At 69.7% G+C, this 57,410-nt stretch carries 55 protein-coding genes (2 of these 55 cut by a window edge); 28 read left to right on the top strand and 27 right to left on the bottom strand.

Translation table 11 applies throughout. The features are described from left to right. On the bottom strand, positions 1-697 hold the 5' portion of the coding sequence (gene lpxD / locus VN461_06285) for a UDP-3-O-(3-hydroxymyristoyl)glucosamine N-acyltransferase (protein ID HXB54372.1). 332 nt of this gene lie to the left of the window's left edge; only the first 697 of its 1,029 coding nucleotides appear in the window; its start codon is at positions 695-697; the stop codon falls past the left edge of the window. Beyond that, entirely contained in the window at positions 694-1,062 is a 369-nt protein-coding gene (locus tag VN461_06280; GenBank protein HXB54371.1) for a polymer-forming cytoskeletal protein, read from the bottom strand. Before VN461_06280 ends, lpxD begins: the two co-directional genes overlap by 4 nt. Before the next feature lie 119 nt (positions 1,063-1,181). Between VN461_06280 and uvrB the strand changes: the two genes are divergently transcribed. The 4 genes from uvrB to hpnE all read left to right on the top strand — a co-directional run bounded on the left by uvrB (position 1,182) and on the right by hpnE (position 6,448). Beyond that, positions 1,182-3,314 (top strand): excinuclease ABC subunit UvrB, encoded by a 2,133-nt coding sequence (uvrB, locus tag VN461_06275; protein HXB54370.1) that lies wholly within the window; start codon positions 1,182-1,184, stop codon positions 3,312-3,314. A gap of 91 nt (positions 3,315-3,405) precedes the next feature. Further along, complete coding sequence (hpnC, locus tag VN461_06270; protein ID HXB54369.1) at positions 3,406-4,257, top strand: squalene synthase HpnC; 852 nt, start codon at positions 3,406-3,408, stop codon at positions 4,255-4,257. After that, positions 4,254-5,099, top strand: a complete 846-nt coding sequence (hpnD, locus tag VN461_06265; protein HXB54368.1) for a presqualene diphosphate synthase HpnD — start codon at positions 4,254-4,256, stop codon at positions 5,097-5,099. Before hpnC ends, hpnD begins: the two co-directional genes overlap by 4 nt. After that, on the top strand, positions 5,096-6,448 hold the full coding sequence (gene hpnE / locus VN461_06260; protein ID HXB54367.1) for a hydroxysqualene dehydroxylase HpnE: 1,353 nt from the start codon (positions 5,096-5,098) through the stop codon (positions 6,446-6,448). The genes hpnD and hpnE overlap by 4 nt, the downstream gene beginning before the upstream one ends. Here hpnE and VN461_06255 read toward each other — a convergent pair. Next, the gene (locus VN461_06255; GenBank protein HXB54366.1) at positions 6,445-7,992 is read right to left on the bottom strand and encodes an FAD-dependent thymidylate synthase; all 1,548 of its coding nucleotides are present in this window, start codon (positions 7,990-7,992) and stop codon (positions 6,445-6,447) included. The genes hpnE and VN461_06255 overlap by 4 nt on opposite strands. A 7-nt stretch (positions 7,993-7,999) precedes the next feature. Continuing rightward, the gene (gene def, locus VN461_06250; protein HXB54365.1) at positions 8,000-8,542 is read right to left on the bottom strand and encodes a peptide deformylase; all 543 of its coding nucleotides are present in this window, start codon (positions 8,540-8,542) and stop codon (positions 8,000-8,002) included. A gap of 809 nt (positions 8,543-9,351) precedes the next feature. Here def and VN461_06245 point away from each other — a divergent pair. Beyond that, a complete protein-coding gene (locus tag VN461_06245; protein ID HXB54364.1) occupies positions 9,352-10,170 on the top strand; it encodes a hypothetical protein in 819 nt (272 codons plus the stop codon). Between the two features lie 20 nt (positions 10,171-10,190). On the opposite strand, the gene VN461_06240 is transcribed toward VN461_06245, so the two are convergent. The 7 genes from VN461_06240 to VN461_06210 form a co-directional block, all read right to left on the bottom strand. Next, the gene (locus VN461_06240) at positions 10,191-10,997 is read right to left on the bottom strand and encodes a trypsin-like peptidase domain-containing protein (protein HXB54363.1); all 807 of its coding nucleotides are present in this window, start codon (positions 10,995-10,997) and stop codon (positions 10,191-10,193) included. Positions 10,998-11,127: 130 nt separating this feature from the next. Continuing rightward, the gene (locus VN461_06235) at positions 11,128-11,820 is read right to left on the bottom strand and encodes an HAD-IA family hydrolase (GenBank protein ID HXB54362.1); all 693 of its coding nucleotides are present in this window, start codon (positions 11,818-11,820) and stop codon (positions 11,128-11,130) included. A gap of 6 nt (positions 11,821-11,826) precedes the next feature. Further along, entirely contained in the window at positions 11,827-12,045 is a 219-nt protein-coding gene (gene infA / locus VN461_06230) for a translation initiation factor IF-1 (protein HXB54361.1), read from the bottom strand. A gap of 25 nt (positions 12,046-12,070) precedes the next feature. Then, positions 12,071-12,904: a DNA-formamidopyrimidine glycosylase family protein gene (locus VN461_06225; protein ID HXB54360.1), complete on the bottom strand. Its 834-nt coding sequence runs from the start codon at positions 12,902-12,904 to the stop codon at positions 12,071-12,073. A gap of 132 nt (positions 12,905-13,036) precedes the next feature. Then, positions 13,037-13,468: a hypothetical protein gene (locus VN461_06220; GenBank protein HXB54359.1), complete on the bottom strand. Its 432-nt coding sequence runs from the start codon at positions 13,466-13,468 to the stop codon at positions 13,037-13,039. Beyond that, a complete protein-coding gene (locus VN461_06215; GenBank protein ID HXB54358.1) occupies positions 13,465-14,256 on the bottom strand; it encodes a hypothetical protein in 792 nt (263 codons plus the stop codon). Before VN461_06215 ends, VN461_06220 begins: the two co-directional genes overlap by 4 nt. Next, complete coding sequence (locus VN461_06210; GenBank protein ID HXB54357.1) at positions 14,253-15,455, bottom strand: NADH-ubiquinone oxidoreductase-F iron-sulfur binding region domain-containing protein; 1,203 nt, start codon at positions 15,453-15,455, stop codon at positions 14,253-14,255. Before VN461_06210 ends, VN461_06215 begins: the two co-directional genes overlap by 4 nt. A 403-nt stretch (positions 15,456-15,858) precedes the next feature. Between VN461_06210 and erpA the strand changes: the two genes are divergently transcribed. Both erpA and VN461_06200 read left to right on the top strand, forming a co-directional pair. After that, positions 15,859-16,218 (top strand): iron-sulfur cluster insertion protein ErpA, encoded by a 360-nt coding sequence (gene erpA, locus VN461_06205; GenBank protein HXB54356.1) that lies wholly within the window; start codon positions 15,859-15,861, stop codon positions 16,216-16,218. 85 nt (positions 16,219-16,303) lie between these two features. Further along, positions 16,304-16,930, top strand: a complete 627-nt coding sequence (locus VN461_06200; protein ID HXB54355.1) for an LON peptidase substrate-binding domain-containing protein — start codon at positions 16,304-16,306, stop codon at positions 16,928-16,930. Between the two features lie 32 nt (positions 16,931-16,962). Here VN461_06200 and VN461_06195 read toward each other — a convergent pair whose 3' ends face one another. Then, positions 16,963-17,631 carry an ankyrin repeat domain-containing protein gene (locus tag VN461_06195; GenBank protein HXB54354.1) on the bottom strand — a complete coding sequence of 223 codons (669 nt, stop codon included), beginning with the start codon at positions 17,629-17,631 and terminating at the stop codon, positions 16,963-16,965. Between the two features lie 296 nt (positions 17,632-17,927). Here VN461_06195 and VN461_06190 point away from each other — a divergent pair, with 296 nt between their 5' ends. Further along, entirely contained in the window at positions 17,928-18,803 is an 876-nt protein-coding gene (locus VN461_06190; protein HXB54353.1) for a PDZ domain-containing protein, read from the top strand. Between the two features lie 15 nt (positions 18,804-18,818). Here VN461_06190 and VN461_06185 read toward each other — a convergent pair whose 3' ends face one another. Further along, positions 18,819-19,592 (bottom strand): EI24 domain-containing protein, encoded by a 774-nt coding sequence (locus tag VN461_06185; protein HXB54352.1) that lies wholly within the window; start codon positions 19,590-19,592, stop codon positions 18,819-18,821. A gap of 90 nt (positions 19,593-19,682) precedes the next feature. On the opposite strand from VN461_06185, the gene VN461_06180 reads away from it, so the two are divergent. Both VN461_06180 and VN461_06175 read left to right on the top strand, forming a co-directional pair. After that, positions 19,683-20,936 carry a glucose-1-phosphate adenylyltransferase gene (locus VN461_06180; protein HXB54351.1) on the top strand — a complete coding sequence of 418 codons (1,254 nt, stop codon included), beginning with the start codon at positions 19,683-19,685 and terminating at the stop codon, positions 20,934-20,936. Further along, positions 20,933-21,766: a DUF2231 domain-containing protein gene (locus VN461_06175; protein ID HXB54350.1), complete on the top strand. Its 834-nt coding sequence runs from the start codon at positions 20,933-20,935 to the stop codon at positions 21,764-21,766. Before VN461_06180 ends, VN461_06175 begins: the two co-directional genes overlap by 4 nt. A 196-nt stretch (positions 21,767-21,962) precedes the next feature. Here VN461_06175 and VN461_06170 read toward each other — a convergent pair whose 3' ends face one another. From VN461_06170 to VN461_06145, 6 genes are all read right to left on the bottom strand, one after another. Continuing rightward, the gene (locus VN461_06170) at positions 21,963-22,259 is read right to left on the bottom strand and encodes a hypothetical protein (protein HXB54349.1); all 297 of its coding nucleotides are present in this window, start codon (positions 22,257-22,259) and stop codon (positions 21,963-21,965) included. A gap of 160 nt (positions 22,260-22,419) precedes the next feature. Further along, entirely contained in the window at positions 22,420-24,900 is a 2,481-nt protein-coding gene (locus tag VN461_06165; GenBank protein HXB54348.1) for a sulfatase, read from the bottom strand. Positions 24,901-24,972: 72 nt separating this feature from the next. After that, the gene (locus VN461_06160; protein HXB54347.1) at positions 24,973-26,895 is read right to left on the bottom strand and encodes a thiamine pyrophosphate-dependent enzyme; all 1,923 of its coding nucleotides are present in this window, start codon (positions 26,893-26,895) and stop codon (positions 24,973-24,975) included. A gap of 187 nt (positions 26,896-27,082) precedes the next feature. Then, positions 27,083-28,237: a lipocalin-like domain-containing protein gene (locus VN461_06155; protein ID HXB54346.1), complete on the bottom strand. Its 1,155-nt coding sequence runs from the start codon at positions 28,235-28,237 to the stop codon at positions 27,083-27,085. Next, positions 28,234-30,774: an FtsX-like permease family protein gene (locus VN461_06150; protein ID HXB54345.1), complete on the bottom strand. Its 2,541-nt coding sequence runs from the start codon at positions 30,772-30,774 to the stop codon at positions 28,234-28,236. The genes VN461_06155 and VN461_06150 overlap by 4 nt, the downstream gene beginning before the upstream one ends. A 9-nt stretch (positions 30,775-30,783) precedes the next feature. Beyond that, positions 30,784-31,470, bottom strand: a complete 687-nt coding sequence (locus tag VN461_06145; protein HXB54344.1) for an ABC transporter ATP-binding protein — start codon at positions 31,468-31,470, stop codon at positions 30,784-30,786. An 83-nt stretch (positions 31,471-31,553) separates the two neighbouring features. Between VN461_06145 and VN461_06140 the strand changes: the two genes are divergently transcribed. The 12 genes from VN461_06140 (at position 31,554) to VN461_06085 (ending at position 45,720) form a co-directional block, all read left to right on the top strand. Continuing rightward, on the top strand, positions 31,554-33,701 hold the full coding sequence (locus tag VN461_06140; protein HXB54343.1) for a fused MFS/spermidine synthase: 2,148 nt from the start codon (positions 31,554-31,556) through the stop codon (positions 33,699-33,701). 250 nt (positions 33,702-33,951) lie between these two features. Next, positions 33,952-34,860, top strand: coding sequence for an MBL fold metallo-hydrolase (locus VN461_06135; protein ID HXB54342.1), 909 nt, complete (start codon positions 33,952-33,954; stop codon positions 34,858-34,860). Between the two features lie 197 nt (positions 34,861-35,057). After that, the gene (locus VN461_06130; protein ID HXB54341.1) at positions 35,058-35,564 is read left to right on the top strand and encodes a hypothetical protein; all 507 of its coding nucleotides are present in this window, start codon (positions 35,058-35,060) and stop codon (positions 35,562-35,564) included. A gap of 13 nt (positions 35,565-35,577) precedes the next feature. Next, a complete protein-coding gene (locus VN461_06125; GenBank protein ID HXB54340.1) occupies positions 35,578-36,633 on the top strand; it encodes an SPFH domain-containing protein in 1,056 nt (351 codons plus the stop codon). 22 nt (positions 36,634-36,655) lie between these two features. Beyond that, positions 36,656-37,012, top strand: coding sequence for an S-adenosylmethionine decarboxylase (locus tag VN461_06120; protein ID HXB54339.1), 357 nt, complete (start codon positions 36,656-36,658; stop codon positions 37,010-37,012). Positions 37,013-37,107: 95 nt separating this feature from the next. Next, positions 37,108-38,931 carry a DUF4178 domain-containing protein gene (locus tag VN461_06115; GenBank protein ID HXB54338.1) on the top strand — a complete coding sequence of 608 codons (1,824 nt, stop codon included), beginning with the start codon at positions 37,108-37,110 and terminating at the stop codon, positions 38,929-38,931. Position 38,932: 1 nt separating this feature from the next. Further along, the gene (locus tag VN461_06110; GenBank protein ID HXB54337.1) at positions 38,933-39,100 is read left to right on the top strand and encodes a hypothetical protein; all 168 of its coding nucleotides are present in this window, start codon (positions 38,933-38,935) and stop codon (positions 39,098-39,100) included. Between the two features lies 1 nt (position 39,101). Beyond that, positions 39,102-39,329 carry a DUF350 domain-containing protein gene (locus tag VN461_06105; GenBank protein HXB54336.1) on the top strand — a complete coding sequence of 76 codons (228 nt, stop codon included), beginning with the start codon at positions 39,102-39,104 and terminating at the stop codon, positions 39,327-39,329. A 26-nt stretch (positions 39,330-39,355) separates the two neighbouring features. Next, the gene (locus VN461_06100; protein HXB54335.1) at positions 39,356-40,861 is read left to right on the top strand and encodes a polyamine aminopropyltransferase; all 1,506 of its coding nucleotides are present in this window, start codon (positions 39,356-39,358) and stop codon (positions 40,859-40,861) included. 14 nt (positions 40,862-40,875) lie between these two features. Then, positions 40,876-43,002 carry a M3 family metallopeptidase gene (locus tag VN461_06095; GenBank protein ID HXB54334.1) on the top strand — a complete coding sequence of 709 codons (2,127 nt, stop codon included), beginning with the start codon at positions 40,876-40,878 and terminating at the stop codon, positions 43,000-43,002. A 1-nt stretch (position 43,003) separates the two neighbouring features. Next, entirely contained in the window at positions 43,004-44,635 is a 1,632-nt protein-coding gene (locus tag VN461_06090) for an FAD-dependent oxidoreductase (GenBank protein ID HXB54333.1), read from the top strand. Further along, on the top strand, positions 44,632-45,720 hold the full coding sequence (locus tag VN461_06085; protein HXB54332.1) for a hypothetical protein: 1,089 nt from the start codon (positions 44,632-44,634) through the stop codon (positions 45,718-45,720). Before VN461_06090 ends, VN461_06085 begins: the two co-directional genes overlap by 4 nt. A gap of 5 nt (positions 45,721-45,725) precedes the next feature. On the opposite strand, the gene VN461_06080 is transcribed toward VN461_06085, so the two are convergent. From VN461_06080 to VN461_06065, 4 genes are read right to left on the bottom strand one after another with little or no spacing between them, the layout of a single operon-like run. Next, positions 45,726-46,307, bottom strand: coding sequence for a TIGR00730 family Rossman fold protein (locus tag VN461_06080; protein HXB54331.1), 582 nt, complete (start codon positions 46,305-46,307; stop codon positions 45,726-45,728). Positions 46,308-46,310: 3 nt separating this feature from the next. Then, a complete protein-coding gene (locus VN461_06075) occupies positions 46,311-46,523 on the bottom strand; it encodes a hypothetical protein (protein ID HXB54330.1) in 213 nt (70 codons plus the stop codon). Positions 46,524-46,532: 9 nt separating this feature from the next. Next, positions 46,533-47,318 (bottom strand): enoyl-CoA hydratase-related protein, encoded by a 786-nt coding sequence (locus tag VN461_06070; protein HXB54329.1) that lies wholly within the window; start codon positions 47,316-47,318, stop codon positions 46,533-46,535. A gap of 7 nt (positions 47,319-47,325) precedes the next feature. After that, positions 47,326-48,183, bottom strand: a complete 858-nt coding sequence (locus VN461_06065) for a 3-hydroxyacyl-CoA dehydrogenase NAD-binding domain-containing protein (protein HXB54328.1) — start codon at positions 48,181-48,183, stop codon at positions 47,326-47,328. A gap of 56 nt (positions 48,184-48,239) precedes the next feature. Between VN461_06065 and VN461_06060 the strand changes: the two genes are divergently transcribed. Both VN461_06060 and VN461_06055 read left to right on the top strand, forming a co-directional pair. Then, positions 48,240-48,461 (top strand): UXX-star (seleno)protein family 1, encoded by a 222-nt coding sequence (locus VN461_06060; GenBank protein ID HXB54327.1) that lies wholly within the window; start codon positions 48,240-48,242, stop codon positions 48,459-48,461. Between the two features lie 435 nt (positions 48,462-48,896). After that, positions 48,897-49,973 (top strand): esterase-like activity of phytase family protein, encoded by a 1,077-nt coding sequence (locus VN461_06055; protein HXB54326.1) that lies wholly within the window; start codon positions 48,897-48,899, stop codon positions 49,971-49,973. Positions 49,974-49,983: 10 nt separating this feature from the next. Here VN461_06055 and VN461_06050 read toward each other — a convergent pair whose 3' ends face one another. Further along, entirely contained in the window at positions 49,984-50,901 is a 918-nt protein-coding gene (locus tag VN461_06050) for an amidohydrolase family protein (GenBank protein HXB54325.1), read from the bottom strand. Between the two features lie 24 nt (positions 50,902-50,925). Between VN461_06050 and VN461_06045 the strand changes: the two genes are divergently transcribed. After that, the gene (locus VN461_06045; protein HXB54324.1) at positions 50,926-51,519 is read left to right on the top strand and encodes a hypothetical protein; all 594 of its coding nucleotides are present in this window, start codon (positions 50,926-50,928) and stop codon (positions 51,517-51,519) included. 57 nt (positions 51,520-51,576) lie between these two features. Next, a complete protein-coding gene (locus tag VN461_06040; protein HXB54323.1) occupies positions 51,577-53,001 on the top strand; it encodes a response regulator in 1,425 nt (474 codons plus the stop codon). Positions 53,002-53,020: 19 nt separating this feature from the next. Here the strand turns inward: VN461_06040 and VN461_06035 are convergent, their stop codons facing one another. Next, entirely contained in the window at positions 53,021-53,242 is a 222-nt protein-coding gene (locus VN461_06035; protein HXB54322.1) for a helix-turn-helix domain-containing protein, read from the bottom strand. A gap of 180 nt (positions 53,243-53,422) precedes the next feature. Between VN461_06035 and serC the strand changes: the two genes are divergently transcribed. Continuing rightward, positions 53,423-54,529, top strand: a complete 1,107-nt coding sequence (gene serC, locus VN461_06030; protein HXB54321.1) for a 3-phosphoserine/phosphohydroxythreonine transaminase — start codon at positions 53,423-53,425, stop codon at positions 54,527-54,529. Between the two features lie 78 nt (positions 54,530-54,607). Next, positions 54,608-55,729: an SDR family oxidoreductase gene (locus VN461_06025; protein HXB54320.1), complete on the top strand. Its 1,122-nt coding sequence runs from the start codon at positions 54,608-54,610 to the stop codon at positions 55,727-55,729. A 9-nt stretch (positions 55,730-55,738) separates the two neighbouring features. On the opposite strand, the gene VN461_06020 is transcribed toward VN461_06025, so the two are convergent. Then, positions 55,739-56,488, bottom strand: coding sequence for a PilZ domain-containing protein (locus VN461_06020; protein ID HXB54319.1), 750 nt, complete (start codon positions 56,486-56,488; stop codon positions 55,739-55,741). Next, positions 56,485-57,410: the 3' portion of an aromatic ring-hydroxylating dioxygenase subunit alpha gene (locus VN461_06015; protein HXB54318.1), read on the bottom strand. It continues 193 nt past the right edge of the window; the window shows 926 of its 1,119 coding nt (coding positions 194-1,119); its start codon lies off the right edge, out of view; it ends in the stop codon at positions 56,485-56,487. Before VN461_06015 ends, VN461_06020 begins: the two co-directional genes overlap by 4 nt.

Below are 57,410 nucleotides of genomic sequence, written 5' to 3'. Positions count from 1 at the left end.
TCTGGACCAGGTTGTCGATCTTGGTGCCCCTGCCGATCCGGGTCTCGCTCATGGCCGCCCGGTCTATGGCGGCGAGGGCCCCGATCTCCACGTCATCCTCCACCACCACGATCCCCACCTGGGGGATCTTCTCGTAGCGACCTCCCTCGTCCTTGGCGAAGCCGAATCCGTCTCCCCCGATCACCGCCCCGTTCTGCACCACCACCCGATGCCCGATCCGGCAGCCCTCGCGTACCTGCACCGCGGAGTGGAGGACGCAGTCCTCTCCGATCTCCACATCCGGGTAGAGAACGACTTGGGGATGGATGGCGGTGCGCGCCCCCACCCGTGCCCGGGGACCGATCACGGCCAGGGCTCCCACGTGGACGCCCGCCCCCAGCACGGCCGTGGGGTCGACCTGGGCGGAGGCGTGAACCCCGGGGGTCGGGTGCAGGGGAGGATGGAGGAGAGCCGCCGCCCGCGCGAAGGTGAGGTAGGGGTTGGTGCAGACGAGGCTGGGCAAGGGGGTCTTGAGGTCGGGGGAGAGGATGACGGCGGTGGCCCGGGTGTCGGCCAGGCAGGCCGCGTATTTGGGGTTGGCCACGAAGGTGAGGTCGCCGGGTCCGGCCTCCTCGATCCCGGCCACCCGCCGAACGTCGATCCCGCCGTCGCCCCGGAGGGTGCAGCCCAGGCGCGCCGCCAGTTCCCGCAGGATCACCCCGCCTGGGCCCCCGGAGTGGGGGTGACCGTCCCCCGGCTCGCGCTGGCCGGGCCCGCGCTGACCGCTCCGTTCAGCTGCGCCCCTTCCCGGACGACCAGGACCTGGGCCTTCACGCTTCCCTGGACCCGCGCCCTCTCGTCCAGGAGGACCACGCGGGCCACGATCTCGCCCTTGAACTCGCCGGCGACCTCGGCCAGGTCGGCGGCGATCTTGGCGTCCACTCGGGAGCCCTCCCCCAGGAGCAACCGGCCCGAGACCTCCACCTCGCCCCGAAAGCGCCCGAGGATGTGCGCATCCTTGCCCTTGAGCTTGCCTTCGACGTCGGCCTGGGCGTCGATGAGCGTGGTCTTGTTGCCTTCCATTCTCCCTCCTGGGCGCCGGGCAAGCCCAATTGTAGGGGGAAACGACTTTCCAACCCAATACGGAGGCGCCCGTGCGGGGCCGTGTATCATGGGGGGATGTGCCCCCACCCGGAGGCCCCATGAGATCCCGAAGTCCCCGGCCGCCCGCGCACGACCTAGCCCCCGGCGAAAGCTCCGGGGAGCCCGCCGTCCAGGGGCGGGGTGAGGGAACCTACCGGGGCCGCCCTCCGGAGCCACGCCTCGCCCCCGCCCTTGCCGACACCCGCTTCGAGCTCAAGAGCGACTTCTCCCCCGGGGGTGACCAGCCGCGCGCGGTGGGGGAGATCGTGGCCGGCATCGAACGGGGGGACAAGCAGCAGGTCCTGCTCGGCGTCACCGGCAGCGGCAAGACCTTCACCATCGCCTCCGCGCTCGCCCGGGTGAACCGGCCCGCCCTCGTGCTCGCCCACAACAAGACCCTGGCCGCCCAGCTCTACCAGGAGTTCAGGTCCTTCTTCCCAAAGAACGCGGTCGAGTACTTCGTCTCCTACTACGACTACTACCAACCCGAGGCCTACGTCCCCCAGTCCGACACCTACATCGAGAAGGAAGCCACCATCAACGACGAGATCGACCGCATGCGCCTCTCCGCCACCCGGAGCCTGTTCGAGCGCCGCGACGTCGTGATCGTGGCCTCCGTTTCCTGCATTTATGGCTTGGGCTCGCCCGAGGCCTACTACGGCATGCTCCTCTTCGTCCGCCAGGGGGAGGCCCTCGACCGCCACGACCTCCTGGCCAAGCTGGTGGAGGCGCGCTACGACCGCAACGACTACGAGCTCAAGCGGGGGACCTTCCGGGTCCGGGGGGACGTGGTGGAGATCGTGCCCGCCTACGAGGAGACCGGCATCCGCATCGAGCTCTTCGGGGACGAGGTGGAGCAGATCAGCGCCTTCGATCCCCTGACCGGGAAGGCCATGGGGCGCCTGGCCCAGGTGGCCATCTATCCCTCCAGCCACTACGTGACCCCCCGGCCCAAGCTGAACGACGCCATAAGAACCATCGAGGAGGAGCTGCTCGCGGAGAAGGCGGTGCTGGAGCGAGAGGGCAAGCTGCTGGAGGCCCAGAGGCTCTATCAGCGGACCATGTTCGACCTGGAGATGCTGCGCGAGGTGGGCCACTGCCACGGCATCGAGAACTACTCGCGCCACCTCTCGGGACGGGCGCCCGGCGAGCCGCCCCCCACCCTCCTCGACTACCTGCCCAAGGACGCCCTCATGATCGTGGACGAGAGCCACCAGAGCGTCCCCCAGGTGCGGGGGATGTACCACGGGGACCGTCAGCGGAAGCAGACCCTGGTGGAGTACGGCTTCCGGCTTCCTTCCGCCCTCGACAACCGTCCTTTGAACTTCGAGGAGTTCGAGAGCCGTCTGGGCCAGGTCGTCTACGTATCCGCCACCCCCGGCCCCTACGAGCTCCTGAAGTCCGGGGGGGTGGTCGTGGAGCAGGTCATCCGGCCCACCGGCCTCATGGACCCCGTGGTCGACATCCGGCCGGTCAAGGGCCAGGTGGACGACCTGCTGGCGGAGATCCGCGTGCGGGCCGCCCGCAACGAGCGCGTGCTCGTCACCACCCTCACCAAGCGGATGGCCGAGGACCTGACCGAGTACTACCACGACCTCGGGGTGCGCGTGCGGTATCTCCACTCGGACATCGAGACCCTCGAGCGCGTGCGCATCCTGCGCGACCTGCGCAAGGGCGAATTCGACGTCCTGGTGGGAATCAACCTCCTGCGGGAGGGCCTGGACCTGCCCGAGGTCTCGCTGGTGGCCATCCTGGACGCGGACAAGGAGGGCTTCCTTCGCTCGAGCGGCTCCCTCATCCAGACCATGGGCCGCGCCGCGCGCAACGTAGCGGGCACAGCCATCCTCTACGCGGACAAGGAGACCGACTCCATGCGCGCCGCCATATCGGAGACCAGCCGCCGGCGGGCCCTGCAGGAGGCCTTCAACCGCGAGCACGGGATCACCCCCGAGAGCATCCGGAAGAACATCGCGGAGTTGCTGTCGTCGGTATACGAGGCAGACTACGCGCCCATCCCGGAGGTGGCGGAGAGCCCCGAGGAGCGCTACCGCACGCTCGACGACCTGGAGAAGGAGATCAAGGTCGTGGAGAAGCAGATGCGGGAGGCAGCCAAGGCCCTGGAGTTCGAGAAGGCGGCCGGGCTGCGCGACCGCATCAAGAGCCTGCGCGCCCGCGAGTTCGGGCTCAAATAGGCCCCGCCGGCAGGGCTCGAGGGAAGAGCCGGTGGCGCCTAACAAGACCGCAAACTCGGCGGCGGCCGCGCGAACGGCGGGAGCAGGCCAGGTGTCTACGCTCACTCTTGACGAGGCCTTCGCCCACTGCGAGGCCCGCGTCAAGGCCCACTACGAAAACTTCCCGGTGGGACTCTTCGTCCCCCGCGAGAAGCGCCGCTACGTGCACGCCCTCTACGCCTTTGCCCGGGCCGCGGACGACTTCGCGGACGAGCGCCTGTACGAGGGGATGCGCCAGGAGAAGCTGGACGAGTGGGAGGCTCGGCTGCACGCCGCCTATCGGGGGGAGGCCGAGGACCCGATCTTTGTCGCCCTGGGGGAGACGGTGCGCCGGCTGGAGGTGCCGAAGGAGCTCCTCCTCGATCTGCTCTCCGCCTTCCGACAGGACACCGTAAAGAGCCGCTACGCAACCTGGGAAGAGCTCCTCGACTACTGCCGGCGCTCCGCGGACCCCGTGGGACGACTCGTCCTCCTGGTGTTTGGCTACCGCGATCCCGAGCTGCTGCCGTTGTCCGACGCCATCTGCACCGGCCTCCAGCTCGCGAACCACTGGCAGGACGTGGCCGTGGACTGGCGCAAGGACCGGGTCTACATCCCGCGAGAGCTCAGCGCCCGCTTCGGGGTGGGGGAGTGGGACCTGAGCGCGGCCCACGTCAGCGACGGCTTCCGCGCCCTCATGGCCGAGCTGGTGGCGCGGACCCGCGCCCTCTTCGCCCGCGGCCGCCCCCTCTGCGACCGGGTGGGACGCGATCTCCGCTTCGAGATGCGGCTGACCTTCTTGGGGGGGGCGGGCATCCTGGACCGCATCGAAGCGGTAGGGGCGGATGTCTTCCGGCGGCGCCCGCGCTTCGGGCCCCTGGACAAGCTGGGCCTCGCCTGGCGGGCCTGGCGCTGGCGGCCATGAGCGTCTCCGCCCGCCTGACCCAGAAGAGCGGCACCAACTTCTACTACGCCTTCCGCCTGCTCCCCGCGCAGAAGCGCCGCGCCATCTTCGCCCTCTATTCCTTTTGCCGCGTGGTGGACGACTGCGTGGACGAGGCGGGGGGGGAGGGGGAGGCGGGCCTCAACCACTGGCTGGAGGAGGTCCACCGCTGCTACCTTGGCCAGCCCACCACCGAGCTCGGCCGCGACCTGGCGGAGTGTCTCTTCCAGTTCCCGATCCCGCGCGCCTGCTTCGAGGACATCGTGGCCGGGTGCCGGATGGACCTCACCACCCGGCGCTACCCCACCTTCGCCGACCTGCGCCTCTACTGCGAGCGGGTGGCTTCGGCGGTGGGCTTGGCCTCCATCGAGATCTTCGGCTACCTGAACCCCGCCACAAGGGACTACGCGGTGGAGCTGGGCCTGGCTCTGCAGCTCACCAACATCCTGCGCGACGTGGCGGTGGACGCGGCCCGCGACCGGCTCTACATCCCCCTCGAGGACCTGGAGCGCTTCCGCGTCTCGGAGACGGAGCTTCGCGAAGCCGCGGCCGCTCCCCCCGCCCGGCGGTCCCCCGGGGTGCACGCCCTCCTGCTCCAGCAGGCGGAGAGGGCCCGCGACCACTACGGGCGCGCCCGCGCTCACCTGCCCGGCGAGGACCGGCGCTCGATGCTGGCGGCGGAGATCATGGGGGCGGTCTACGGCGCCCTCCTCGAGGAGTTGGTCCGACGGGACTTCCCCTGGACGCCCCCCCTCCGGCTCTCGCGTCCGCACAAGGCCTTCCTCGCCCTGCGCACCGTCCCCCGCGTCTACTGGGGCCTATGAGGGTCGTGGTCGCGGGGGGCGGCTTCGCGGGCCTGGCCGCGGCCATCGCGCTCCAGGAGCGCCGTCATTCGGTGACGCTCCTGGAGCGTCGGGGCGTGCTGGGTGGCCGCGCCACCTCCTTCCGGGACGTCCCCTCCGGCGAGGACGTGGACAACGGTACCCACTTGATGGTGGCCGCCTACGCCGCCACCCTCGACCTCGTGCGACGGGCGGGGGCGGAGGACCTGGTTCTGGTCCAGGATGACCTGCACATCGACTACATGGACGAGCGCGGCTACGCGGTCCTCGACTGCCCGCCCCTGGCCGCGCCCCTCCACCTCCTGGTCGGCCTCCTCCGCCTGCGCGTGCCCTGGCGGGTGTGCTGGGACGCGCTGCGGCTGGGCCTGGCCATCCGGTTCGGCGCGCCGCCCGAGGGGATCACGCTGGCCGAGTACTTCCGGAAAACCGGGCAGGGCGGCGAGACCCGTCGCTTGCTCTGGGACCCCCTGGCCCTGGCCATCCTCAACGAGACCCCCGAGCGCGCCGCCGCCGTCCTCTTTTGGAACGTGTACCGGGAGGCGTTCCTCAGCAGCCACCGGGCCTCGCGCCTCATCTTCCTCCGTCAGGGTTACGGCCGGCTCCACGACCGGCTCGCCCGCTATTTCGAGGGCCGCGGGGGGGTGGTCCGGCGGCGGGCCCTGGTGGAAGCCATCGAGGTGACGGGCGGCCGCGCCACCGGCGTCCGCTTCCGGCAACGCGCGGAGACGCGGGCCCAGATCCGGGAGGGGCAGCCCGCGGTGGTCGAGTCCCTGGCCGCGGACGCGGTGGTGGCGGCGGTTCCCTGGCATGCCCTGGGGGAGCTGCTCCCCGAGCCCCTCCGCGGGGAGCCGCCCTTTGCGGGCCTGGCCCGGCTCGCCCGCTCTCCCATCGTGTCGATCGAGATGTGGCTGGACCGCGTGGTGGTGGATCGGCCGATGGTGGGCCTGCGCGACTCCCCGGTCGAGTGGGTCTTCGACAAGGGCCGCCTCTACGGCCGCCGCGGAGCCCCCCAGCACCTGGCCTTCATCGTGAGCGCGGCCAACCGCGTGGTGCCCCGCCCCAACGCGGAGCTGAAGGGGGCCGCGGAAGCCACCCTCAAGCGCTACTTCCCGGCCATGGCCGGGGCCACCGTGCTGCGCTCGCTGGTGATGCGCGAGCCCGACGCCACCTTCGCTTCGGATCCAGCCGCGGAAACGCTCCGTCCCGGGCCCGTCACCCCCGTGCGCGGCTTGTTCCTGGCCGGCGACTGGACGGCGACCGCCCTTCCCGCCACCATCGAGGGCGCGGTCCGCAGCGGCTTTGCCGCGGCCCGCGCGGTGGAAGGACTCTAGATCCGCCGCTTCACGTCCGGGAAGCTCCGCCAGACCGGCACCCCGCAGAAGTGTTCGCCTTCCGTGCAGGTGGGCGTGACCAGGCCGGCGCGGAGCACGCAGGGGGGGCCCATGTAGCGGACGAGGCGGGGGTGGAGCGTCCGCACCTGCTCCAGCTCGTCCATGGAGGCCCGGTAGATCTCCTCCTGGGCGTTAAAGCACGTGCGCATCACCCATTTGTGGCCCAGGTAGAGCAGGCTGCCGCTCTCATGGAAGCGGAGGGCCTTGGCATTGGGGAGCAGGTAGAGGGCCGACTCCTTGGGAACGCCCATCTCCAGGAGCCGGTTCTTGGCCGCCCAGGCCCGGGCCATGGCCTCCTCGTACACCTCGCGCGCTCTCGGGTTTGCGCTCACCAGCGGGGGCGTGACGTAGTCGGGCCGCACGGTGTCGGTCAAGGTCATGAGGGGCCGGGAGGCGGGAACCATGCGGTGGCGCTGGTCTTGGCTGTCCGCGGTGTGGGAGAGGCGCTTCAGGAACGTATAGGTCGAGTGGTGCAGGGCGCGGGACAGGGGGGCGTGAAGGGAGAGCTGCAGGGTCTCCAGGCGGTAGCGGTTCAGGCGGGGGTTTAGGGCGCGCTCCAGGGCTTCATCGTCGGGGAGGGCCTCGGCGCTCAGCCCCAGGACGGCCCGCACCGCCTCCGCCGTGGTCTCCTCGCCCCGCGCCGTGTAGTCCACGAGGAGGGAGGTGCGCGGCCCCAGGCGGGTGTCGATCCGGGCCGCCTCCGCATCGCCGTCCTCCGCTCCCCGGGGGAAGCGGAACTCGACAACCTCCTCCTCGGACAGGGGTCCTTCCCCCACGCGATCGAAGAACTCGGGGTCCAGCGCGCGTACCCGGTCCACCATGGCCGAGACCACGGCCGCGCTCTCCCGCGGGGTGTCCCCCGTGCGCATCATGCGGTGGAGCCGATGCAAGACGATGCCGGAGACGGTGTGCACCATGGAGGTGAAACCGGCCACCGGGATCACATAGCGGGCGGTCTCGATGGCCTTTTTCTCCGCCTCCCGCGCGACCTTCTTTTTCCTCTTCTCGGAGGCGCCCGGGGTCAGATGGCGGAGGTCGGCCAGGATGCCCTGGGTCTCCTCCTTCAGGATCCCGGAGAGCTGGCGGTAGGCCCGCCAGGCCCCCAGCACCGCCTCCTGGTAGACCCTCGAGGCCTCCGCAGCCAGCCCCCCCGGCACGAAGGCCCGCACTTCGTCCAAGCGCACGAAGCGCTGGCTGGACTGCTCGGAGTTGTAGAAGGGGTGGGAGTGGAGGAACGACCACACGAACTGTCGGCTCACGTTCTCGAGGCCGAACTCGAAGTGGGCGTGCTGGTAGACGGTGTGATGGCCGGCGGCGAAGGTCAGGGGCCCGATCGACTCGCGCTGGGCGGGCGTGATCTCCTCCACCCCCACCACCCGCGGCGAGTAGCAGGTGCGGGCGGCCGCCACCGCCCCGTCGTAAGGTCGGGAGGAGGCGTTGCGGAGGGTGACCAGGGGGGGGCCGGTGAGGAGCGGTTCGTCCATGGCCCTTTCACGCCTCGTCGGGATCGGGGGCGGCGTAGGTCCGGAACTCCTTGAAGAACGAGAGGCTCCTCATGTCCGGCATCCGGTCCAGGTAGACGCGGCCGTCCAGGTGATCGCACTCGTGCTGGATCACCCGGGCGAAGAAGCCCTCCGCATCGACCGTGTAAGGCCGACCCTCGCGATCCAGGGCCTCCAGGCGCACTCGCGCGGAGCGGGGGACCAGGCCCCGCAGGTCGGGGATCGACAGGCACCCCTCCCAGCCCGTGAGGGTCTCCGCTCCAAGCCGCGTGAGGACGGGGTTGGCGAGGACGGTGAAGGGCACGGCCTGCTCCGTGCGCTCGTCCGAGGCCTGCACTTCGAGCACGGCCAGGCGGAGGCTGCGGTGGACCTGGGGGGCGGCCAGGCCCACCCCCTCGTACTCGTGCATGGTCTCCTTCATGTCGTCGATGAAGCGCTGGATCTCGGATGAACCCAGCTCGTCGAGGGCGAGATCGCGGGCCGGAGTCCGCACGACGGGGTGGCCGAGGCGCGCGACCTTGAGGATGGACACGCTAGTTGTTGAACCGGTCGAAGTCGGCCGGGCCGCGTGTCCCCGGGAAATCCCGAGCAGGCTCCGTCGCCCCGCTAGCGGTGCCGTGGCAACGCGATTCCAATCGCTTCCGTCTCACGGGGTGATGATACCCCGAAGCCGCCGCGAGCCCCCGAGCCAGGCGCGGCCCCGCCGCTATTGCCCGCGGTCGGACCGAGTGCCCGTGCTATGCTCCTTACGTGATCCGCGCCTTGGCGGCCGTCCTGCCCGTCCCCGCCCTCGTCCTTTCGCTCTTCAGTGGCATCTCTTGTGGCGAGTACGATCGCGCGTCGATGGCTTGCTGTCAGAGCGACGCCGCCGGCTGCCACCAGTCGGGCAAGACTGAGGACTGCTGCCGAAAGACTCCGCCTGCGGGGCGATATGCGATCGCGGCCGCTCAGAGTCCCAACCTGCGCACGGTCTCTGGTCCATGGAGTTCGTTGCCGTCGCTCGGCCTCCCGACCCCGGTTGCCATGGCCCCGCAGTGGCGTTGGGGGCCGCGCCGCGCCTCCTCGCTTGAGGTCGCTCCGGGTCCCTCGCCGCCGTCGAACACCGTTCTTCGCCTCTAAGCCTCTCCTCCGCCTGGCCGTCGCCTGAACGTCCGACCTGGGCCGGCCGTAGGCCTGCCAGGTCTGAGGAGGAGAAACATGAAGCTCCAGATCCTTTCCGTTGGCTTGCTGCTGGCACTCTCCGCCGCCCCCCTGTGGGCTGGTGCGTGCGCGGGCTGATCGAACCCGAACCTGCCGGTCGGCGGGTTCTCGCTGGCGCCTCCGGCGCCGGGCGCCTGGAGGTTGGCGGGCGTCCTGGGAGGCACTCTCACCCATACCGAGCACGTCGCCACCGACGAGGGTGACATCTGGCATGTTCAGGACTTCACCACCGGGCAGATCGGCGTCACCGCCGCCCGCGGCCTAAGGCCTGGCCTCGGCCTCGAGCTCGTGGCCGGCTTTCGCCAAGTCACGAGCCGGGTTCACTTCCTGACTCCCGATCGGCTCCCCGTCGTCCTTCCCCATGGCAGTATCCACCACCGGAACGAGACCCTGATCGGGAGCACCGACGCGGCGGTGTTACTTCATGCGGCTAAGAAGGTCGGGACATGGTCGCTGGCCGGCCGCGCGGGTGTTTCGCTGCCTCTCGGATCGACAGTCGTGAATCCGTTCGCCCTCGGACGCCTCGGGCTTCCTCACGAGCACATCCAGTTCGGGACCGGGACCTTCGATCCGCTCATAGGCCTCGCCGCGGGAAGACGGTTCGGGCAGTTCGCGCTGGTGGCGAGCGTGGACTCTCGAGCCGTGGTCTACGCAAATCACTACGGCTACCGGGCGGGGGATCGGTTCCACGGGAGCGGGTCACTGACTCACCCGATCAGGCGGGGATGGACGGCCACCCTCGGAGTGGACGTCATCCGTGAGAACAGCGAGACCTGGGACGGAAAGAGAGAAACCGAGGGCAATCTCGGCCGCACCGACGGCCTGGTCTCCCTGAGCGTCGGCCGGCCTCTCGGTCGGTCAGGCGGGTGGACGATGACGGCCCAGGTGCCGTTCCTCACGCGGGCGGTCGGCGCCCAAATTCACTACCCACTCATCCTGTCCCTGGGATGGGTTCGATGATGCCGTCTCTTGAGGCCTAACTACTTGTAGAACTCGTAGCGGTCGCCCGCCACGACCTCGATCACGCGGATCGAGGAGTCGCGCAAGATCTGCAGCCCCAGCGATTCGCCGGGCCCCTTGCGCCATATGGCGCGGTAGAGCTCGCGGAGGTTGGAAACGGGCGCGCCGTCCACGGAGAGGATCAAGTCTCCCCGGGCGAGCCGGGCCTTGTCCCCGGGGCCCCCGGGCACGATGCCGTTGATGGCCACGCCGCCGTCGAAGCCCTGCGGGTAAAAACCCACCCAAGCCCGGGGGGGATCCGTGCGCACGCCCTGCTCGCTCTCCATCTCCTCCCGGTGCTGCAGGAAGAGGTCCACCGGAATGGCCAGGCTGTAGCGGCCCACCGCGGCCAGGCCCAGGGAGACGATGCCGATGACCCGCCCGCCGGGGTCGAAAAGGGGAGCTCCCGCCAAGCCTGGGTTGATGGCGGTGGTCATGATGGCCTGGTCCAGCATGTACTCCCAGAAGGCCTCGAAGGGGCCCACCATCGAGATGTGGCCGGTGGCGCCCTTGCGCTCCCGGTCGCTCGTGCAGGTCAGTAGGAAGACGGGCAGGCCGGGCGCCACGGGGCCGCCTTCGCCCAGACGCGCGGGGCGGAGCTCGGGGCCTTCGAGCCGGAGAAGGGCCAGGCCGGTCTCGTGGTTCAGGGCCACTCCCCGCACCCCACGCGGCTTTCCGTCCGCCCCCGTCACCTCCGCCTGCGCCGCTCCCAGGACCAGGTAGTGCGCGGTCAAGACCTGGTCGGGAGCCACCGCCACCCCCGCCCCTAGGCGCTCCTCTCCGAGCACGGCTGCCGAGGGATGCTGAGCGGGGATCTCGCTGCGAAGGAAGACGATCGAGGAGACGGCGGCACGCGGGATCGATACGGGCGAGTCCAGGATCTGGCCTCCTACTCCGGCGGAGGGATTATAGGCTGGGTCAAGTCCTCGAGAGGAGGTCCGGTAGCTCGAGGAGTCTGCTCACCCGGCGGCGTGGCGGGCGGAGACCCCGCGCGTGCCCCCGACCCCGGTCCATCCAGCAGAAGGCGACACCCGCCCGCGCGGCGGCCCCTCCGTCCGTCCCCACGTCGTCCCCCACGAAGAGGGCCTGGGCCGGGGAGTGCCCCAGCGCGGTGAGGGCGACGCCGAGGATGCGGGGATCGGGCTTGGCGAAGCCGCAGCCCTCCGAGGTGACCACCACCTGGAAGAATTGCTCCAGCCGGGCCGCCCGCAGCCGCGCTCGCTGGACGCGATCGATGCCGTTGGTCACGACCCCCAGCCCGTGGCGGGCCGAAAGGCGGGCCAGGGTGGGCCGGCAGCCGGGCAGGCGGTCACCACGCTCGGACAGGTGATCGAGGTAGGCCCGGCCGAGGCGAGGCGCCCGCCGGTGGTCGCCCCCCAGGAACTCGAGCAGCCGCCGGAAGCGCTCCACCGCCAATACCGGCTGGGCGATTCCCCCGCGGCGGTAGAGGGCCCAGAGCTCATCGTTGATGCGGCGGTACTCGCGCAAGGCGGAGCGGCTCAAGGGCAGACCCAGCTGGGCGAGGGCGGCGCGGAGCGCCGCTCTCTCGGCCCGGTCGAAATCGAGCAGGGTGTTGTCGAGGTCGAAGAGGACGGAGCGGAAACGGGCCAGGGGGGGCTACTTAGCGCGGTAAGTGATGAGGCCGCGCTTGAGGTCGTAGGGGGATACGCCCACGGTAACGCGGTCGCCTGCGATCACGCGAATCCGGAACTGCCGCATCTTGCCATTGAGCCGGGCTAGGACCTCGTGGTTCTCGCCGCACTTGACCTTGTAGTTGCCGCCGGCCAAGACCTCCGTCACCACTCCCTGCAATTCGATTAAGTCTTCCTTGCTCATCCACGCTCCTCACTCCATTATCGCTTCACTTCCCCGTGCGCGTCCAGTCCACGAGCCCGGCCCGGGTCGCGGGCTGGCAGCGCGGGCAGAAGTAGGCGTCCATGCCCTTCACGCCCGCGACGCGGATCTTGCCGCCGCAGCGCGGGCAGCGCTCCTTCAACCGGACCTTCAAAAAGTCGCGCACCTTCACGTCGATGGGCTCTCCGCGCCGTGCGACCTCCGCCACCGCCTCCTTCATCACGGTCACGATCGCCTCGTGGAGGTGAACAGCGTCCGCGTGGGAGAGGGACCGGCACCAGGTCTTGGGATGGATTCCGGCTGCGAAGAGCACCTCGTCGGCGTAAGCGTTGCCCAGGCTGTCGAGGGCCTTCTTGTCGAGGAGAAAGGCCCGCACTTGATCGCGCCGATGCTTGAGCAGGCTCACGAACCGCTCCCGCGTGAACTCCGGGGACAGGACGTCGACCCCACCCGTCTGGAGCCCGGGAATGGCTCCCCAGTCGTCGGCCCCGATCAGGTAGGCCTTGCCCATCTTCTTGTCGTCGAGATAGCGAAGCTCGAGATCGCCGAAGCCGAGGGCGAAGGCCAGCGATGCCTCGTCTTTCTGCCCCGGGGCGGCTAGCCGGAAGCGCCCGGCCAGCATGGGGTTCACGGCGAGGTCCAGGCCCTCGAAGCGGAAGGCGAGGAAGTGGGACCTTCGCCCGAGGTCGGCGAGCTTACGGCCCAGCAGGAGGGACAGGTTCCCGCGCACCGCGTAACGGAGGACCACCGGCTCCTTGACGCGCTCTGCGGTCACGTGCCGGCCGAGCAGCGTCTCCCGGAGGCTCGTGAGGATGTAGAGCAGGTCCGGCAGCTCGGGCATGGAGCGCCCATTCTACCTTCCCGCCGCGTTCCCTCCGCGCCGGTCGGGGGAGCGGAAGCGCGTCACTCTCTCAAGAACGGCGATCCCAAACCGCGCTCGCGCCGACGGGGTTGGCCGCTCTCCGAGGGCTCCCTACCGCGTCCGGGTGCCGTACTGCTCGGCCACGTGGAGGTCGAAAGGCCCGTGCTTCGGGTTCCTCGCGAAGCCCCGGAAGTGGGCCTGGCAGCGGTAGCAGACGCTTATCTCGGGCAGGATCATATATAGGATGGCGTCGACGAGCGCGGCCACGAAGAGGCTCGAGTAGAAGGGGGTGAAAGGGGCGAGGGCGGCGCCCAAGCCCACGATCGCGAGCCCCGCCTTCTGGTTGAAGTCCCGCTGGACGTAGAGTTGTTCCCCGCCGCAGGCGGGGCATCGGTCCACCAGTCCCTGCTCGAGCAGGGAAGAGGAGGTGGTCAGGATCGTCTCCGCCCCGCAGGAGGAGCAGCGGGCCCGGCCGTCGGGGCCCGCCCGGGCCTCCCCCCCGCATCGGGGGCAGGCAAAAGCGATCTCGGGCGGCCGCCTCACAACGGGAAGCCCGCGGCCACGCTCAGGTACTGGGCGAGAAGCTCTCCCGCCATGACGAGGAACAGCTGGACGTAGAGGATCCCGGTGGCGGACTGCGTAGAGCGGATTTCCACCGTCTTCCAGATGAACCATACAAGGCAGAGCGGGCCCGCGATCCCGAAGAGCAACCGCATCCAAACGAAGATCCCGTCGGGGCTCCAGAGGCCCCCCGCGATGAGGCGGGCCTCCGCGTATCCGGCTTGGCTGGGGCCGGCCAGGGCCACCCCTACCACCCCCGCGCGCATCACGAGGGCCACCACGAGGCCCACGGTCAAGCGCCTGAGGGCGGTGATCGGTAAGTCCAGGACCACGAGATAGAAGTGGCCCAGGATCATGGCGGAGGCCGCCGCTCCCAGCAGGAGGAGCGAGGTGAGGTCGCTGGCGAGGAAGACGGGGCCGGGGGCGCCCAGGACGACGGCCGTAAGCCCGGCGGCCAGGGCCCCCGCCAAGAACGGCCCCCGCAGAGGCTTCCAGCCAAAGTGCCAGGCGCGGTTGTAGAGGACGGTGAAAAGGACCAAGGCCACGGTCGCCAGAAGTAGGGCGCGATAGGCGGAGTTCGCGGGGGCTCCCGGCCCGGCCGCGAGCCCGAAGCGGCGGTAAAGCAGACCCAGGGCGGCGGTGGTCAGAGTGGCGGCGGCGGCGGAGCAGAACTTGAAGAAAGTCACCCCCGCGCGCGCAGGAACAAGGGGGAGTGTGGCCAGCAGGCCCAGGGAGAGGTGCAGCAGGAAAAGGTAGAAGACCGGGGTCACCGGACCTCGGCCGCGGTCGTGGGCGAGGGCAACCCGGCCAGGACCGCCTCGATTGCGGTCCGCTCGGGTGACGCCGGGCCGAAGGGGTCGAGGGGAGGGCCGGGGTGCGGGCAACGGCCCCGGCGCTGATGCTCCTCCACGTCGCCCCGAAATCGGGTCAGGAGTCCGGTTACAGAACCCGCGGCGGTCCGGCTGTGGGCACAGTATCCGTGGCTGGCCATGAAGCCCGACACCTCGCCGAGGTCGGTCAGGTCCCTCGCCCGGGCCTCTCCCGCCTCCACGGCTCGCACGATCCGGCCCAGGCTCGATGTGCCGACCGTGCACGGTGGGCATTGGCCACAGGACTCGCGCTCGAAAAAGGCGGCCAGCGAGGCCGCTACGCCGAGCGGGCAGGCGGACACGCCCAGGACCAGCACGGACGCCGTTCCCAGGGCGGAGCCCGAGGCCCGGAGTGCGTCGGGATCGAGGGGCGTGTCGGCCTGGGCGGCGCTCAGGGGAGCTCCGGAGGGTCCGGCCGGGAAGATCATGCCCAGACCATCCGGTGCGCCCCCGCCCTCCTCCTCGATCAGGCGGCGCAGCGGGGTGCCGAGTGGAACCTCGTAGATGCCCGGCCGCCGCACGTGACCCCAGAGCGAGACGAGCGTCGACTCGGTGCGGCGGAAGCGTTCGGGATCGTCGACCGCCGCGGGCACCCGGGCCAGGGTTTCGACGTTCTGGACCAAGGTCGGCCGCCCGCGAAAGCCGACGGCGGCGGGGAGAGGGGGCTTCGGCCGTGGCCAAGGCCGACGGTCCTCGAGAGCCTCCAGCACGGCCGTCTCTTCTCCGCTGATGTAGCCATCATCGCCGTGGCGGACCTCGACCGTGAGATCGGCAAGCTGAGCCTCGCGGAGGGCGGCGCGCAGAGCCGCCGCCGGCCCCGCGAACGACCCCTTCAGGAAGATGACCGCCTCCCTAGCCCCCACCGCGCGGGCCGCAAGGGCCAGGCCCCGGACGACCTCCCCCGGCCGCGTGGTCATGAGGAACCGGTCTTTCACAGATCCCGGCTCCCCCTCCGCCCCGTTCGCGACCAGGAAGGAGTCTCCTTCTTCAGCGCGGACGGCCTGCCATTTCCGGCCGGTAGGGAACCAGCCCCCGCCCCGTCCCCTCAACCCGGACGCGATGACGCGACGTATCAGCTCCGGTCCGTCGCTGGTGGCCATGAGTTCACCCAGGAGCCCCTCCCCGCGCCATTTTGAGCGCTTGACGGTGCGAACCGGGCAGCCGTTTGCGACGAATCGGGGGCTGCCTAGGGTTATTGGACCCGACTCGGCGTCGGTTCGTAGTATCGTAGCACTCGGAGTCGGCCGTCTGACCGGCCACGGCCAGCATGGCCCGTAAACTAGAGCAGGTGGAACGGCGGAACCCCGCTAGGCGGAGCATGAGCAGCCCCTCAAAGGCGCCCTCGCATCTCAATTCTAATAATGATGGCCTCGTGGAGGGGCCTCGGGACCAAGCTTCACAAAAAAGTCCAGATGAGGTAAGATGGAGTTGTCGAGGTCGAGCCGGGTTTCCGCCTGCTTGCGGAGGCTTGCGGTCAGATCTCGGGATGAGGAGAGCTGACCGATGATCAACCTCACCGTGAACGCTGCCCAGAAGGTGAAGGGCATCCTGGAGCAGGAGAAGGCGAACATCCCCCAGGGTGGACTCCGAATCTACGTGCAGGGCGGCGGTTGTTCCGGCTTCTCGTACGGAATGGTGCTGGACGAAGCCGCGGACGGCGACCAGGTCTTCGAGGCGGAGGGCGTGAAGGTCATTGTGGACCCCATGAGCATGCGCTACCTCGAGGGGGCCGAGGTCGACTACAAGGAAGACCTGATGGGGGGCGGCTTCGCCATCAAGAATCCGAACGCGACATCCACCTGCGGCTGCGGCCATTCGTTCAACGCCGGCGGCGAAGGTGGCGGCGGGGGTCATCACCACTGAGGCTGGGCTACGGGGCGGCCGGCTTCAGACCGGCCGCCACGGCGTGCGCGAGGCCGGGGACGCTTGACGCATCCCGGTAACCCTCGTGAAGCCTCTTCCCGGCCTTCTTCCGCTTTTCCCTCTGCCGAACGTCGTGCTGTTCCCGCAGATGCCCATGCCCCTGCACGTCTTCGAGCCGCGCTATCGAAAGATGGTGGCGGACGCCCTGGACAGCCACCGAACCATCGGCATGACGCTCCTGCAGCCGGGCTGGGAGCCCCACTACCAGGGCCGACCCTCGGTCTACGGGGTGGGTTGCGCAGGGGTCATCGAGCAGAGTGAGCCGCTCGAACAGGGACGGTACAATATTTTGTTGCGGGGGACGGTGCGCTTCCGGATCCGCGAGGAGCACGAGGGCGAACTCTACCGGCTGGCCGCGGTGGACGCCCTGCCCGAGGGAATGGGAGACACCGCTTCGCTCGAGGCCATGCGCCGGCGGGTCCTCGCCGCGATCGGCAAGGCCTCGGATGGCCCCGTCTCCCTGGTGCTCCAAACCGAGCTGCCCCACGACGTGTTCGTGAACGCCCTTTGCCAGACCCTCACCCTAGCCCCGGTTGAGCGACAGTCGCTCCTGGACTGCGACAGCATCCTCGCCCGCTACGCGCGCCTGCTCGAGATCCTGGACTTCCTGCTGCTCGAGCAGACCTACGGCCTGGGCAAGACCACCCACTAAGCCGCCCCGTTTGGGGGAGATCCAGTGGGCCCTCACCCCTTGCCGGGGGACTCCAGCCATCCGGCTAGCGCTTCGTGCTTCTTGGCCCGAGCCAGATCGGCTGCGGTTCGGCCATCGTCGGCGCGGGCGTCCCGCTCGGCCCCGTGGGCAATCAGCAGGCGCGCGATCGCCTCCTGTCCAGCCGCGGCCGCCTCGTGCAGGGGAGTGATGCCGGCCTCCTGTTGCCGCTTGGGGTCCGCCCCCGCTCTGAGCAACGCCTCGACGATCTCGGCATCCGGCCGGGCCGTGGCCGCGTGCAGGGGGGCCACCCGCTGCGCGTTCTTTGAGGCCGCGTTCACGTCCGCCCCTTTCTCGATGAGCAGCCGGACGATGTCCCGGTGGCCGAAGAAGCACGCCAATCCGAGGGGGGTGTGGCCGTCGGGAGAGTAGGAGCGTAGGGCCGCGCTGTCCTCGGCCAGGATCTGCGAGACCCGATCCAGTCGGCCCAGGGCACAGCTCTCGAAGAGGCTCAAGACGGCACCCCGGGCCAGGAAGGCTTGGGCGATCTCTGGTTGCCGGTAGTAGACGGCGAGCAGTATGGCGGACACGCCCTCATCCGTCTGCGCTCTGAGGAGGGCCGGGTTGTCGTCCAGTAGCCGGTTGACGGCCGGGGCGTCGCCCTTCTTCACGGCCTCGATGAGAGTTTGCCGGACTTCGGTCATGACTCCGCCTCCTTCGGGCCTCCCCGGCCCGCCGACGCCTCCATTCTGCGGCCGGGGGCGGGGCTGCTTCTTCTTAGCTCTTGCTTTTTTCCGTCTGGGCCGAGCGGAACTGGCGGGGGAGAGGCCAAAGCGGCTGCCCCCCAGCAGGGCCATCACGCCCAGGTATACAGGCCCCTGAACCGCAGGTCATAAGATCGTCCCTACCCACGTCGGGGGGCCCGGCCCATAGCCCCCCGACTTTTTTTGCGGCTCGGCGTCTAAGGGCTTGCATGAGTAGCTTTTTTCGAGGAGGTCGCATGCCACGCTGGATTGGATTGACCATAGGGATTTCCGCACTGGTCGCGGCCGGGTTCGCCCCCGGGGCGTCCGGGGCGGAAGGGCGCCGGGTACAGGTCGTCCGCATGGGCGGGGCCCACCTAGGCGTCCAGCTCGCGGACGTGGGCAAGTCGGACGTCGCCAAGCTCAAGCTGTCCGAAGAGCGCGGAGCCCTCGTGAAGTCCGTCGACTCCGACACCCCGGCCGAGAAGGCCGGGCTCAAGGAAGGGGACGTGATCCTCCGCTACCAGGGGGAGGCAGTGCAGGGCGCGGTCCAACTGGCTCGCCTCGTCCGGGAGACTCCGCCCGGCCGCACGGTCGGCTTGGAGGTGAGCCGCGGGGGAGCCGTCCACAAGCTCTCCGCCACGCTGGAGGAAGGGAAGGACGCCGCTTTCCGGCTGGGCGACCTCGAGGTTCCGAACCTGGTCCTGCCCAATATGCCCCACATGCCGCCCATGCCCCCCATGCCGCCCGGTACTCTCCGCTGGGAAGACGGGGCCGGGGGCAAGGGACGGACCATGCTCTTCCGCCACGGGCATGGCCCGCGGAGGCTCGGCATCGAGTATCAAGAGGTCTCCGGTCAGCTCGCCCACTACTTCCGCCTGCCCGACGACCGGGGTCTGCTCGTGACCAGCGTGGACGAGGACGGACCCGCGGGCAAGGCGGGGCTGAAGGCCGGCGACGTGATCCTCAAGTTCGGGGGCAAGGACGTGCGGGACGGGGAGGACCTGCGGCATGAGGTGATGCACGCGGCCAGCCAGGAGGTCACGATCACCGTGCAGCGCGACGGCAAGCCCCTGGACCTCAAGCTCCAGTTGGGCGCGCTGGAGCCGCGGCGCGACGAGGAGACGACATAGAGCGGCCGCGAGTCTTCAGGGCTCCGTCACCCTCGGCGTGGGGGGCGTCAACGCCTCCAAGTCGAGCACGAGCAGCGTCCCCCCGATGGCCAGCGCGGGGCCGAGGAGAAGGTTGGCGACGGGCACGACCAGCGTGATCAGGCCAGCAAGCCCGAAACCGAGGCTCTCCGCCCGCCAGTCCTTGTGCCAGGCCTGGCGGGCCCGGAAGCCGAGGCCGCGCTGGCCGAGCGGCTCCGCGGTGAGCCGCTCGGTCAGGGCGTGGGCGCCCCAGAGCGTGGCGAGGATCGGTCCCGCGAGGGGAACGAGGCCGACCAGAAAGACCCCCGGGGCCGCAGCCAGGAAGTAGAGCGAGCCCTGGAGGGACGCGAGGGCCTCCGGGCGCGGCCGGGGCTCGCGGTCCTTCCCTGCGTTTCCCAGCTGCGACTCCACCCGACGGGAGAGGCGGTCCAGGAGGGGAGCCGCGACCAGGAAAGCCACCGCCAGGCCCAGCAACATCCCCGCTTGCAGCATGCCCAGCCAGCGCAGGAGGGTCATGAGGAGGCCGAGGCCGGAGGGAATCCGCTCCCGCCCGGGAGACAGCGCACCCTCCACAAAGGGGCCCGCGAAAGCGGCGAGCAGGAGACCTCCGGCCAGGGAGATCACGACGAGCAGGGCGGGGAGCACGGCGAGAGGCCAGAAAGATGGGTTCCGCAGGAGGAAGGCGAAGCCGGCGGGAACGTGCCAGGCTCCGGCCGCCGCCCGGCGGAGGAGGCCAGGTCGCGGGATCCTGGCCAGGATCGGCTCGGACACCGGTTGAGCCTATCAGAGTTTTCCGGACCGGCCAGAGACCGCGCACCTGCTTGACAGTTCGCGGGCGCGGCGTGGGAGAATGCCGCCGCCATGGACGACGTGCTGGCCGTGATCCTGGGCGGCGGGAGGGGGTCACGGCTGTTCCCCTTGACCCTGCATCGCTCCAAGCCCGCCGTTCCCATCGCCGGAAAGTACCGGCTCATCGATATTCCCGTCAGCAACTGCTTGAACTCCAACCTCCGTCGGATCTTCGTCCTTACCCAGTACAACTCGGAGAGCCTGAACAAGCACCTGAACTCAACCTACAAGTTCGACATCTTCTCCTCTGGCTTTGTCACCGTGCTCGCGGCGGAGCAGACGGAGGAGAGCCCGGAGTGGTTCCAGGGGACCGCGGACGCGGTACGCCAGTGCCTGCGCCACCTCCGCACCCAGGGTTTTCGCGATGCCCTCATCCTTTCCGGTGACCAGCTGTACCAGATGGACTACCGCAGGATGCTGGAGACCCACCGGCGCCACCTGGCGGACGCCACCGTGGCCGTGACCCCCGTGACCGCCGAACAAGCCCCCGCCTTCGGGATCCTCAAGATGAACCGCCAGGGGCGCATCGTCCACTTCGAGGAGAAGCCGGGGCCGGATCGCCTGGAGGACCTGGTCTCCCACCTGCCTAGCATTGGCCCCACTTATCTCGCCTCGATGGGGATCTACCTCTTCGGCCGCGAGGCCCTGGAGCGATCGCTCAAGGATCCTGCCCTGGTGGACTTCGGTCGGCACGTGATCCCCCACGCCCTGGGCGAGATGCGGGTCCACGCCCATCCCTACCGTGGCTATTGGGAGGACGTGGGGACCATCTCCTCCTATTACGAGGCGAACCTGGCACTCTGCCAACCTGTCCCACCCTTCGACTTCTACGAGGCCTCCCGTCCCGTCTACACCCACCCGCGCTTCCTGCCCGCCACCAAAATAGAGCACTGCGTGGTGACGAGCGCGCTCATCTCCGAGGGCAGCATCGTCGTGGGGGCCCAGGTCGAGCGGTCGCTGATCGGGATCCGCAGCCGCATCGGCCGGGGCACGCAGGTCCGCGACAGCCTCATCCTAGGGGCCGATTACTATGAGACCCTCGACGAGATCGAGCGTGCGAACGCGCGGGGTCTGCCCCCCCTGGGGATCGGCCCCGACACCGTGATCGAAAAGGCGATCGTGGACAAGAACGCCCGCATCGGCAGGGGGGTTCGCATCGTGAACCAGGCCCAAGAGCGGGAGCGGGACGGCATCGGCTACTACATCCGGGACGGGATCGTGGTCGTGCCCAAGCAGGCCATCATCCCCGAAGGGACGGTGATATGAGCGCAATCGACCTGGGACCCTACCACCCCATCGTCGTCCACTTTGCCATCGGCCTGCTCGCGGCGGGCGTGGTCCTGCGCTGGCTCTCGTTGACCGGACGCCTGGCCTTCGCGGGCGGGGCCGCCCTCTGCCTCATCCTGGCCGGCGCCCTAGCCGCGATGGTGGCGGTGGAGTCTGGGCAGGCCGCCCACGGGCCGGTGGAGCGGATCCCCGGGGTGGCAGACGCGGTCGTGGACCACGAGCAATGGGGCATGTTGACGCGCACGATGTTCCTGGCTGTCGCGGGCGTCGAGATCATCGCCCTCCTCCTGGGCCGCTGGGGCAAGGAGCGCTACGCGCTCATCGCCTCGGGCATCCTCGGTCTAGGCGCACTCTTCTGCCTCTATGAGGCGGGCTCGTACGGGGGCCGGCTGGTCTATTCCTACGCGGGTGGGGTGGGCATACGCACCGGCGATCCCGCAGACGTGGGCCGGCTGCTGCTGGCCGGCATCTACAACCAGATCCAGGTCGACCGCAAGGGGGGCCGGTCTGCGGATGCGGCCCGCCTGGCGGAAGAAGCCGCGCGGCGATTCCCCGGGGATCCCGGCGTCCAGATCATGGCCGCCGAGTCCAAGCTCCTCGACGGGCACGACCCCGCGGGCGCCTTGGACATGCTGGGTCGGCTCGTCGTTCCCTCGTCCAACCGCCGGCTGCGTCTGCAACAGGGCTTCCTGCTTGCGGACGCCCTCGAAGCGGCCGGCCAGAAGGAGGGAGCCCGGGCGCACCTGCAGTCCCTGCTCCCGGACTTCCCGAACAGCGAGCGGCTCAAGAAGAGGCTGCAGGCTCCGTAGTGTCCCTAGTTCCCGTCCCGCTGCTAACCCGTCCGAGTTCGAGGTGAGCCGCGCCCGTGGACGCACGCCTCCCAAGAAGAGGGTCCGCGCCCCCAAGCTTCGCGAGGTTCTGGAGTAGGCCTGGCGACAGGTCGCGCCGAAACGCCTCATTGCGTTGAGTGGCGAGGCGCGGCGCCCCTGAAGGGCGCCGCTCGGCTCAGAGATGCCGGGCTTCTTCGAGCTTACGGTCGCGCTCGGAGTTGATCCGCTCCCGATCCCGACGGTACTCCTCTTCCAAAACGGACGCCGCCTCCGGATCGCGAGCCTTTCGTAGCGACGAGTGGTAGAGGATCTCTCGCTCCGCCAGTTTGGCTTCGTATATTTTCCGCACGTCGGCGATGGCGGCCCGCTGTTCCGCGCTCAAGGAGCGCTCTTCGACCCCGGTCTCGCGGTCCTTTTTCCGGAGGCGCTCCATGGCCAACTCGAAGCTGCTCTTGGGTGCGTCGTCGGGCATGAGACCTCCTGCCGGCCGTATTCCTTGTCGATTCTAGCCTACCGTCGGGCTCGGGCCGGCGGGCGGGAGTATCTACCCCCTCTCTCCCGCGAGGATCCACGCCTGCGGGAGTTCCTGGCTCTCTACCCGGGGACGGAGCCTTGAGGGCAGAGGCGCGCCCCTACTGGATGTAGCCCAGGCTCCGTAGGCGCTCGAGGTCCTCCTTGCTCATGGTCTGCGCGGAGGCCTCGTCCGGCTTCAGGCGGGCTCGCGCGGCCCGGGACTGCCAGGCCTGAAGGTCGTGCGCCAGTCGTGCTACCAGCTCGGGATGCTCGGCGGAGAGGTCCGCTTGATCGAGGGGGTCCTGGTCGTGGCGGTAGAGCTCAAATTCCGGGTCCCCCTGATGGCGCTTCGTGTTGTGGATCAACTTCCAGCCGTCGGAAACGATGGCGAACGACTCGGTGTCGCGGGGGGCCGGGCCGCCGGCGTCGACGGTCGACGCCTTCTCCGAGACCGCGGGGCGCCCTCGGCCGGGGAGGAGACCACCGTCCGCGCGCAGGCTGCCGCCCCCGGCCGGCGTCTTGAGGGTCAAGAGGGGGACGAGGCTCTCGCCTTGTGCGGGGGCGGGGATGGGAAGGCGGCTGATCTCGAGCAGGGTGGGCATGATGTCGATCGTGCGCACGGTGTCCGCCACCACCTGGCCGGAGGGCACCCTCCCCGGACCCCAGAGGATCAGGGGCACGCCCGTCAGCTCTCCGTAGGCGCTCTGGCCGTGGAAGGTCCGGCCGTGCTCGAGGAACTCCTCACCGTGGTCCCCCGTGAAGACGAGGAGGGTCTTCTCGGCTAGGCCCAGGGCCTCAAGACGCTGGCGGAGACGACCGATCTCTGCGTCCATCCCCCGGATCGACCCGTCGTACCAGTCGCGGTCGCGGGCCGCCCAGACCTTGGGATCGAGCCTTGCCCTCTCGAGCTCTGCCCAGGTGGGCATGCCAAAGAGCTTCAGCAAGGGGTCCGCGATGAACTTCTGCACCTCCTTGGCCTGGCGCTCGTGCTCGCCCCGCCAGGCGGGGTCGGCCCACAGGGAGTCGTAGGGAGGGTAGGGGCGGTAGGGATCGTGGGGATCGGAAACGTGGAGAAAAACGAAGAAGGGGACGTCGCGGTGCGCCTCCAACCAGGGGAGAAGCCGGTCCACGTACTCTCGGGCCGTCTTGCTCGACTCTCTGTCAGGCAGGGAGCTGTCCTCGTGGACCACCTCGAAGCCCTTGTGGAGATTAGTGAACCGACCCGTGAACATGATGGACGAGAAGGACAAGGTGGCGTACCCGGCCTCGCGGTAGACCTCGGCGATCGTCCGCGCCGCGCTGGGTAGACGGTCCGAGAACTCCTTCACTCCGTGGGAGGTGGGGTAGAGGGAGGTCATGAGGGAAGGGGTCGCGACCTTGGTCCAGGTGGCCTGACCCACGCAGTCACGAAAGAGGGTCCCCTCCCGGGCCACGGCGTCCAGGATCGGAGTGGTCGCGCGCCCGTAGCCGTAGACCCCCAGGTGGTCTCGACGGAGGGTGTCGGCCCAAATCAGGATCACGCCTTGGGGGGGCGGGCCGGCCAGCCTCCGGTTCGTGGCCGCCGGGGGCCGCGCGCCCAGGCTGCGCACGATGGGCGTCCCCCAAAGCCCCAGGACCCCCTTCCCCTCGGCGGCGAGGGAAAGGGAGAGGCTCACCTCCTCGCCCGCGAAGGACGAGAGGTCCAGGGAGGCATCTTCCCAGCGCTGGGGCGTGGTCACCGTCCGCTCGAGGAGGGTGTCCTCCCGCGCGCGGCGGGGGCGGCGGAGGCCCACGCGGAAGGTCACGGGTCCGTCGTCGACGGTGCCGAGGGCCAGCTCGAGCCGCGGCTGCGCGGGAAGGCGCAGGCTCACGCGGATGGTCTCCGGGCTTCGCGAGACAAGGGTCTCGCGGTAAATTCCCGAGAGCCCCTGCCACCCCACGCCGGAAGGGACCTCCGCCAAGTGCTCCCGGCGGAAGACCAGCCGCACCGACTCGATCTCGAAACGCGCCCCCCGCGCGTTGGTGGGCAGGATGAGGAGGTGGCGGATGTCGGCCGAGGACGGGGGGGCGGGGAGGCGCCGGGCGTCGAGCACATACGTCCTCGTCTCTGCCCCCGGGATGATGGGGGAGGTGAGGCGCCAGGGAAGCTGGCGCACGCGGGTCGCAACCTCGCCCAGGTCGACCTTCTCCGTCTCACGGTAGGTGAAGGCCAGCTCGTTGCCGGCGGAGACGCGCAGGCGAATCTGGACCTCGTGCAGCAGGTCCTTGTCCTCGAGTCCGCTCGTGCGCTCGAGGTGGAGGATGGGATGGTCGTCGGTAGCGCGGCCGACGAGGCGGCCCTCGCCCAGGACGAGGTCCGCGGTGCCGGGTCCGGCCTCCCATCCCCGGGTCAACGGGAGCCTTCCCGGCTCGGGCGGGCTCGGGCCGTCAAACCGCCACTCGGTCCGGGCTCGCGTTAGGACGCCCTCCGCCACTCGACCCTCCACCTGGGTTGGCCGGTAAAGGTCGACGAGGCGGAGGCTCGGGGGAGGCTCGGGCCGGGTGCAGGCGCCGAAGAGAACGGGCAGGAGGGCGGCCGCGGCCCGGGGCCACCCTCCGGCGGCGGAGTGAAATCTGAGCATGCTCCCTCCCGCTCCAGGGGCGGATGCGCGTGATTCTACCCGGTATGCGCGGGGCGGCACCGCCCGCCCGAGCTAATAGGCGAGCAGCTCGCGCAGGGCGTCGAGGAGCCGGCCGTGGGGGGAGAAGATCCTTTCCAGGCTCCGGCTGAAGGGCACGGGGGTGTCGAGAGCGCCCAGCCGCGCCACCGGCGCATCGAGCCACTCGAAGGCCTCCCTGCTCAGGGTCGCGGCGATCTCTGCCCCGAAGCCTCCGGTCACGGGGGCTTCGTGCAGGACCAAGGCCCGGCTCGTCTTGGCCACGGAGCGGATGGTGGTCTCGGTGTCCCAGGGCATTAGAGACCGGAGGTCTACGACCTCGAGCTCCTTGCCCTCCGCGGCCAGGGCGGCGGCCGCTTCCAGCGCCCAGGTAACCCCCACACCGTAGGTCACCACTGTGGCGTCACGCCCGGCGCGGGCAATTCGAGCTTGGCCGATGGGCAGGGAATAAAAGCCTTCGGGAACCGCGCCCCGGGCCGAGCGGTAGAGGGCCTTGTGCTCGAGGAAGAGAACCGGGTTGCCCTCCTCGAAGGCGGCCAGGAGCAGGCCCTTGGCGTCGTAGGGGGTGGCCGGAGCCAGGACTTTGAGTCCAGCCACGGCCGTGAACCACGACTCCACGTTCTGCGAGTGAAACGGGCCGGCGCCCACCCCCCCGCCCACCGGGGCCCGCACCACTACCGCCACCCGCCCCCCCCAGCGGTAATGAGTCTTGGCGAGGTTGTTCACGATCTGGTTGAAGCCGCAGGTGATGAAGTCCCCGAACTGCATCTCCACCATGGGCCGGAAGCCGTCCAAGGCCAGGCCCAACGCGGCGCCCAAGGCCGCCGATTCGATGATGGGGGTGTTCCGCACCCGGGCCTTGCCGAACTCCTCGACGAAGCCTTCCGTCACCTTGAAGACGCCGCCGTACTCCGCGATGTCCTGCCCGAGGAGGATGACGTCGGAGTTGCGCTGCATGGCCACTCGCAGCCCGTCGCGGATGGCGTCCACGTAGCGCAGCTCGGGGGCTCCCGCCTCGTCCTCCGGGCGGGGGGGGCGGGGTTCAAGCAGGCTGGGCGCGAAGACATCCTTCTGCTCCTCGGCCGCGGCGGAGGTGGGATCGGGGGCGGAAAGGGCCTCCTCCACCGCGGCATCGATGCGGGCTTTGTGGGCGCCGCGGACGCGCTCGACTTCCTCCGTGGAGAGGACGCCGTGCGCGACGAGGAACTTCTGGTAGCGGCCCACGGGATCCTTCTGCGCCCACTCCGCCACGAGCTCCGGGGGCACGTAGTCGGTGCCCGAGGCCTCCTCGTGGCCCCGCATGCGGAAGGTCTTGCATTCGAGGAGCGTCGGCCCGTCGCCGCGGCGGGCGCGCTCGGCCGCTCGCGTGACCGCGCGGTGCACGGCCAGGAGGTCGTTCCCGTCCACCACGATGCCCGGCATCCCGTAGCCTAGGCCCCGGTCGGCGAGATGCCGGCAGGCGTATTGCTCGTGGGCGGGGGTGGAGAGACCGTACTGGTTGTTCTCGATGACGAAGAGAACGGGAAGCTTCCAGACCGCGGCCAGGTTCAGCGCCTCGTGGAAGTCGCCCTCGCTGGTGCCGCCATCGCCGCTGAACGCGGCCACTACGCGCTTCTCGCCCCGCAGCCGGGCGGCCAGAGCCAGGCCGTCCGCCACCGGGAGCATGGCCCCCAGGTGGCTGATCATGCCCACGATCCTCTTCTCCAGATGCCCGAAATGAAACGTGCGGTCGCGGCCCTTGGTGAAGCCGCCCTCCTTGCCCAGGAGCTGGCGGAAGAGCCGGCCCAGCTCCAGGTCGCGCCCGGTGAAGACTCCCAGATTTCGGTGCAGGGGGAGGATGGTGTCCTCGGGCTCCAGCGCCGTGACCACGCCGGTGGCGATCGCCTCCTGGCCGATTCCCGAGAACCACTTGGAGAGCTTGCCCTGGCGAACGAGGAGCAGCATCTTCTCCTCGATCATGCGGGGCAGGAGGAGCGCGTGGTGTAGCTGCCGGAGACGGTCGGGGGTGAAACCCTCCACCAGGCTCGCCGCGGCCACCGCCTCCGCCGCGGCCTTCGCCACCGCGGCCGCGGCCGCGCCGCCCAGGGGCAAGGTCTCGTCGATCATGGCGTCATTTTTTCAGGAGACCGCCGCGGAGGCAAATGGGCTAGAACAGGACTCGCATGCTGCGCGCGTAGCCGGTGAGCTCCGCATAGCCATGGCCGGTCAGGGGTGCGCCGCCCTGGGATCCCGTGACGCGGACCGCACCCTCCCAGTATGTGAACGACGTGCGCATCTCCTGGTCTTCGAGCCAGGGCTCCACCCGGAGGCGCATCCCGGTGGAGGGGATGGTCACGTCCCAGCGCAAGGGATAGACGGCTCTGCTCTCTGGGCTCTGCCACCTGCTCTTTACCTCTACCTGGAAGTCGCCCGCCCCCAGGTGGCGGGTGCGCCCCTCCGGGTCGACGAGGGTTCCTCCCGAGACCGGCTCCAAGGTTCCGTCTTGGCGCCGGATGGAGAACAGCATCACCTCGCGGCCGTCGCTCAGCTGAAGGCTGAACCAATCCCAGCCCACCGCCTGGGGGCCCAATGCGCTCGTGCTCCACTCGTGGTCAAACCAGCTCTCACCCTCGACGTCGGCGGGGGCCCCCCCGCTGCCGATCGTGCCGCGCGTGTGAAGGCGCGGGTAGCCGACATAGTAAGAGGCGTTGCCCGGCTCCTCCCCCTTGGGGGACAAGCCGCGGTCGCCGTAGGTGATGAGCGGCTTGGCGGCTTTGAGGTCGAGGTCGAGGGCCAAGCCGGCGTCGCGCGCTCGGAGATGCACGTCACTCCCCGTGGCGTCCACCGCCTCTGCCCGCCAGTCCTCCAGCCACACCTCGAAAGGAGCGCCCGCCGCTCCGGCCAGGCCGGCGGCCCCGCGGCTGAAGCGCTCCCGGAAAACGTGGGTCGCGGCGGTGACGTCGGTGACCGCGAGGTGGGCAAGGTAGAGCTGGTTGGTGGCCAGGCCCGGGCCCGGGGGAGGAGCCCCGGGAAGGAGCCCGCGGCGAAAGAACGTGAGCTGATAGCCAAAAGGCCGGCCGTCTTCCGTCCTCAGGTTGCCGGTGTAGTACCACCACTCAGTTTGATAGTCGTAGTGAGGGCCGTGGTCCTGGGGCAGGAGGAACGGGCGCGGGCGAATCGCGCGCTCGAAGGTTACGGGGGCTGGGTCGGGAGCCATGCGGATGCTAGGCGCCCGGCTTTCCCTGGCGGGCGCGCGCCAGACCCAGGCCCAAAGCCCGCCCAGGCCCACCACCGCGAGCGTGGCCAGGAGGGCCCGCCTCATTCCTGCCTCAGGGCCGCGGCCAGGGGTATCCGCTGTAGCCGCCGGAGGGGGTAGACCGCAGCCAGCAGGGCGGCGAGCACGCTCACCGCGACCGCCTCCACGAAGATGCCGGGCTCGAGAGTCAGCCGCATGGTCCAGCCGAACGAGCGGACATTGATCACGTCGACCAGGATGAGGGCCAGGAGAGTTCCCGTGGGTAGCGACAACAGCCCCGCCGCCCCGCCCATGAGGCCGGTCTCCAAGAGGGTGAGACCCCAGAGCTGGCCGGGGGTGAGGCCCAGGACCTGGAGGGTGGCCAGCTCCCGCGTGCGCTCGACCTGGAGGGCCAGAAGCGCGCTCCAAACTCCGATGAAGGCCACCACCACCGCCAGCACGCGCAGGGATCGGGTGACGGTGAACGTCCGATCGAAGACCTTGAGGGCTTGGGTGCGCAGGGAGCGGTTCGGGGTCACCTGGAGGGCGGTGCCGGCGAGGGCGGCCCGCAGGGCGTCGGCCACGGCGTCGGCCGATCGGCCTTCGGCCACGTACACGGCTAAGGACGAGACGCCCCGGTCGTCCCAGAAGCGCTCGTAGACGGACCGGCTCATGAGCACGGTGCCCTGCTCGCTCGCATAGTCGTAGTAGATCCCGGCCACGGGGAAGGTGTGTGCGCCCGCGTCCGTGTTGAGGACGAGGCTGCCGCCGTGGGGTGGAATCTGGCGACGGTAGGCAAAGGGCTCGCTCACGATCACCGCCCCCTCCCCCAACCGGGCCCAGGTGGTGGCGGGGTCACCCTCCGTGAACCGATAGAAGGCACGGCCGCGCTCGCGGCGGGAGTCCAGGACCGCGAGCTGGACCTCGCCCTGGGGGCTCGCCACGCGCGCGGAGCGGAGGGTCTCAACCGCGACCACCCCCGGCACCGCCGCCACCCGCGCTGGCACGTCCGCGGAGAGGGTCCGCTCGTTGCGCGCTCCGCCGGCGGCGGGGGAGCCGACGTAGATGTCGGCCCGCAGCGTCGTGTTCAGCCAGTCCTGTACGGTGGACCGGAAGCTGGCGATCATCAGGCTCACCCCGATGGTTGCGGAGACGGCCACCATCAAAGCCGCGATGGCCACGCCCGTTCGGCTCACCGCCTTCGTCACCGTACCCGCGGCCAGGCGGCCGAGGGGCCCGACCAAGGCCGAGGCCGCGGGCCCCGCGACGCGCATGAGCCCGACGGTGGCGGCGGGAGCGAGTAGGGCCAGGCCGAGGACGATGCCGAAAAGGCCGCCAAAGCTTGCGAGGAGAGAGCGGGGGAGGGCGGCCAGGGTGGCGGCCCCCCCCAGGACGAGAAGACAGCCCGCTCCGCTGACCCAGGGCAGCAATCGACGCGATTTGCCCTCGAGAGTGCTCGGCCGGAGGGCGGCCACGGGCTCCACCCGCGCAGCTTCCCAGGCGGGGGCCAGGGCGGCCAGCAGGCCGGCCCCCACGCCGAGGCCGATGCCCTCCAGGACGACCCCCAGGGTGAGCGGCGCATCCACCACCGCCAGCACGTAGTAGAGGTCGTTGATCGTCCGCGTCACCAGCCGGACCGCCCCCTGGCCGAGGACCCAGCCCAGGCCCAGGCCTAAGACCGTTCCCGCCGCGGAGGCGGTCGCCGCCTCCGCGAGGATGAGGGTGAAGACCTGGCCCCCGGTCGCGCCCAGGATGCGCAATGTTCCTATCACCGGGCGGCGTTGCACCACGCTGAAAAGGACGGTGTTGTAGATCAGGAACATGCCCACCACCAAGGCCAGCAGGCTGAGGGCGGTGAGGTTGAGCCGAAAGGCGGCGGTGAGCTGGCCCACGGTGTCCGATTGCTCGTGGGCGGGGGCCAGGCGCACTCCGGGCGGAAGCAGGGCCGCGAGCCGCTCGGCCTCGCCCGCGGTGACGCTGAGGTCGATGCGGGACAGGCGGCCTACTTGACCGAGGAGCTTCTGCACTGCTCCCACGTCCATGAGGATGAGGCCGTCGAGGGCCTGGGGGCCGGCTTCGTCCCCGGGCGTGATCAAGCCGAGGACACTCAGCGTCAAGAAACGATCGCCGACTTGGAGGCGCAGGGGACTGCCAAGGGTCAGCCGGTAGCGCTCGGCCATGCCTGCGCCCATCAGCACCCCGTCGGGTCGGGTGAGGAGCTGCGCGAGCCCGCCCGCTCCCAGCGAGCGACCATCGAGGTGGTCGCGGAATGGGCCCTCCGCCAGCGGGTCCACGCCCAGGATGCGCAGCGGCTGGCGGTCCAGGTCGAGCCCGATGGCCGTGCCCTCGACCACGGGTGCGCAGGTCCGTACCCCCCATTCCACGCGCAGGCGCCGGTAGAGGGCTTCGGGGAGGCCGCGGGGGCCGCCCCGGATCTGGTGGGTGGCCCGCCCCACCACTGCCTCCGCGCTGCGCGCGAACCCACGCCCGGCGCTGGCGATGGCGAGGTCGATCGCGACCAGCACCGCCACGCCCAACGCCACGCCCAAGATCATGAGGGCGGTGGGGAGGGGCCGCCGCCGCAGGTCACGGAAGCCGGTTAGCAGAAGGGTGCGGGTCAGCATGCTGCCCGCTCAGCCGGGGGACAGAGGTACGAGAAGGCCGTCCTCGATGGCAAAGGCGCGGTCGGCGCGGGCCGCCACTTGCGGGCTGTGCGTGGCGAGGATCAGGGTCTTGCCTGCCCGGCGCGTGACGCGGTCGAGCAGATCGAGCACGACTTGGCCGGTCGCATCGTCCAGGTTTCCGGTCGGCTCATCGGCCAGGACCAGGCGCGGGTTTTGGACGATTGCGCGGGCGATGGCCACACGCTGCTGCTCGCCCCCGGAGAGCCGATCGGGGAAATCGTGTCCCCGCTCCGCGAGCCCCACCTCCTCGAGGAGCGCGAGCCCTCGCCGGACCGCTTCCCGGGGCGGTACCCCCGCCAGTTCGGCGGGAAGCTGGACGTTCTCTAGGACGGTCAGGGTGGGGATGAGGTTGAAGAATTGGAAGACGAAGCCCAGGTGGTCGCGGCGGAAGAGCGTGCGGTCGCGCGGGGCGAGCCGGTTCAGGCACGTTCCGTCTATCAGGACGTCGCCCGACGTGGGGAGGTCGATCCCAGCCAGCAGGTTCAGCAGGGTGCTCTTGCCGCTCCCGCTCCGCCCCCGGATGGCCACGAATTCCCCTTCCTTAAACGCGGCGCTCGCCTCGCGCAGAACGGGGCGGCTCTTCCCGCCCTCGATGTACTCCTTGCTCACGCGGTCGAGGTGGATAATCGCCGTCACGGGGTGTCGCCTGTGGGGACGGGAAAGTCTAGCCTCCGGCTCCCCGACCCGCAAACGCGATGCGGGCGTAGAATACCCGCGGCTTGAGCTCTCTCCCCGCACCCCACCCCCACCCCCACCGCGACCGGTACCTCTTCGCCGCCGCCATCGGGCTCGGCGCCTTCCTGCTCTTCCAGGTTCAGTTCATCCTCGGCAAGGAGGTCCTGCCCTGGTTCGGGGGGGCCCCCGCGGTCTGGACTACCTGCATGCTCTTCTTCCAGGTGGGGCTGCTTCTGGGCTACCTCTACGCTCACGTGCTCTCGGAGAAGCTCCCCCTCCGTGGCCAGCGGACGGTGCACCTGCTCGTGCTCGGCCTGACCGTGGGCCTGCTCCTTTGGCGCGCCCTCGCTTGGCCCTCTCCCCTCACCCCCGGGGATGCGTGGAAGCCGCGCCCCGGCGAGGCCCCGGTGACGAAAATCCTTACCCTCCTCTCGCTCAGCGTGGGCCTGCCCTATCTGGTCCTCTCCGCGACGGGGCCCCTCCTCCAGAGCTGGTTCACCCGGGCCTGGCCGGGCCGCTCCCCCTACCGCCTCTACGCGCTCTCCAACCTGGGCTCGCTGCTCGGGCTCCTGAGCTACCCGTTCCTGCTCGAGCCGGTCTTCCCCCTGGGTGCCCAGGGGTGGCTGTGGGGGGGCGGATTCGCCGTCTTCGCGGCCGGTTGTGCCGCGACCGCGCTTTTCGTGGGCCGGTTGCCGCCCCCATCCCCTCCGCGTGCCACCCCCCCACCGCCAGGGGACGAGGCAGGGCCGGCGGTCTCCCGCCGAATCCTCTGGTTCTTCCTGGCCGCGGTCGCCTCCATCATGCTGCTGGCGGTGACGAACCAGATCTGCCAGGAAGTGGCCGTGATCCCGTTTCTATGGGTGTTGCCGCTCATCCTGTACCTGCTCTCCTTCATCCTCTGTTTCGAGTATGAGGGGTTCTACCGGCGCTGGTTCTGGGTAATGCTCCTGGCCCTGGCCGCGGGGGCGGCGGTGGCGGCGCTCACCCGGGGGACCAGCCTGAAGGTCCCCCAGCAGATCGGCATCTACTCTTTTGTGCTCTGGGCTTACTGCATGGCCTGCCATGGCGAGCTGGTGAGCCTCAAGCCTGCCGCCCGTCACCTCACGTCGTTCTACCTGACCGTCGCGGCGGGGGGAGCGGCGGGGGGCATCTTGACCGGCTTGGTCGCCCCCAGGATCTTCCCGGCCTTCTGGGAGCTGCACTGCGCGCTTTTCGCCGGTCCCGCCCTGGTGGCAGTGGTGGTTCTCCTCGACCGCTCCTCCTGGCTCCACCAGGGTGCTCGCTGGCGGGTGTGGACGCTGCGACTCATCCTTCCCTCCGCGCTCGTAGCCCTGGGGGTCAGCCTAGAGCGCCTGGCCGCGGATGCCGTCAGCGACTCCGAGGTCGTGGTTCGGAACTTCTTCGGCGTGCTGCGCGTGATACGGGAGGACCAGGGGACGGAGGATGAGACCCTGAGGCTCCGGCACGGCCGAATCACCCACGGCATGCAGCTCACTGCCCCCGCCCGCCGGCGCGAGCCCACCACTTACTATGGGCCGACGAGCGGGGTAGGTCTCATGCTCGAGCACCACGCCCGGCGCGAGGCGGGCCAGCCCTTGCGGGTCGGGGTGGTCGGCCTGGGGACGGGGACGCTGGCCGCCTACGCCCGACCCGGTGACACCTTCCGCATCTACGAGATCAACCCGGAGGTCGTGCGGCTGTCCTCGGGTCCCCATCCGGTCTTTACCTTCCTCCAGGACGCTCCCGGGCAGGTGACGACCGTGCTCGGAGACGCCCGCCTCTCCCTCGAGCGCGAGCCCCCCCAGAACTTCGACGTCCTCGCCCTGGACGCCTTCAGCAGCGACTCCATACCCGTCCACCTGATCACGCGCGAGGCTTTCGCCCTCTACCTCTCGCACTTGCGGCCGGGGGGAGGAGTGCTGGCCGTTCACGTCTCGAACAAGTACCTGGACCTGAAGCCGGTGGTCCGCGGCCTGGCGGGGGCGCTCGGGCTCCGGGCCGCGCTCGTGGACTCCGACGAGTCCGGGAGCTCGGTGTGGTCCTCGGATTGGATCCTGCTCGCGCGCGAGGAAGCGGACTTGGGCCCCCCAGAGGTCCGGGAAGCGGAGGAGGACCTCGACGTCACCGACCGCCGGCTGCCGCTGTGGACCGACACCTACAGCAACCTCTTGCGGGTGGTCAAGTTCCGATGAACGGCGCTCCGCTGCGCCCGCTTGGGTAGCGGGGCCGTTTCCTGACGCGACTCAATCGGGAGTTCGCGAGAGCGGAGTCGCCGGAGCCGGTGAGAAAAGGCTTCTGACACCCCTCCGGACCCTAACCGGTTCCATATGTCGCCATCACGTTGAGGGGCCATCCTTACGTTGCCGGTCAGGGTGAGACCCCTACCGCTGAGTGCTAACCTGACTGAAGCGGCATCCGGTTGCTAAGGCGGAAGGAACGACCATGAAGACACTGACGGCGCTGGCCACGGTCGCCTTGCTCCCGACCTGTCTGCTAGCCACTCCTGCAAGATCTGGGTTGGAAGTTGTGGTGCTAGGCTCGGGCGGGCCACGGGCGTTCGGCCGGGCCGGGTCCAGTTACATCGTCTTGGTGGGAGGAAGGCCGCGGATTCTGGTGGATGCCGGGCCGGGAGCGTTCTTGCGAATCGGCGAATTGGGCCTGGCGCTGGACAAGGCCGACACGGTCTTGTTGACACATCTGCATATCGATCACAGCGGAGACCTGGCCGCGTTCTTCAACGCGCGCGCGCTCACCAGTGACGGCCCAATCTCCTACCGGGTGTTCGGCCCCGACGGGGCAGGACTCTTCCCCAAGACGTCACGATTCATAAGCTTGCTGGTGGGAGAAGGCGGCGCGTTTGCATATCAGAAGACATTTGGCGTGCGGGAATCGTTTGCGGTTCGCGATCTGGCCATCCGCCTCGATTCCCCGCGCACGACAATTCTGGATGAGGATGGTTTGGTGGTGGAGGAAATCGCCACCCATCACGGCGACTGTCCGTCGGTGGCCTACCGGATTTCCCTCGGGAGTGCGGCGGTGGTTTTCTCGGGAGACATGGACGCGTCTGCGCTGCCGAATCTGGTGCAACTAGCGAAGAACGCGGACCTGTTGATCTTCAACTGTGCCGTGCTCGACCCTCCGGCTTCGCCCTCACAACTGTACGATCTGCACACCCCGCCCAGGAAGATCGGCGAGGCCGCGCGCGAGAGCGGCGTAAAGAGCGTGCTCCTGAGCCATATTGCTCCAGACGTAGAGAGGCAGAAGGCGGCGGTGCAAGACTCGATTCGGGCGTCCTATGCGGGGCCGGTTGCGTTTGCGAGCGACAAACTGGATGTGCCGATTGGGAAGTGAACGGAGACTGCTCGCGGCATGCCTCGCGGACTCGAGTCTGTTGGGTGGATGCCCCGTGGGCGCGGTCGCCTTAGACAGGACCCCCTCTGGGGGCCCCCGTCGGCGGATCTTGGCATAAACTAAGGCATTGGTTCCCGGCGTGAGGCGCGGCGGCAAGAACGTGGCGTGATCCGACGATGTGGCAAAACGGGGGGAACATGGAGCCCATCCTCAACAAGGCGCGGGGCGGACAAAACGCCCTTGAGCAGATCGCGAACGAGATCCCGGGCTTCAAGGGCTACCGGGAGAAGGAACTGCGGCGCGACGCCGATCGCCTACAGAGGGAGTACCTCTCCGCACGGCTGGAAGAGGCCAAAAAGATCCTCGACGGGCTGGCCCTCGCGGCCAGCCGGTCCGGCGCCCTCGACGGCATCAACGACATCGAGACCGCACGCAAACGGCTGGACAAGGTGGTGGCCCGCATCCGCTACGCGGATCGCGGCTACGCCGGCTTCTTCGCCACCGTCAAGGTAGACGAGGCCGCGCTGGATCGGATCTATGCGTTCGACCTCTCCCTCCTGGGAGGGGTGGATGCGGCCCGCTCGGCCGTGCAAGCGGCGGGGAGCCCAGCGGGGGGGGCCGGGGTCCAGTCCTTCCTGGCCGCCCTCGACGCCCTCGACGCGCGCCTCGGCGATCGCGAGGCGATCCTGAGCGGCATCCAGTAAGGGAGGACGGCAAATGGCGCTGCTCGAGGTCATCCAGCACTTCGACGACTCCGGCCGCGAGATCGTCCATCGCGAGCCGCCCTCCGGCTCCGCGGACATCAAGCTGGGCGCTCAGCTCATCGTGCAGGACAACCAATGGGCGACCTTCTTCCGGGATGGGAAGGCCCTGGACACCTTTGCCTCGGGACGTCACACCCTCACCACCTTGAACCTACCCCTCCTCACCCGGCTCCTGAAGATAGCCTTCGGCGGCACCTCCCCCTTCCAGGCCCAGGTCTACTTCATCAGCCGCCAGACCTTCACCGACATGAAGTGGGGGACCAAGGAGCCCATCGCCTTCCGCGACTCCGAGTTGTCGATGGTGCGTCTACGCGCCTTCGGCCGCCTTTCCATGCGCGTGGCCGACCCTGGGATCTTCCTGGCCCAGCTCGTGGGGACCCGCGGCCAATACTCGACGGATGCCATCGAGGACTTCCTCCGTGACATTTGCGTGGCCCGCCTGAACGACCTCCTGGGAGAGACCCTGAAGACAATCTTGGACCTGCCGCGCCACTACGACGAGTTGGCGGGAGCGCTCAAGGGCCGGGTGGCGGATGACTTTGGCAAGTACGGCCTGGAGCTGGTGGACTTCCTCATCGGGGCCATTACCCCGCCCGAAGAGGTCGAGAAGATGATCGACGAGCGGGCGGGCATGGGCGCGGTGGGTGACGTGCAGCGGTACATGGCGTTCAAGGCGGCGCGGGCGGTGGAAGCGGCGGCCAACAACCCCGGGGAGACAGGGAGCACGGCCGGCCTCGGCCTGGGGGCGGGGATCGGGATGATGATGCCGCAGATGATCGCGGGGGCCATGGCGGGGGCGGCGGGCTCGGGTGCGCGTCCGGGGCCCGGCCCGGCGCCCGCGGCTGCCGGCGGTCGCCGCGAGATCAAGCCCGGCATGAGCTTCGACGAGGTGCGCGGCCTCTTTGGTGCCCCCCAGGGAGAGGTGGTCTTCGGCAACAAGGCTCGCTGGACCTACGCCGACCTCACCGTCATCTTCGAGGACGGGAAGGTCGCGGAGGTGAAGCTCTGAAGCGCCGTCCACCGGCCTCAGTGTGACGCCCGTCCCCCTCGGCGTGGAGTGGCTGGTGGACGCGCACGGCTGCGCGCCCGCTGCCCTAAGGTCGCGCGACCTCCTGGCCGGGATCTTTGATCGCATCGTGCAGGATCTGGGGCTGCGCCCGGCGGGGGACGCGCAGTGGCGGGTCTTCCCGGATGGAGGCGGGGTCACCGGCCTTCTCCTCCTGACGGAGTCGCACCTCGCGTGCCACACCTTCCCGGAGCGGGGCTTTGCCGGGTTCAACCTCTACTGCTGTCGTCCCCGCGACCCCTGGCCTTGGGAAGAGCGCCTGACCGAGGTCCTAAAGGCGAGCCGGGTCTTTGTGCGCTCCTGCCCGCGGGGAGAGGTGTGAGCGGGTACGAGGGCCGGTGTCCCTCCTGTGGAGGCCCCCTCGTCTTCCGGCTAGGTTCATCCCTGCTCCGGATCTGTGACCACTGCGGAGTGGCGGTGGCTCGCAAGGGAGCGGACCTGGCTGCCTACGGCAAAGTCGCGGAGCTGATCCCAACCTCTTCCGTGCTCGCCCTCGGCCAAGAGGGCGGGTACGAGGGCGCCCCGCGCTTCGACCTCGTGGGCCGGCTGCAACTCGACTATGGCACGGGCGCCTGGGACGAGTGGCTCCTGGGCTTCCGCGACGGCACCTGGGCCTGGCTCTCGGAATCGCAGGGGAAGTTCCACTACTTGGGACGGGTCCCGGTGCCGCCCGCGCCCCACTTTGGCGACCTCCGGGTGGGCCAGACCCTGGATCTCGGCCCCCCGGGCACGTTCGTGGTGATCGAGGCCGGCGAAGCCCGCTTCGTGACGGCTGAGGGCGAGCTGCCCTTCGACGTGGCGCCGGGCAGCATGCTGCGCTACGCCGACCTCTCCGGGCCGGGCGGGCAGTTCGGCACCCTCGACTACGGCACGGGCGCCACCGCGGAAGCCCTGTTCGTGGGCCGGGAAGTGGCCATCGAGGACTTGGGCCTCACCCGGACCCGGAGCGACGAGGAGCGACGGACGAAAGTCGCGGTGGCGGCTCTCTCCTGCCCGAAATGCGGTGGTCCCCTGGAGATCCACGCCCCCGACCAGGCCCAGCGCATCGCCTGTCCCTACTGCGGCTCCCTGCTCGACGCCACCCGGGACTTGGCCGTGCTCGAGGCCCTTTCCCACCCGCCGGTGACGCCTCTCGTTCCCCTGGGATCGACGGGCCGATGGGCGGGCATCGAATGGACGGTCATCGGCTTCATGCAGCGCTCCGTCACCGCGGAAGGAGTGCGCTACCCCTGGGACGAGTACCTCCTCTACGAGCCGCGCCACGGCTTCCGCTGGCTGGTGGAAGCCAAGGGCCACTGGTCATTCGTGGAGCCCGTGAACGCGGGGGACGTGATCAACGGTATGTCGCGAAAGGAGTACCGGGGTCAGTCCTTCCGGCACTTCCAGGGCGGCACTGCCCGCGTGGACCACGTCCTGGGGGAGTTCTACTGGGCGGTGGCGCGGGGAGACGAGACGGACACCGCGGACTACATCTGCCCTCCCCTCATGCTTTCCAGGGAGGGCACCCGGACGGAACTCAACTGGAGCCTGGGCACGTACGCGGGGGGGGAGGCGATCTGGAAAGCGTTCGGCCTCACGGGGAGCCCTCCGGAGCCCCAGGGGATCGCGCCCCACCAGCCGCCGCCCTTCCACGAGGCCCGGCACGTTTATGCGCGCTTCCTTCTCGGCCTGGCCGTAGCCGTCCTTCTCTTCCTGGGCTTCACAGTTTCGGGCGGGCATCCTCTCCTCAAGGAGTCGGTGAGCATCCCCCGCACTGCGGCGCCGGGCTCGCCGGAGGCAGCTCTCTTCACCGATCCCTTCGTGGTCCCCGACGAAGGCAACTTGGAGGTCCGGGTCCGGGCCCCCGTCAACAACTCCTGGCTCTACCTGGACGGGGCCCTCGTCAACGATGAGACGGGAGGGCTGGACGAGTTCGACCTTGAGGTGTCGTACTACACGGGCGTGGACAGCGATGGGTCCTGGTCGGAAGGGGGGAGGGAGGGGGTTGCCTACGTGGCCGCGGTGCCCGCGGGGCGCTACGTGATGCGCCTGGCCCCGCAATGGGAGGCGGGTCGCCCGCCCCAGGGCTACGAGGTCAGCGTGCGCAGCCATGTCCCCCGCGTCCACCAGATCGTCCTCGCCCTCCTGGCCCTCGCCGCTTGGCCCCTCTTCTTGGCCTGGCGGCACTTCCGATTCGAGTCGCAGCGGTGGAGCGACAGCGACCATCCCTGGTTTACGAGGGGGGGAGGGGGAGACGACTAGCATGAAGCTCGCGTATACCGTGTTCGCGGTGATCGTGCTCGGGGGCTATAGCCTCGCCACCTGGAAGGGCTGGGACTTCGGCTCTCCCCGCCGGGGGCTCGTCCCCGCCAGCGTGCGACAGTCCCCCGGCGGCTACCGTTCCTACTACTACTGGACAGGAGGAAAGTGAAGTGATCGAGCAATGGATCGCCAACCATGCGCGGCCGGTTTTGGACTCGGTGCTCTACTCCCTGCTGGGTTGCCTGGTTCTTTTTGGGGCATTCTGGATCATCGAGAAGATCCTCCCTTTCTCGCTCACCAAGGAGATCGCGGAGGATCACAACGTCGGCCTCGGCATCATCCTGGGCGCGTTCATCCTCGGGCTCTCGATGATCATCTCCGCGGCCATCCGGGGCTAGGCGGGAGGCGCTGAACCTCGCTCCCCATGCGCTCTCCCCTCGTCTATTTGACCGTCCTTGTGGTGGCCGCCTGCGGGCTCGTCTACGAGCTGGTGGCGGGGACCCTGGCCAGCTACGTACTGGGCGACTCCGTCACCCAGTTCTCCATCGTCATCGGCGTCTACCTCTCGGCTCTGGGCCTGGGCTCCTACCTGTCCCGCTACGTCCAACGGGGCCTCGTTCGGCGCTTCGTGGAGATCGAGCTGGCGGTGGCGCTCCTGGGGGGGGCTTCGGCCCCGATTCTGTTCCTCTCCTTCGCCCACCTGCCCAACTTCTTTCGACCCGTGCTCTATGGGGTGGTGCTCCTGGTGGGGGCCCTGGTGGGGCTCGAGATCCCGCTCGTGTTGCGGATCCTCCGCGAGACCGTCGACTTCAAGGAATTGGTGGCCAAGGTTCTCACCTTCGACTACCTGGGCGCCCTCTTGGCCTCGCTCTTGTTCCCCATCTTCCTCGTGCCGCAGCTCGGTCTCGTGCGCACCTCCCTCCTCTTGGGCCTGGCCAACGCAGGGGTGGGGCTCTGGTCGACCTGGCTCTTCGCTCCCTTGCTGCCCGCCGTCCGCGACCTCAGGATCAAGGGCCTGGCCGTGACCCTGGCCCTCCTGGCCGGATTCGCCTACGGCGACCATCTTACGGAGCTCGCGGAAGACGGGCTCTATGCGGACACGGTCGTTTTCGCCCGCAGCACCCGCTACCAGCGGATCGTCCTCACGCGCTCGCGGCACCATTTCCAGCTCTTCCTCAACGGGAACCTGCAGTTTTCATCCGTGGACGAGTACCGCTACCACGAGGCCCTGGTGCATCCCGCCTTGGCCCTGGTTCCCCGCGCCCAGCGGGTATTGGTCCTGGGCGGAGGCGACGGCCTCGCCGTTCGTGAGATCCTGAAGCACGATTCCGTGAAAGAAATTCAACTGGTTGATCTCGACCCGGAGATGACCCGCCTGGCGGTGGAGAACCCGATGCTGCGCGAGCTGAACGGAGGATCGCTCCTGGATCCCCGGGTGCACGTGGTCAACGAGGACGCCCTCGTCTGGCTGGGAGAGGAGACCAGCCATGGCCTCTTCGACGCCGCCTTCGCGGACTTCCCCGATCCCCACAGCTTTTCCCTGGGAAAGCTCTACACCACCCGCTTCTACGCCTTGGTCGCCAGGCACCTCGACCCGGAGGGGGCGCTGGCCGTGCAGAGCACGTCCCCCCTCATGGCCCGCAAGTCGTATTGGTGCATCGCGCGGACCCTGGAGGCCGCGGGCTTCCACGTGCGGCCCTACCACGCCCTCGTCCCCTCCTTCGGCGAGTGGGGCTACGCTCTGGCCGCCCTCCGGCCTTTCGACCCGCCCCGCGCGGTCATCCCCGGCCTGCGCTACCTCGACCCCGAAACGCTGGCCTCGCTCTTCATCTTGGGGCCCGACATGGCACCCGTCCCCACCGAGGTGAACCGTCTGAACAACCAGGCCCTGGTGCGCTACTACGAAGAGGAGTGGCGCCACTGGAACTGAAAGGAGAACACTCCATGCGTGCCGTACTCATCGCCCTGTTCGTGGTCGTCGCCGTGTCGCGTATCGCGGGCGCAGAGCCGCGGAAGCTCCGCACCCTGGCCGACTTCCAGGCCGCCGCCGCGCGGGCCCGGGCCGCGCTCGAGCTGCCGCGGTTCGAGCAGACCCCGGCCGAGGTGGAGGCAAGCGCCAAGGGAGCGATGGCGGAGGCGGATCGACACCTGTCCACCCTGGCCGCTCAGGATCCGGCCCGGGTCACCTTCGAGAGCACCATCGCCGCCCTCGACGCCATCGGCTACCCCGTCTCTCTCGCCGCCGAGCGGCTCCTCCTCATGAAGGAGACGCGGACGGACAAGTCTCTGCGGGAGGCGGCCGGGCAGCAGCTGGTGGCCCTGCAGGAGTGGTCGGTGGGTGTCGTCTACCGCGAGGACGTCTACAAGGCCTGCCGGGCCTTCGAAGAAGCCTATCGATCCAAAAAGCGGCCTCCCCTCGCGGGGGAAGACCTGAAGCTCTTCGAGGACACGATGAGGGACTACCGCCGGGCGGGGCTGCACCTCGACCGTGCTACGCGCGACCGGGTGGAGGCCCTGCAGAAGCAGCTCGCCCGCCTCTCCAACGACTTCGAAGTCAACATCACGAACGCGAAGAAGGTCGTCACCTTCACCCGCGAGGAGCTGGAGTGCGTCCCCGAGACCTTTCTCGAAGGGGTGAAGAACAAGGAAGGGACCTACGACCTTCTCGCCAACGTCACTCCCCACGCGATCATGGTGGGGGAGAATGCGCGGCGGGAGGCCACCCGCCGCCGGTTCGACGAGGCTCGCTCCACCCTGGCCCAGGCGGAGAACGGGCCCCTGCTCGCGCAGATCGTCGGCCTGCGCGACCAGATCGCCGCCCTGCTCGGCTACAAGAGCTGGGACGACTACCAGATCGAACCCCGCATGGCCAAGACGGGGGCCCGGGCCCAGGGCTTCCTGGAGGACCTGAACCGGGGTCTGCAGCCCAAGTTCCGGGCCGAGCTGGCCCGCTTCTCGGCCATGAAGGCGGCGGACACCGGCGGCCGGGACGCCACCATAAAGAGCTGGGATTGGCGCTACTACGAGAACCAGCTCAAGAAGAAAGAGCACAACGTGGACGCGGAGGCCCTTCGCGTCTTCTTCCCCATGGAGCGCTGCCTCACGGGGATGTTCGAGGTGTACCAGCGGATCTTCGGGCTCAAATTCGAGCAGATCGAGAACCCCGCCCCCTGGTTCGAGAACGTCACCCTCTGGGTCGTCACCGACGCCGCCTCGGGGGAGCCCCTGGGCACCTTTTACCTCGACCTCTTCCCCCGGGACGGGAAGTTCAACCACTTCGCGGAATTCCCGATCATCGACGGCAAGCTCCGAGCGGACGGCCTCTACCAACGGCCGGTGGTGGCCCTCATCTGCAACTTCACCGCCCCCGGGAAAGACCGTCCCTCCCTCCTCACCCACGCGGAGGTGGAGACCCTCTTCCACGAATTCGGCCACGCCATGCATTCCATCCTCACCCGGGCCAAGTATGGCCAGTTCGCGGGCACCAATGTCCCCCGCGACTTCGTGGAGGCCCCCTCCCAAATGCTGGAGGCCTGGACCTGGGCCCCCGCGATCCTCGACCGCTTTGCCGCCGACTACCGGGACCCCAGCCGCAAGATCGACGCCGCCGTCATCAAGAGGCTGAAGGAGGCCCGGCTCGCCACCAGCGGCACCGACTATTGCCGCCAGCTCGCCCTCGGCCTCGGCGACCTGCGCCTGCACGCGGCCCCCGTGGCCGGCCAGCCCAAGGACCCCCAGGCCATCCTCAACCAGACGTTCGCGGATGTGTTCTTGGCCCCCCCCGAGGGCAGCCACTTCGGCGCCTACTGGGGCCACCTGGTCGGCTATGACGCGGGCTATTACGGCTATCTCTGGTCCAAGGCCATCGCGGAGGACATGGCCACCGCCTTCGAGAAATCCAAAGACGGATTCCTGAGCGAGGAGGTGGGGATGCGCCTGCGGAACGACGTCTACGCCGCGGGCGGCTCCCGCGACGCGGAGGACCTGGTCAGGACCTTCCTGGGCCGCGAGCGCTCCAACCAACCGCTCCTCGAATCGCTCGGCATCGGCGGTCCTTCCAGCGCGCGCTGAGGTGGGCCTGTCCCGTCGGGACGTGCTCCGGGGCCTGGCCGGTCTCGGCTTGGCCGCCTGCGGGACAGGGCGCGGGGGGAGCGGGGCCAGAATCGAAGGCGCGATCGTGGGCGGCTCCCACCGTCGTGGCCACCGGATCCGGGATGGCTTCCGGCCGCCGGCCTCGCGGCGCGAGGAGGTGGCGGTCGCGATCCTGGGGGCGGGGGTAGCCGGTCTGTCCGCGGCCTGGGCCCTGGACCGGGCGGGCTTTCACGACTTTCTTATGCTGGAGCTGGAGGATGCGCCGGGGGGCACCGCCCGCGCGGGCGCCGGACCGGTCACGGCTTACCCTTGGGGCGCTCACTACGTGCCCGTCCCTTCCCCCGACAACCACGCGCTGGTCGCGCTCCTGGAGGAGGTGGGCGCGGTGAGGGGCCGGGATGCCCGGGGACGGCCGGTCTACGCCGAGGAGGTCCTCTGCCGGGAGCCGCAGGAGCGGCTCTTCCTCCGCGGCCAATGGCACGAGGGGCTCTTTCCGCGGGCGACCGCCCGCGCGGACGACCTCGCCCAGCTCAAAGCCTTCGAGGAGGACATGCGGCGGTGGTCCCGCTGGCGCGACGCCGCGGGGCGCCGCGCCTTCGCTCTGCCCCGGGCCCGCGGCTCGGATGCGGGGGAGGTGCGCGCCCTCGACCGCCTCTCCATGGCCGAGTACCTCGCCCAGCGGGGCTTTACCTCGCCCGCCCTGCGTTGGTTCGTGGAATACGGCTGCCGCGACGACTTCGGGGCCCACCTCGGCCAGACCTCGGCCTGGGCCGGCATTCACTACTTTGCGGCCCGCCTCCTGAACGAGAAGGGGGAGGAGGAGCCGGCGGAGTTCCTGACCTGGCCCGAGGGCAACGGCCGGCTGGTGAGCCATCTGGCCAGAGGGGTGGGGAAGCGCCTGCGGCTGGGGGCCACCGTGACGGAGGTCGATCCCGGCCCGGACGGCGTCCGGGTGACGTACTACGACGAGGCGGAGGGTCGCGCGGTGGCGCTGGGCGCGGATCAGGTCGTCTTCGCCCTGCCCCGGTTCCTGGCCGCTCCCCTCCTTACGCCTTACCGTGCGTCGCCGCCCGCTCATCTTAAGGAGACCGTCTACGGCTCCTGGATGGTGGCCAACCTTACCCTCCGCGACCGCCCCCTTTCCCGCGGCTTTCCCCTGGCCTGGGACAATGTCCTCTTTGACAGCCCCTCCCTCGGTTACGTGGTGGCGACCCACCAATCCGGTCGCGACCATGGGCCAACCGTCCTCACCTACTACCTGCCTCTGGTCGACGACGACACGCGTCGGGCCCGCGCACGGCTGCTCTCCACCGCCTGGAAAGAGTGGGTGACCGTGATCCTGGACGATCTCCGGCCCGCCCACCCCGACCTGCGCGACCTCGTGGAGCGGATCGACGTCTATCTCTGGGGCCACGCCATGGTGCGGCCGCGGCCCGGCTTCTGCTGGAGCGAGGCCCTCGCCGCCTCCGGGCGCCCGCTGGGCCGCGTCCGCTTCGCCCACACCGACCTCTCCGGAATGGCCCTCTTCGAGGAGGCGCAGTATTGGGGGATCCGGGCCGCGGAGGGAATCCTCAAGGAGCGGGGGCACACCCTCCCGAGCTGGGCGGCGTGACCACGAGCGTGGCTCCGCGCCCCGCCCCCGGCCCCTGGCTCGTCTCCGCGCGCTGGGACGTGGCCGTCTTCGGTGGCTCGGCCCTCCTCGCCTTCGCCCTCCTGCTTTGGGGGAAAGCACACGGGCGCCTGGCGGGGGCGCTGCCGCTCTGGACGTGGGTGGCGACGGTCCTCTTCGTCGACGTGGCCCACGTCTGGGCCACCGCCTATCGGGTCTACCTGGACCCCGCGGAGGTGCGGCGGCGGCCGGGTCTCTATCTCGGCCTCCCCGTGGCTGCCTACGGGATCGGCGTCTTGCTCTACTCGGGCTCGGCCACGCTGTTCTGGCGGGTGCTCGCCTACCTGGCCGTCGTCCATTTTGTGCGCCAGCAGTACGGCTGGGTCGCCCTCTACCGCCGTCGCCTGGGCGTGCGCTCCCGCCTCGACCGCGTGCTTGACGACGCGGCCATATACAGCGCCACCCTCTACCCGCTTCTTTACTGGCACGCCCACCTGCCCCGAGAGTTCGAGTGGTTCATCGAGGGAGACTTCCTCCCCGGGCTGCCCAAGGGGTCGGCGGAGCTCCTGTGGCCCCTCCACCTGGCCATCACCGCCGCCTACGTCCTGCGCCAGGCCCAGCTCCTCCTCAGCGGCCGGCCCGTGAGCGCGGGCAAGAACCTCATCGTGGTCACGACCTGGCTGTCGTGGTACGTGGGGATCGTGGCCCTGAACTCGGACTACGCTTTCACCGTGACCAACGTGCTCGTCCATGGCCTGCCCTATCTGGGCCTGGTCTGGATCTACGGGCGGGCGCGCTTTGCGGGCTCGGGAGCGGCGGTGGCCCCGCTCTTCCGGGCGGGGGCCTGGCCCCTCTACCTCGCCCCCCTCCTGGCCGCGGCTTGGTTCGAAGAATGGGCGTGGGATCGCTTCGTCTGGCACGAGCGCGCGGCGCTCTTCCCCGGCCCCGCCATTCTCTTGGGGCCGGCCGCCCTGGCCCTGCTGGTGCCCCTTCTGGCCCTACCCCAGGCCACGCACTACGCGCTCGACGCCTGGATCTGGCGGGTCCGTCCCGAGAACCCGGACCTGGCGCGCCACCTCGGATTCTGAGCCGCTCAGGCCTCGTCGGGCATGACCCACTCCGGTCCCGCCGGGCCCCGGTGGGCGGCGAGCCGCTCCAGGAGGGGACCGGGCTCGCTGTCCACGAGGATGAGGCCGCGGTTGGTGGGGGAGACGAAGCCCTCGCGCACGGCGTGGTCCACGAGCGCGATCAGGGAATCGTAGTAGCCGGCCACGTTGAGCAGGCCAATGGGCTTGCGGTGGATGCCGAGCTGCGCCCAGGTCACCATCTCCAGGAGCTCCTCGAAGGTGCCGAAGCCGCCGGGCAGGGCCACGAAGGCATCGGCCAGCTCCGCCATGAGGGCCTTGCGCGCATGCATGCTGGGAACCACCCGCATCTCGGTGAGGCTCGGGTGCGCGATCTCGCGGGCGACCAGGCCGTGGGGGATCACGCCCAAGGCCTCGCCTCCCGCCGCGAGCAGGGCGTCGGCGAGCACGCCCATGAGGCCCACGCTCCCGCCCCCAAAAACGAGCCCCTGTCCGCGGGCGGCCAGGGCCCCGGCCAGCTCCCGGGCGGCCGCGACGTACCTCGGGTCCCGGCCCGGACTCGAGCCGCAAAAGACGCAGACCCGACGCACGCCTTATCGCCCCTTGGGGTAGAGCGCCATGAGGAGGCCGAAGCCGCCCGCAGCCGCACAAACGTAGCGGCCCATGTCCCACCGGCCGGCGGGTAGCTTCATGGTGTCGCCGATGCTGAGGCCATCGGGCACGGGGTCGTACTTGGACAGCTGGGAAGCGCTGTAGAAGAAGCCCAGGATGCCAAGGATCATCAGAATCCCGCCGAAATTCCGCATAGGAGTCTCCTATTCGCCCGTGAAACGAGGCTTCCGCTTCTCCAGAAACGCCCCCGTTCCTTCCATCTTGTCCTTTGACTCGAAGGTGATGGCCTGGGCTGTGGACTCATAGAGCAGGCCGGCGGAGAGCGGCACCTGGCTGGAGGCGTTGAGGGCGGCCTTGGCCAGGCGGAGGGCCAGGGGACCCAGAAGGAGCACCCGCTCCGCCATCGCCCGCGCCGCCGCCATGAGGGCCGACGGGGCCACCACCTGGCTGACCAGCCCGTAGGCCAGCGCCTGCCGCGCGTCCCAGCGGGCCCCGGTCAGGATCAACTCCTTGGCCCGGCCCAAGCCGACCACGCGGGGCAGGCGCTGGGTGCCGCCCGCCCCCGGGATGATGCCGAGGCTGGCCTCGGGCAGGCCGAAGACCGCGGTGTCGGCGGCCAGGCGCAGGTCGCAGGCCAGGGCCAGCTCGCAGCCGCCCCCCAGCGCGTAGCCGTTCACGGCCGCGATCGAGATCGCGTCATGGTTCTCAACCGCGGACATGAGCCGGGAGTTCACGGAGGCGAGGGCGTCGTCGCGCCGACGCGCGCGGATCGCGCGGATGTCCGCCCCCGAGACGAAGGCCTTGTCCCCCTCCCCGGTGATGATGAGCACGGTGGCCCGCTCGGCCCGCACCGCCTCCAGGGCAGCATGGAACTCCGCCACCGTCTCCGTGTCGAGGGCGTTGCGCACCTCGGGGCGGTTCACGGTGAGGGTCGCCACGCGTGCCCCCTCCGCTCCGTCCAGCGCCAAGACGAGGTTGCGGTAGGACATGGGCGGCCTAGCTCCCGTCGTAATCGTAGACGCCCCGGCCGGCCTTCTTGCCCAGGCGGCCTCCCTTGACATGCTGGACGAGGAGGGGGGCGGGGCGGTATTTCTCGCCCAGGCTTCGGTGCAGAAACTCGAGGACGGCCAGGCGCGTGTCCAGGCCCACGAGGTCCACGAGCTCGAACGGCCCCATGGGGTGGTTGAGGCCGAGCTTCAAGGCCTTGTCGATGTCCCGGGCCGAGGCCACCCCCTCCTGGAGCATGAAGAAGGCTTCGTTGCCGATCAAGGCGTTGATGCGCGAGGTGACGAAGCCCGGCGACTCCTTGACCAGCACGGTTTCTTTCCCCATCCGGCGGGCCACCTCGGTGGCGGCCGCGACCGCGGCCTCCGTGGTCTCCAGGGCCCGCACGATCTCTACCAGCTTCATTTTTGGGACGGGGTTGAAGAAATGCATGCCGATCACACGCCCGGGGTGGCGGGTGGCAGCCGCGATCTCGGTGATGGAGAGGGCGGAGGTGTTGGTGGCCAGGACCACGTGCTCGGCGGCGAGCGCGTCCAGACGCGCGAACGTGCGCAGCTTGAGGCCGATCTCCTCGGGTACCGCCTCCACCACGAAGCCGGCGGTGGCGATCGCCCCCTCCAGCTCCTGCTCGGGGGAGATGCGGGCGATGGCGGCCGCGGCCTCCTCCGCGGAGACCTTGCCCCGGGCGAGCCCTTCGTCCAGGTCGCGGCGGATCTGGGCCAGGGCCTGTTCCAGGGCGGGCCGGGAAACGTCGTGCAGGGCGGTGGGGAAGCCGCCCAGGGCAGCGGCGTAGGCTATCCCCCGACCCATGAGGCCGGAGCCCACCACGGCCACGCTCTCGATGACCACGGGGCCAGATAATACCCCAAGCCTGTCCCCCGACCGCGAGGCCGGTATACTGGGGCATGAGCGCCGACCGCCGGGTCGTGATCTACGGCAAGGACAACTGACCCTACACCGCCGAGGCCCGTGAGGCCTTCGCCGGCAGAGGCTACCGGGTCGATTACCGCAATGTTAAGCGGTCGGCCCCGGACCTGGAGGAGATGCTCGGCCATTCGAAGGGCGTCCGCCAGGTTCCCGTGATCTTGGAAGATGGCGGGATCACCATCGGCTACGGGGGGACCTGAGGGGTCTAGGGGAGGCCGGTCGGGCCTCCTGCTCGTCGAAGAAACCGCTCGCGGCGCAAGGAGCCGCGAGGCGCACGCTCCCCTGTGATCTGATGCCCACGAGGCCTTCCGGCGTCGCCGCGCGAAAACCCAGCCAACCGACGCGCCCGCCCAAAGGTCAAAGAAGACGGTGCGCCTGCCCTTCGAAGCCGAGAGTGTCCTCGCGTTTCGAAGGCCGGGACCCATCATTCGCCATTTGTTCTCCCCACGGTCCCTGCGCCCGGGGGGTCGGACCCGGGCCGATTCATGACCGGCAGACGGGGCGTCTTTCCGGGGGAGATAATCGGAGATGCGGTTGGGCGAGCACACGAAGGGTCAGGCCCGCCCGGAAGCGCTTTCTCTTCAAAGTCTAGGGTGTCGGTGACCACGGCCGCTGCGACCGAAGCCGGGCGGGGATTGGCGGAGAAGGAACCCCCCGCTCCCGGGCCCGCGCCCCGGGCTTATGGGGCCCGGGCTCGACGCGTCCTCATCGTCCTGGCGGTTGTCGTCCTCGGTCTGGTGGCGGTCCTTCCCCGCGAGCGCGCCTCCCGCATCGCCCTCGACGTCAGACCCGTTCCCTTGAACCCCGTGAAGCCGGCCCAAGCCGAGCTGGGGAGCCTCCGCTACCGGGGGGGGCTCTGGCTGAGCTCGCCCGACGCGCACTTCGGCGGACTCTCGGATCTGCGCGTGAGTCGGAACGGGCAGCGTCTTCTCGCCATCTCCGATTGCGGCTACGAGTTCGAGGCCACCCTCGTCTACGGGAGCGAGGGGTGGCTTTCCGATCTGAGCGATCCCGAGCTGAGCCCGTTGCGGGCTCCCGGGGACCTTGCCCTGACCCACGATGAAGGGGATGCGGAGGGCCTGGCGCGGATGCCCGACGGGAGCCTGATTGTCAGCTTCGAGCGACGGCACCGGCTCTGGCGGTATCCCCCGGGCGAGCCTCCGCTCAGGGGCATCGCCACCGCCTTACCCGAGGCCCCGGGGTTCTCGCGTCTGGAGCCCAACCTCGGCATCGAGGCCATGACCGGCCTGGCCGACGGGCGCCTGCTCGCCATCGGCGAAGTGGCCTCGCCCGAGCACGAGGGCGCCACCGCCTGGCTGGGCGGCGACCGTTCCTGGTCCTTGACCTCTTTTCCCCTCTTCTACGATCGCGCCCGGTCCGCGGCCGCCTTGCGCCCGACGGGCGCCGCCCTGCTCCCCTCGGGGGACGTCCTGGTCCTGGAGCGTCGCTATCCGCCCCTGGCCGGCCGGATCCGTCTGATCGAGCGGGCCAGCCTGGAAGCCGGCAACCTCGAGGGCCGCGAGATCGCGCGCCTCGACGAGCCGCTCTCTCTTTACAACTTCGAGGGGATCGACGCCCGGCCGGGCACGGAGGGGGAGACCTGGGTCTATCTCCTCTCCGACGACAACAACTGCCGGCGGGATCCGGGCCCAAGGCGGCGCTCCCCCCAACGCACGCTGCTGCTGGCCTTCACCCTGGAAGAGAACGACTGAGACGTCGCCTTCAGGGGAACAGCTTGCGGGCGTTGTCTTCCAGGATCTTCGCCTGCACATCCGCGGACAGGCCCAGGGCCTGGAAGTCCCGCAGGTTTTTGGCCATGCTCAGGACCCCGGGGGCCGGCCAGTCGCTGCCGTAGAGCACTTTGTCCGCGATCTCGGCCAGGCGCGGGAAGTAGCGCAGGATGTTGCGGGGCGGGATGCTGGACACGTCCATGTAGACCCGTGGAAAGCGCCGGACCAGGAAGAAGGCCTGCTCCATCCAGAGGGGCCGTCCGCCGTGGGCGATGATGATCGTGAGCTCGGGGAAGTCCACGGCCACGTCATCCACCGCCATGGGCTCGCCGGCGCGGCTTCGCGCCCCCGGGAAGATCGAGGTCCCGGTGTGGATCATCACGGGCAGGCGCAGCCGCTGGGCCTCTTCATAGATGGCGCGCAGGGCGTCCAGCCCATGGAGGTACGCGTTGGGCTCCACCCCCATGTGAGGCGGGTGCAGCTTGAGGGCGCGCACGCCCAGCCCGGCCGCGCGTCGCACCTCGGCCGCCGCGTCCTCCGCGAAGCGGGGATGCACCCCCCCCATGGGGAGGAGCCGGTCGGGTGCGGCCGCGCAGTACTCCGTCACGTACTCGTTGACCTTGTGGCCGAAGCCCATGAGATCGGGGCTCGGGTAGTTGACCAGCACCGCGCGGTCGATCCCGTCCGCGTCCAGGCGACGCAGCAGGTGGGTCGGGCTCTTCATGATCTTCTGCAACTCGTCCACGTCGGGGCGGCCCCGGGTAATGACCTCGAGGACGGCGGGCTTCATCTCCCACCAGGGCTGGACGTGGATGTGGGCGTCGGTGATCACGGCCGCCGCCGGGGAGGGGGCGAGAGACGGTTTCCGTCGGCAGCGATGGGCACGGCCGGTGAGGATAGCACGCCCCACCCGCTGTGCTAGGCTTCTGCCACCGTGCTGCTCCCCGTGCTCTTGCTCGCTTTCGCTCTGGGCCGACCCCTCTTCTACTGGGGGGCGCGGCCGCCCGTGATCGCCACCGAGGCGGAGGGGGAGCGGGGACCCGAGGCCCGCATCGTGGAGGTGCACGCCGCCCTCGACCGGGGCGACCTCGTGCTGCGCCTGACCCTGGACCGCCCGGTGCAGGAAGCCCTCTACCTGCCGACCGGCGAGCCCGTCTCCGGCCGGCTCCGCGCGGTTCTTTACCTGGACGCGGACGGGGATCGGGCAACCGGCCTCGACCAGGGACCACGCGACCTGCGCACGGGCGCGGACTACCGCCTGGAGGTCGGGGTGGTGGCCCTGGGGGCGGACAAGGACGAGAACCTTCCCGCCCAGGCTCTGGTCACCGCGTTCCTGGCCTCCCTTAGCCCCGACGGTCGCCGCCGCAGCCTGTGGCGGGGCGACGATGCGGCCACCCCGGACCGGGTCTCGGTGCGGGGCGAATGGGTGGAGGTGCGCCTCTCCGGCGCCCAGGTGACCCTGCGGCCGGGGGCCCGCCTCATCCTTACCGATGGCGATCGTTCTTGGGACGGCCGCATCGGCCCCTGAGGAGAGCGCGTCCCGGAGCCTCTGTTGCGCGATAATCTTGGGATCGGAGGAGACGCTTTGGCAGGCCAGACCGCCGCCAAGATCCTGGTGGTTGAAGACGAGCCGCAGATCCGGCTCCTGGTCGAGACCATCCTCCGCTCTGCGGGCTACTCGGTGCTCTCGACGGGCGAGCCCACCCGCGCCCTGGAGCTGGCGCGCCCGGATCCCCCCGACCTCGTCCTGTGCGACATCGCCATGCCCGGCTTGGACGGCTACGGCGTGCTCAAGGCCCTCCAGTCCGACCCCACGACCGCCCGCTGCCCGGTCGTCTTCGTGACCGCCCACAAGGACTTTGGCGAGCGCGTGCGGGCCTTCCGCTTCGGCGTGGTGGACTACGTGACCAAACCGTTCACCCGCGAGATCCTCCTGCGCAAGGTAGAGCGGGTCCTCGGGGGCCGGCACGAGCGGTCGGGCGTTCGGGAGGAGGGCGGGGAGGCGGTTCCGGGCCTGCTCGAACAGGTGAGGCGCGAGTCGCGCAGCGGCGTGCTCACCGTCACCCACGAGGGGGGCGAGGGCCGGGCCCTGATCCAGGACGGGCGGGTGCTGGAGAGCACGATCCCTCCCGAGACCGGCGCGAACGCGCGCGCCCAGTTCCAGGAGCTGGACCTCGAGCGCGAGCAGATCGCCTCCCACAACCCCCTCCGTCTTCCCGGCGATCCGACTGCCCTCCCCGAGCTGGATTCCCTTCCCGAGGCCCTGCGCACGGTCCTGGTCGTCGACGACAACCGGATCTTCCGCACGTTCCTGAAGGATGCGCTCACCCGGAGGGGCTTCACCGTCCACGAGGCGGGCAATGGCGAGGAGGGCCTGCGGGTGGCCCTGGAGAAGCGTCCCTGGCTCGTCCTCACCGACGTGGCCATGCCCGGGGTGGACGGCATCGAGTTCTGCCGCCGGCTGCGCGGGCACAGCCTCCTGCGCCACACCCCCCTCATCTTCCTCTCCGGTTGGGACGAGTACCGGGACCGGAACCGCGGCCTGGAGGCGGGGGCCGACGAGTACCTCTCCAAGGACACTCCCGTCCGGGAGCTGCTCATCCGCATCCAGATCGTCCTCAAGCGTTACTCCGACCTCGGCCCCGCGGCCGGGCGGGGCCCGGTCATGGAGGGACGCCTGGAAGTGATCGGCACGCCCGGGCTCCTGCAGATGTGCCACTTGAGCCGACTCACCGGGCTGCTCAGCGTGGGTTCGGAGGACCGGCGGCTAGAGGTGAGCTTCCGCGACGGCGAGATCGTGGGGGCGAGAGCGGGCACGCTCGCGGGCCCCGACGCCGTTTTCGAGTTCGTGTCCTGCAGCGAAGGCCACTTCTCCTTCGCTCCCGGCGACCCCGGCCCCGGCCAACCCCTCGGGCAGACCTTCAGCCAGGTCCTCCTTGAGGGGTGCCGCCGGCTGGACGAAAAGAGGCGGGACCGGGCGGCCCCGGAACGGCCGGGGGTGGGCGACTAGGCCGCGGCTGCGGCCTCCTTCAGCTGGCCCGGGCTTGGATCGCCGCGCGGACACCGGGGCGCAATCCCAGCCGTTTCATTTTCTCGTGCAGGGTGGTGGGCAACAGGCCGAGACGGGCCGCCGCCTGGCGCTGGTTGCCCGCGGTCGCGATCAGGGCGGACTCGATCAACTCCCTTTCGTAAGCCTCGAGCCGTTCCTTCAGGTTGGGCCCCGGCGCGTCCATCTTCTGAGCCTCTGCCATCAATGGTCCCCCGGTGCTGGTTCCCCTCTTAAAGCGCGGGCCGGTCCGCGGTGGGCTAGAAGAGCCCGGACGGACCCCCTTTGTGGGAATGAGACGTTCCCCGAGGGCTAAAGGTTTCGTCCAAAAAATTGTCCGGGGGGGCGGGGGGGGGACGGCGACCGGGCATGCGACAATGGGTCGATGACCGCTACCCAGACCGCCCTTCGCGTCCACAACTTCTCCGCCGGCCCGGGGGCCCTGCCCGTGCCCGTTCTGGAGCGGGTCCGCGCCGACCTCCTGAACCACGCGGGCAGCGGCATGTCCGTGATGGAGATGAGCCATCGCTCGGCCTGGTTCGAGGAGATCATCGCGGGGGCGGAGGCCGATTTGCGGGGGCTGCTGGGGATCCCCGCCGACTACGCGGTGCTGTTCCTGCAGGGAGGGGCCACCCTGCAGTTCGCGATGCTGCCCATGAACCTGAGGCCCGCGGGCGCCTCCGCGGACTACATCCTTACCGGCCACTGGTCCCAGGGCGCGCTCAAGGAGGCGGAGAAGCTGGGCCGCGTGCGCGTGGCCGCCTCCACGGAGGCCACCCAGTTCGACCGCATCCCCGCCGCGGAGGAGATGCGCCTCGATCCCCAGGCCGCTTACCTCCACTTCACGTCCAACAACACGATCTACGGCACCCAGTGGTCTTCCGAGCCCGCTCCCCCTCCGGGCGTGCCCCTCGCCTGCGACGCCTCCTCCGATTTTCTGAGTCGGCCCCTCGAGGTGGGACGATACGGGGCGATCTACGCGGGGGCCCAGAAGAACCTCGGCCCCGCGGGCGTCACGGTGGTGATGATCCGCCGCGACCTTCTCTCCCGCACGCCCCCCCGCCTCCCCGCCCTCCTTGACTACCGGCTGCTGGACGAGCACAAGTCGCTTTACAACACCCCCCCCGCATTCGCCATCTACGTGGCGGGGCTGGTCCTGGGCTGGCTGCGGGCGGAGGGGGGCCTCCCCGCCGCGGCCCGGCGCAACGAGGCCAAGGCCGCCCTCGTCTACCGCGCCATCGACGAGAGCGGCGGGTTCTACCGCGGGCACTCCCAGGTCCCCAGCCGCTCGCGCATGAACGTGACCTTCCGACTCCCCTCCACGGATGCGGAGCGAGCGTTCTTGACGAAGGCGGCAGAGGAGGGCCTCGACGGGCTGAAGGGCCATCGCTCCGTGGGCGGCCTGCGGGCCTCGCTCTACAACGCCCTGCCCCTGGCCTCGGTCGAGGCCCTGGCGCAGTTCATGTCCGAGTTCCGGCGGAAGCAGGGCTAGCGATCCGCCCCGCGGAGGTCGAGGCGGATTGAAGGCGCCTCCCGGGTTGGCGTGCGGCCGGGGATAGGATAAGGGCCGATGCCCCCGCCGACCGGCCCCGACCGAGAGCAGGAGGAGGCGGAGACCATCCTCTTCACCGGCTTCCCGGGCTTCATCGGCCTGCGCCTCCTGCCCCGGATCTTGGAGCTCAGGCCCCGGGCCCGGATCGAGTGCCTGGTGCAGGAGAAGTTCCTCGAGCCGGCGGGGGCCGCGGTCCGGGCCATCGCGGACGCCCATCCCCGCACAAAGGGCCGGCTCGGGCTGGTGCGGGGAGACATCACCCGGCCAGGCCTGGGCCTGGATCCGGGCCCGGCCCGGGACCTTCCGGGGCGCCTTCGCGAGGCCTACCACCTGGCCGCGGTGTACGACCTCGCGGTCTCGCGGGAGGTGGCCCGCCGCATCAACGTGGAGGGGACCCGCAACGTCCTCGAGTTCCTGCAGGAGGCCCCGCGTTTCTCCCGCCTGCACTACGTCTCCACCGCCTACGTTTCCGGCCGGGCCAAGGGGATTTTCCGGGAGTCGGACCTGGACGTGGGTCAGGGCTTCAAGAACCATTACGAGGAGACGAAGTTCCAGGCCGAGGTGGAGGTGGTGCGGAGCCGGGTGCCCCGCACCATCTACCGGCCGGGGGTGGTGGTGGGGGATTCCCGCACCGGGGAGACGGGCAAGTTCGATGGTCCCTACTTCGTCCTGCGGGCTATGGAAAGGATGCCCTCCCCCGGCGCCTTCATCCGCCTGGGCCGCGGCCGCGGCACCGTGAACGTGGTTCCCGTGGATTTCGTGGTGGAAGCGCTGGCCCGCCTCTCCACGGCGCCCATGAGCGAGGGCAAGACCTACCACCTGACCGACCCTGATCCGCACTCCGCCCGGGAGCTCAGCGAGATATTCGCCCGGGCTCTCGGCAAGACGTTCGTCTACGTGCCCGTGCCCCTGGGGCTGGCCCGCCTCTTGTTCCGGCCCTCGGTCGTGCAGAGGTTCTTCGGGATGCCGGTCGAGGCCCTGGAGTACTTCGACGACGACGTGCGCCACGACGCGACCGAGGCCACCCGGGACCTGGGGGCCCTCGGCGTGCGGTGCCCGCCCCTCGAGGAGTACGTGCCCCGGCTGGTGGCCTTCTACCGCTCCCGGCGCGACACCGTACGCCGGGAAGCCATGATCTGAAGCGCGCGGTCAGAGCGGCCGGAGCAACCCGTCGGGGGCCTCGCGGTCCAGGAACTTCAAGTGCAGGCGGCGCAGCCCGTCCTCGCCTCTGACCACCTCGCGCACCTCGGCCCGGGTGTCGAAGTCCCCGCCCGCTTGCCGCAAGAGGACGACGTCCCCCTTCATGAATTCCAGGGAGGTCAGCACGTGGGCTCCGCCCTTGGCCAGGTTGTCGGCCACGGTCAGCTCCTCCTGCAACACCGTGCCCCACTCGTCCACCTGCTGCAGGGTGAAATCGACCAGGCGGTGGTAGCGGGCGGAGGAGCGGCGCTCGGAGGCGGTGGCCCCCGGGGCGGGAGGGGGAGCCGGCCCGTCGGGCGCGGGCCAGTCGGGGGCGTCCGGATTCGGCGGGGGGTCGGAGGGCAGTCGGTAGCGCAGAGTCGGCTGCTCCTCGAAGCCCCGGGGGGGGTACTTGCCGAAGAACATCACCCCCACCCGGGGGTGGTCGGGCCGGTAGACCAGGCCCCGGACGAGGGCGTACACCCGGTAGGCGCTCTCGTTAGGGTCGTACTGACGAAGCCGCTTGGGGAGGGGAATGACCAGGAGGAGGACCTGGCCCAACTCCACCTTGCGGGAGACGGGGAAGGAGCAGCCGCCTTCGGAGATGTCGTCCGTGGTGGTGGCCTCCTCCCAGGTGCTCCCGTCGGCTTCGAAGCCTTGCACCCGCATGGGCAGGGCCAGCCCCATTCGGATCGACTGGCGACGTTCTGCGCCTGTCACGTCCGGCTACCCGGAAGCCCCGCCCGAAGGTCGGCGGCGAGGAGGCGGTGGAAGAGGTGTTCGCCTGCCTCGCGCCGCAGAGAGAGGCGGCCGGCCCCGTAGGCGCGCGAGCGGAGCCCGCGCTGCACTGACTCGCAAATCGCCTGGTCCTCGTCCTGGATAGCCTGGCCCACCTCGATGCTCCTCCGGTTCCGCTCCGCCGCGGCTTTCGAGACGTCGGCGAAGTAGAAGTCGAAAACCACCAGAGTTCGGTCGAGGCCCCGGGCCAGTACGAGGTTGGTGTCCATCACTCCCTCGTACCAGTTCAGCATGAAGTTGGGATGGAGCCAGAAATACAGGGCCCTCTCGCCCCGCCGCACCGCGGCCACCGCCTTGTCGTCGCCCGCGGACAGGGGGCTCGACTGCAGGCAGAAGCGCTCGCCGGTCTCGATGGTGTAGTCCTTGTACTCGAGCACGCTGTTCAGCCCCTTGTGGAGGTGGGGGATGTGGTAACCGCCGTCCAGGTAGTTGTCAACGAAAACCTTCCAGTTGCAGTTGAACGTGTAGACCCGTCGTTCCACGAAGGTGAGCCCGCCCAGGCCCAGGGGCGCCGCGAGGTCGGCCATTCCCCCGAGGTGCTCCTTCAGGGAGGGGCCACCTCTCTCCAGCTTCACGAACACGAATCCCTCCCAGGTGTCCACGGCCAGGGGCAGGAGCCCGTTCTGGGCGCGGTCGAACTCGCAGACGCCGTCGAAATCGGGCACCCCCCGGAGCGCGCCCTCCAGGGAGTAGGTCCACCCGTGGTAGGGGCAGCGCAGGACGCCGGCCTGGCCCTCCGGCTCGGTCATGACCGCGGCCGCGTGGTGACGGCAGACGTTGAAGAAGCCCCGGAGCACGCCGTCGCCTCCGCGCACTACCACCACCGGCTCTCCTCCCACCTCCG

The sequence above is a fragment of the Vicinamibacteria bacterium genome, assembly GCA_035570235.1.
In the GTDB taxonomy this organism is placed as follows: domain Bacteria; phylum Acidobacteriota; class Vicinamibacteria; order Fen-336; family Fen-336; genus DATMML01.
Note: the sequence above shows the minus strand (reverse complement) of the source record. Positions and strands in the feature narration are given on the sequence as shown.

Coding starts and splice junctions, on each gene's coding strand:
- VN461_06280 (HXB54371.1), bottom strand. CDS start 1,062: ATGGAAGGCAACAAGACCACGCTCATCGACGCCCAGGCCGACGTCGAA.
- uvrB (HXB54370.1), top strand. CDS start 1,182: ATGAGATCCCGAAGTCCCCGGCCGCCCGCGCACGACCTAGCCCCCGGC.
- hpnD (HXB54368.1), top strand. CDS start 4,254: ATGAGCGTCTCCGCCCGCCTGACCCAGAAGAGCGGCACCAACTTCTAC.
- hpnE (HXB54367.1), top strand. CDS start 5,096: ATGAGGGTCGTGGTCGCGGGGGGCGGCTTCGCGGGCCTGGCCGCGGCC.
- VN461_06255 (HXB54366.1), bottom strand. CDS start 7,992: ATGGACGAACCGCTCCTCACCGGCCCCCCCCTGGTCACCCTCCGCAAC.
- infA (HXB54361.1), bottom strand. CDS start 12,045: ATGAGCAAGGAAGACTTAATCGAATTGCAGGGAGTGGTGACGGAGGTC.
- VN461_06225 (HXB54360.1), bottom strand. CDS start 12,904: ATGCCCGAGCTGCCGGACCTGCTCTACATCCTCACGAGCCTCCGGGAG.
- VN461_06210 (HXB54357.1), bottom strand. CDS start 15,455: ATGGCCACCAGCGACGGACCGGAGCTGATACGTCGCGTCATCGCGTCC.
- erpA (HXB54356.1), top strand. CDS start 15,859: ATGATCAACCTCACCGTGAACGCTGCCCAGAAGGTGAAGGGCATCCTG.
- VN461_06195 (HXB54354.1), bottom strand. CDS start 17,631: ATGACCGAAGTCCGGCAAACTCTCATCGAGGCCGTGAAGAAGGGCGAC.
- VN461_06190 (HXB54353.1), top strand. CDS start 17,928: ATGCCACGCTGGATTGGATTGACCATAGGGATTTCCGCACTGGTCGCG.
- VN461_06180 (HXB54351.1), top strand. CDS start 19,683: ATGGACGACGTGCTGGCCGTGATCCTGGGCGGCGGGAGGGGGTCACGG.
- VN461_06175 (HXB54350.1), top strand. CDS start 20,933: ATGAGCGCAATCGACCTGGGACCCTACCACCCCATCGTCGTCCACTTT.
- VN461_06170 (HXB54349.1), bottom strand. CDS start 22,259: ATGCCCGACGACGCACCCAAGAGCAGCTTCGAGTTGGCCATGGAGCGC.
- VN461_06165 (HXB54348.1), bottom strand. CDS start 24,900: ATGCTCAGATTTCACTCCGCCGCCGGAGGGTGGCCCCGGGCCGCGGCC.
- VN461_06160 (HXB54347.1), bottom strand. CDS start 26,895: ATGATCGAGGAGAAGATGCTGCTCCTCGTTCGCCAGGGCAAGCTCTCC.
- VN461_06155 (HXB54346.1), bottom strand. CDS start 28,237: ATGAGGCGGGCCCTCCTGGCCACGCTCGCGGTGGTGGGCCTGGGCGGG.
- VN461_06150 (HXB54345.1), bottom strand. CDS start 30,774: ATGCTGACCCGCACCCTTCTGCTAACCGGCTTCCGTGACCTGCGGCGG.
- VN461_06135 (HXB54342.1), top strand. CDS start 33,952: ATGAAGACACTGACGGCGCTGGCCACGGTCGCCTTGCTCCCGACCTGT.
- VN461_06130 (HXB54341.1), top strand. CDS start 35,058: ATGGAGCCCATCCTCAACAAGGCGCGGGGCGGACAAAACGCCCTTGAG.
- VN461_06125 (HXB54340.1), top strand. CDS start 35,578: ATGGCGCTGCTCGAGGTCATCCAGCACTTCGACGACTCCGGCCGCGAG.
- VN461_06110 (HXB54337.1), top strand. CDS start 38,933: ATGAAGCTCGCGTATACCGTGTTCGCGGTGATCGTGCTCGGGGGCTAT.
- VN461_06100 (HXB54335.1), top strand. CDS start 39,356: ATGCGCTCTCCCCTCGTCTATTTGACCGTCCTTGTGGTGGCCGCCTGC.
- VN461_06095 (HXB54334.1), top strand. CDS start 40,876: ATGCGTGCCGTACTCATCGCCCTGTTCGTGGTCGTCGCCGTGTCGCGT.
- VN461_06075 (HXB54330.1), bottom strand. CDS start 46,523: ATGCGGAATTTCGGCGGGATTCTGATGATCCTTGGCATCCTGGGCTTC.
- VN461_06070 (HXB54329.1), bottom strand. CDS start 47,318: ATGTCCTACCGCAACCTCGTCTTGGCGCTGGACGGAGCGGAGGGGGCA.
- VN461_06035 (HXB54322.1), bottom strand. CDS start 53,242: ATGGCAGAGGCTCAGAAGATGGACGCGCCGGGGCCCAACCTGAAGGAA.
- serC (HXB54321.1), top strand. CDS start 53,423: ATGACCGCTACCCAGACCGCCCTTCGCGTCCACAACTTCTCCGCCGGC.
- VN461_06025 (HXB54320.1), top strand. CDS start 54,608: ATGCCCCCGCCGACCGGCCCCGACCGAGAGCAGGAGGAGGCGGAGACC.